The sequence below is a fragment of the Streptomyces siamensis genome (assembly GCF_039543605.1).
In the GTDB taxonomy this organism is placed as follows: domain Bacteria; phylum Actinomycetota; class Actinomycetes; order Streptomycetales; family Streptomycetaceae; genus Streptomyces; species Streptomyces siamensis.
In genome coordinates this window covers 1-54,868 of record NZ_BAABKB010000076.1, presented here as the reverse complement: position 1 = coordinate 54,868, position 54,868 = coordinate 1, and the positions used below count along the sequence as shown (strand labels likewise).

Here is a 54,868-nt window from a genome sequence, read left to right as displayed (position 1 = left end):
GGCCACCGGACCACCGGTGATCACTCGGCCACCGACCTGCTGAGGAGCGCACCATGAGTTTGGCCGTGATCGGCATGATCGCCGGAATGGCGCTGGGCTTCGCCGGATACTTCGGGGGTTTCGGAGCCTTCCTCCTGGTGGCGGCCCTGGGCGCCGTCGGCTTCGTCGTCGGACGTTTCCTCGAAGGGGACCTGGACGTCGGCGACCTGTTCCGCACCCGCGACGACCGGCGGCGGTGACGCGTGCCAGGTCAGGCGGACCGGCTCGGTGAGACGCGGCGGCCCCTGACGGTCGTGCCGGCGGCCGAGCGCGGCGCGACCCGGATCGCCGACCGGGTGGTCGCGAAGATCGCCGCACAGGCGGCCCGCGAGGTGCTTCCCGCGCTGCCCGCGGAGGCCGGGGCCCCGCACGCCACCGTGGTCGTGCGCCGCCACGAGAAGGGCTCGGACCGGTCGGCGGGCACCCCGGCCGAGAGCGCCCACGTCCGGGTCAGCCTCGAACTCGACTACCCCTCCGACATCGGCGGCCGCTGCGGCGCGGTGCGTCGGCACGTCGCCGAGCGGGTAGAGGCGTTGGCGGGGATGGAAGTTCCGGAGGTGGCCGTCCAGGTGGAGCGGTTGCACCTGGCACACACGCCGGGCGCGGCACAGGGGAGGACGCGATGAGCGAGCCCCAGGGCTCGGAGAACACCCGGCGCATGCCCGTCATGGAGAAGGCCGGCGAGAGCGCACTCGGCCAGTCCGCCTCCGCGGCGGACTACGAACCACTGCGCACCGACGAGGACGAGGACGGCGGTCAGGGCCGCTTCTGGTCCGCCCGCCGGATCCCGGCGGGCGTCCTCGCGGTGCTGATCCTCCTCTGCGCGGGCGCCTTCCTCTACGACGTGGCGGCCGTACGCGCGCATCGGCCCGCCATGCGCTGGCGCAGGAACCTGGCCGACTCGCTCGCCGAACGGCCCCTGGACGACACCTGGGTGCTCGTCGGCGCGGGTGTCGCCGCGGCCGTCGGACTGTGGCTGATCGTCCTCGCGGCCACACCGGGACTGCGGGACGTCCTGCCGATGCGGCGCACCCACCCGGACGTGCGGGCCGGGCTGCACCGGGGCGCCGCGGCGATGGCGCTGCGCGACCGGGCCATGGAGGTCGCCGGCGTGCAGTCGGTCCGGGTCCACATGGGCCGGCGCAAGGCCTCCGTGCGCGCGCTCTCGCACTTCCGCGAACTCGACGACGTACGTGCCGATCTGGACGCCACGCTCGCCGACGGCATCCGGGGGCTCGGGCTCGCCCGGCCGCCCTCCCTGTCGGTGCACGTGAGGCGCCCCGGACGGAAGGGGTGAGGCAGTGCTGCGCATCGTCAACCGCGTACTGATCGGGATCATCGGTCTCGCGCTGCTGGTCCTCGGCGGATCCGTGCTCGCCGTCGGGCTCGGCGTGCGCCCGCCGTCGTGGTGGATCCACGAAGGGCGGCACGACGTGCTGCTCAGCGACGCCGACCGGGCCCGCTGGCGGGACCACGGGTGGTGGTGGCCGGCCGTCGTCGCCGCCCTCGCGGTCCTGTTGCTGCTCGCCCTGTGGTGGCTGGTGGCCGTGCTGCGGCGCCGTCGGCTCGCCGAGGTGCTCGTGGACACCGGCGACGGCGAGGGCGCGCTGCTGCGCGGACGGGCCCTGGAAGGCGTACTGGCCGCCGAGGCGGGCAGGCTGGACGGCGTCGCGCAGGCGCACGTGCTGCTGACCGGACGGCGCAGCACGCCGGAGGCACGCGTGCAGCTCCAGCTGGAACCGCACGTGGACCCCGGGGACGCGCTGCATCTGCTCACCACGGAGGCGCTCGCGCACGCCCGGGACTCCGCGGGCCTCGCCTCGCTCCCCGCGGAGGCGCGCCTGCGCGGGGTCAAGCACCGGGCCGAGCGCGTGAGCTGACCCGCCGAGCCGTCCGTGCGCCGTCCGGCAGCCGTGCCGCACGGCCGCGTTGAGCAGCCGTTCCGCACGGCGGTGTCGAGAAGCCCTACCGCGCACCGGTGTTCAGAGGCGGAACCGGCCGCCGGCCGTCAGAAGCCGTGCCGCATGCCGCCGTCCACCGGCAGCATGATGCCGGTCAGGTAGGAGGCTGCCGGCGAGAGCAGGAACGCGGCCGCGCGGCCGAACTCCTCGGGACTGCCGTAGCGGCGCAGCGGGATGCGTGCCTCGTTGGCCGCGCGGGTGGCCTCCGGGTCGGCGGACAGACCGTCCAGCTCGCGCACGCGGTCGGTGTCGATGCGCGACGGCAGCAGCCCGAGGACGCGGATGCCGCGCGGGCCGAGCTCGTCCGCGAGGGACTTGGCGAAGCCCGCGAGGCCGGGACGCAGGCCGTTGGAGATGGTCAGCCCGGGGATCGGCTCGTGCACCGAGCCGGAGAGCACGAACCCGATGACCCCGCCCTCGCCGAGCTCCGCGGCGGCCGTGCGGGCCAGTCGCACCGCGCCGAGGAAGACCGCGTCGAACGCGGCCGTCCACTGCTCGTCGGTGTTGTCGGCGACGAATCCCGGCGGCGGTCCGCCGACGCTGATCAGGATGCCGTCGAAACCACCGAAGTGCTCATGGGCCGCCGCGACGAGCCGGGTCGCGGTCGCCGGGTCGCCGTTGTCGGCGGCGACACCGACCGCGTTCGGGCCGAGCGCGGACGCCGCCTCGGCGGCGGCCTTCTCGTCGCGCCCGGTGACGATCACCTTCGCGCCGTCGGCGACGAGTTCACGCGCGGCGGCGTTGCCCAGCCCGCGGGTGGCTCCCGTGACGACGTACACACGGTCCTTCAGTCCAAGATCCATGCCCCCTATCCTGCCCGGTCGCCCCCGAACAGGGCGAGGGCGGTGCTCACCAGGCCGATGTGGCTGAACGCCTGGGGGAAATTGCCGAGCTGGCGTCCGGCGACGGGGTCGTACTCCTCGGACAGCAGACCCACGTCGTTGGTCAGCGCCACCAGCCGGTCGAACAGCTCGCGGGCCTCCTGCTTCCGGCCCGTCGCGTGCAGCGCCTCCGCGAGCCAGAACGAGCAGACGAGGAACGTGCCCTCGCCGCCGGGAAGCCCGTCGACGACGTGCTTGCCGGGGCTGCTGACGGACATCTCGGTCTCGCTCAGGGACACCTCGGTCTCGCTGACGGACAACTCGGCCTCGTCGACGGACACCTCGACGGCGCCGGACGGGTCGATGTCGTAGCGCCGCAGGAAGCCGTTGTTGTCGAGCTCCGCGCGGACGGCGTCGATCGTGCCGACGACCCTCGGATCGTCGGGCGGCAGGAAACCGACGCGGGGGATCAGGAGCAAGGAGGCGTCCAGCTCGCGCGAGCCGTAGGACTGGGTGAACGTGTTCCGCTCCGGGTCGAAGCCGCGCTCGCACACCTCGCGGTGCACCTCGTCGCGCATCGCGCGCCAGCCCTCCAGGTCGCCGCCGAGTGCCGGCTCGCTCTCCAGGGCGCGCACCGCGCGGTCGGCGGCCACCCAGGCCATCACCTTGGAGTACACGAAGTGCCTGCGCGGGCCCCGCACTTCCCAGATGCCCTCGTCGGGCTGCCGCCACGCCGTGCGCACGAAGTCCATCAGGGCGCACCACACCCGCCACATATGGGGCTTGAACGGCAGACCCGAACGCCGTGACAGCGCCAGCGAGTCGATGACCTCGCCGTACACGTCCAGCTGCAGCTGTTCCACGGCGGCGTTGCCGATCCGGACCGGGGTCGAGCCCGCGAAGCCGGAAAGCCACGGCAGCTCGAACTCGGTCAGCCGGCGCTCACCGGACAGGCCGTACATGATCTGCAGGTCCGCCGGGTCGCCCGCGACCGCCCGCAGCAGCCAGTCGCGCCAGGCCTCGGCCTCCTCGTGGTAGCCGGCCGACAGCAGGGCGCCGAGGGTGAGGGTGGAGTCGCGCAGCCAGCAGTACCGGTAGTCCCAGTTGCGGACGCCGCCGAGTTCCTCGGGCAGCGAGGTGGTGGGAGCGGCCACGATGCCGCCGGTCGGCGAGTAGGTGAGGGCCTTGAGGGTGATCAGGGAGCGCACCACGGCGTCCCGGTGCGGGCCGTCGTAGCGGCAGCCCGCCGCCCATGCCTGCCAGTCCTCGACGCTGCTGCGCAGTGCCTCGAAGGGGTCGCCCAGCGGCGGACGCGGTTCGTGCGAGGGGTGCCAGGTCAGGACGAAGGCCACCTTCTGCCCGGCCTCGACCGTGAACTCCGAGTACGTGCGGAAGTCCTTGCCCCAGGTCCGCACGGGCGGCTCGCTGCGCAGCCAGACCGAGTCGGGGCCCGCGACCGCCACCCGGTGGCCCTCCGCGCGGCGCATCCACGGCACGATCGAGCCGTAGTCGAAGCGCAGCCGCAGCTGGCTCTGCACGGTGACCCGGCCGCTCAGCCCCTCGATGACGCGTACGACGTCGGGGGCGACGTCGCGCTGCGGCATCAGGTCGGTCACCCGGACCGCCCCCTCGTCGGTCTCCCACTCGGTGTCCAGCACGAGCGTGTCCGGGCGGTAGGCGCGCCGGGTGCAGGGGCCGGCGCCCTTGGGGGAGATCCGCCAGTGGCCGTTGTCCTCGTCGCCCAGCAGCGCGGCGAAGCAGGCCGCCGAGTCGAACCGGGGCAGACACAGCCAGTCGATGGAGCCGTACCGGCTCACCAGGGCCGCGGTCTGCTCGTCCCCGATGAGCGCGTAGTCCTCGATGCGTGGGTCCACGTGGGGCGAGTTCCCCGGTCGGGGGCGGAGTCAATCCGGGCGGGGGCCGACCGGGTGACCTCCGGCCGGGACCGTCCGGCCCGATGGGTGGGTGGCGCGGCGGGTGGACGGGTGGCGCGGCGGCCGTCGGCCCGGGCGAGGGCGTAGGGGCTACACGCCCGCGGGGGCCGCCTCCGGAGCGGTCTCCGCCTGCGCGGACGCCGCCCTGTCACGGCGTTCACGGCGGACCAGGACCGCCCAGCCCACGGGGACGCCCGCGGAGAACAGCCACCACTGGATCGCGTAGGCCATGTGCGGACCGATGTCGCTGTGCTCGGGATCGGGGATCAGCTCGGGGGAGCCGCCCTTCGGCCGCGGCGCGGTCTGTTCGATGTACCCGCCGAGGACCTGTTTGCCGAGCCGCCGGGCCTCCTGCCCGCTGTCGATCAGCATGACCTGCCGGTCGGGCAGGCCCTTGACGTTCTTGATGCCGCTGTCGGCGGTCGTCTGGTCGGCCATCAGCCGTCCGGTGACGGTGGTCTCGCCGCGCGCCGGAGCCGGGATCCTGGGGAACTGGGTCTGTGCGCCGTCCGCCGGGACCCAGCCCCGGTTGACCATGAGAACCCGGCCGTCGTCGAGGACGAACGGGGTGAGGACGTGGTAGCCGACCTCGCCGTCGGAGTTCGTGCGACGGCGTACGACCTCTTCGTGCGCGGTGTCGAAGTGGCCCTTCGCGGTCACCCGGCGGTACAGGTCGTCGTGGGCGATCTGCCGTCCTGGCGCGGTCAGTGACGCGGCCGGCACCGGATCGGCGGCGAGCGAGTCGGAGATCACCTTGTTCAGTGCGACCTTGTGCTCGTGCCGGTGCAGCTGCCAGTAGCCCAGCTTGATCATCGTCGGGATGAGCGCGAGGGTCACGAGGGTGAGGATCACCCACTGCCGGGACAACAGGAAGCGGTACACCCCATTGACGGTACTCGGCACGATTCGGCCCCCGACGGGAGGGTCCCGTCGGGGGCCGTGCGACCCGGCGGTCAGACCTTGTCGATGATCCCCACCTTCCCCTCCGCGCGGGCGCAGTGCGCCCCGCAGAACCAGTGGCCCTCGACCTCGACCCCTTGGCCGATGATCTGCACGCGACAGTGCTCGCAGATGGGGGCCATCCGGTGGATCGCGCAGGAGAAGCAGTCGAAGACGTGCACCGAGCCCTGCGCGTGCACCTCGAACGTCATGCCGTAGTCATTGCCACATACTTCGCATCTCGCCATGCGCCACAGGGTGAGGCGCCGACGCGGCGCGGGCGAGCGGGAGCCGGGCGAGTCGTGCGCCAATCACCCGTACGTCCGTCAGCGGCCCGCACCCCGGCTCCGCCCGCCGCGGCGGCCCCGCGCCCCCGTGGCGGGGGTCCTTCCACGGTCGAGGGGCCCTCGCGCGGTGGGTCCGTCCCCGCGGCCGGTCACCCTTCGGTGGCCGGCTCCACGTCCCGCAGGAGCTGGCCGAACGCGGCCTCGTCGATCACCGGTGTGCCGAACTGCCTGGCCTTGACCACCTTGGACGTGCCGGAGTCCGGGTCGTTGGTGACGAGCAGGCTGGTGAGCCGGGACAGGCTCGTCGCGACGTGCAGTCCGGCCTCGACGGCGCGGTCCTCCAGCAGCTCGCGGTCGACGGACGTGTCCCCGGAGAACGCCACCCGCATGCCCTGCTTGAGCGGTTTGCCCTCTTCGTACCGCCCTGGGTTGGGATGGGGGCATGCGGGACGCTTGCGTGAAGGGCGCCAACTCCCGGACGGATAACCGCCGGACTGCCGGCCGATCCGCGGCGCTGCCGGACTGTCGGACCACTCCTTCAGCGGCCGGCACTCCAGCAGCGGCAGCCGCACACCGTCGCGGGCGGCGGCCCGCAGGCTCGGCCGGAACGCCTCGGCCAGCACGCGCGCGTCGTCCAGCGCGTGGTGCGCGCGCTGCTGCACGACGCCGAAGTGCGCGGCCAGCGACTCCAGCTTGTGATTGGGCAGCGGCAGCCGCAGTTCCTTGGAGAGGGCGATGGTGCACAGCCGCTGCCGCACCGGGGCCTCGCGCTCCACGCGCGCGTACTCGCGGGCGATCATGGACCAGTCGAAGACCGCGTTGTGCGCGACCAGCACGCGGTCCGCGAGCCGGGCGGCGAACTCCTCGGCGACCTCGTGGAAGAACGGGGCCCCATCGAGCATCTCGCTCGTCAGCCCGTGGATCCACACCGGGCCCGGATCGCGCTCCGGATTGACCATCGTGTACCAGTGGTCCTCGACCTCGCCGCGCGCGTCCAGCCGGTAGACGGCGGCGGAGATGATCCGGTCGTCGCGGGCCAGTCCGGTGGTCTCCACGTCAACGACCGCGTATCCCTGCGGATACGCGGCCGGCCAGGAGGCTGGGGACGCTGCGGTCGTGAGGTCTTCGAGCATGGTCCATGAGGATACGGGCCGCGACTGACAGCCCGGTCCCCGCCTTCCCGGACGCGGAGAGCGCTCCGGCGCACCACGGGCCGCCGCGGCACGGCCGTCCCGGGCCCCCGTTCAGCGCGCGAGGAGTCCGTCCACCAACGCCCGTACGGAGGTGACGAACAGCCTCTCCTCGTCCACCGGACGGGCGAGCGCGCGGGCCAGGGCCGCGTCCGGCCCGGCGGTCTCGGCGTCCCACGCCTCCTCCTCGGCGGGCCGCTGCGCCGGCGCGCGTTCGCGGTTGCGCTCGACGAGCACGAAGCCGACGACCTGGAACTGCACCGCGCGCACCACCTCGGCCGCCCGCGCGCCCTCCAGCCCCGCCGCGTGCGCCTCGCGCACCAGGGCCTGCCGGGCGGGCAGGAACATCCGCTCGGTCAGACCGCGTTCGTGCACCATCGCGACGAGGTGCGGATGGGCGCGCAGCTGCCGGCGCAGGGCGCGCGCCAGCGACACGATGCGCTGCGCCGGGGTGCGCCCGGTGGGCCGCAGCGCGCCGAGGTCGGCGACGGTCCGCTCGACGAGGGCGTCGAGCAGCGACTCGCGGTTGCCGACGTGCCAGTAGATCGAGGTGACCGCGGTGCCCAGCTCGGCGGCGAGCTTGCGCATCGTCAGAGCGTCCGGGCCGTGCTGCGTCACCAGACCCGCGGCGGTGTCGAGCACCCGCTCGCGGGTGAGTACCGGTCTGCTCACGGGCGCCCCCAAGGCTTTGTCACGCACACGTATTTACCCTTCGCGGACTCTGCTGTAACTGTGTTACAGGCGCCAGTGACGGACCATCAGAAACCTCCCGAAGCACCTGACGAAGGGCGGTACGACATGGCACGCGTGAGGTACGGCGCGCGGACCGGGGCGGAGATCGCCGCCGCGCGCGCCGCGAGCTCCAGGCTCCCCGACATCTGGTCCACCGGAGTGGTGGCCGTCTGGGAGAGCGATCCGGACGCGGTCGCGGCGGTCCTGCCGCCGCCGCTGAAACCCACCGGACGCCCCCTGGTGCGGGTCAACATCAGCAAGGTCGACCTGCCCGGATATCCGCTGGGCGCGGGTTCGTTCGCCGTCGCCGCCGCACACGACGGTGTCGAGGGCTGGTATCCGCTCGTCATGCCGATGACCCACGAGCGGGCCCTGATCGGCGGCCGTGAGGTCTTCGGGGAGCCCAAGAAGCTCGGTGAGGTGACGGTCGATCGCGACGGTCTCGTCGTACGCGCCGCGCTCGCCCGGCACGGCATCGCGTTCGTCGAGGTGCGCGGCGCGGTGAGCGGTGACCTCCCGCTGCCCGGGCCCGTCCGGAAGACCGACTTCTACTTCAAGTTCCTTCCCGGGGTGGACGGTTCGGGGTTCGACGCCGATCCCGTCCTCGTGCACTGCGTGCGCAACGAGAAGGTGCGCAGGCTGGAGCGCGTCACCGGGGACGTCGTCCTGCGCGAGTCCATGTACGACCCGGTCGCCGACCTCCCCGTGCGCGAACTCGTCGAGATCACCATCGGCGAGAAGACCACCGACCAGCAGGGCAGGGTCGTCGAACGCGTCAGCGCCCAGGCCCTGATGCCGTACATCCACCAGCGCTACGACGATCCGCAGCAGATCCTCGACGGTCCGCCCGAGGGGAGCGTCTGATGCCGCGTCCTCCCGGTGCACACCACTCCCAGGACCACCCCACGGGGCCGGCACGGAAGGACGGGCGGACATGGAGCTGACACCGGGCCAGGTCGCCGTGGTCACCGGCGCCGCGAGCGGCATCGGTCTCGCGATGGCGCGCCGCTTCGCCGCGGACGGTCTGAAGGTGGTCCTCGCGGACGTCGAGGAGGGCGCCCTGGAGGACGCCGCCGACGGGTTGCGCAAGGACGGCGCCGACGTGCACGCGTGCGTGGTGGACGTCGCGGACCGCGCGCAGGTGGAGGCGCTCGCCACCGAGACGTACGAGCGGTACGGCGCCGTCCACGTGCTGTGCAACAACGCCGGTGTCGGCTCCGGCGCCGAGGGCCGCATGTGGGAGCACGACCCCAACGACTGGAAGTGGGCGTTCGCCGTCAACGTGTGGGGCGTCTTCCACGGCGTCCAGGCGTTCGTCCCGCGGATGATCGCCGGGGGAGAGCCGGGACACGTCGTCAACACCTCGTCCGGGGACGGCGGTATCGCCCCGCTGCCCACCGCGTCCGTGTACGCCGTCACCAAGGCGGCCGTCGTGACGATGACCGAGTCGCTCTACGCGCATCTGAAGGCGGAACGCGCGCGCGTCGGCGCGTCCGTGCTCTTCCCCGGTCCCCACATGCTCCGTACCGGACTGTGGGAGTCGCACCGCAACCGGCCCGCGCGCTACGCGAAGCAGAAACCCAGGAAGACCCCGTACCGCAGCCTCGGCCAGTGGGAGGCCGCGATGAAGGAGGCCGGCCACGAGGTGCGGTTCACGCCCGTCGAGGACGTCGCCGACCTCGTCGCCCAGGGCATCCGCGCCGGCCGCTTCTGGCTGCTGCCCGAGAGCGAGCACAGCGACCGGCAGATCCGCGCGCGGTCGCAGTCGATGCTCGACCGGGCCGACCCGTCGTATCTCGAACACTTCATCCTGGACTGAGGGAGCCGTGATGCCGGACCAGGACCCCTACCTGATCATCTCCTCCGACTGCCACGCCGGACTCCCCACCGAGGAGTACCGGCCCTATCTGGACTCCCGCTTCCACCGGGACTTCGACGACTTCCTCGCGGGCCGGGACCGGCGCCGCGAGGAGATGACACGGCTCGGCATCCGCAACGAGTCCTTCGCGAACAAGTGGTTCCAGGACAACGAGGAGGGGCTGCGCGGCGGCTGGGACACCGCGCAGCGCCTCAAGGAGCTGGACGGCGACGGTGTGGCGGCGGAGGTGGTCTTCCCCGACGCGGACGCCGTGGACAGCCGGACCGCCGCCCCCTTCGGTGTCGGTCTCGGCCTGTCCGGCGACCACGACCCGGAGCTCGGCATGGCCGGTGCGCAGGCCCACAACCGCTGGCTCGCCGACTTCGTCTCCGAGAACCCCGAACGGCATTGCGGGGTCGCCCTGCTGCCGGTCACCGCGGACACCGGGCGCGTCGTCGCCGAGGTGCACCGGGCGAAGGAGTCGGGACTCGGTGCCCTCATGATCCCGTCCATGTGGGTGGACAAGGAGCCGTACCACGACCGCCGTTACGACCCCGTGTGGGCGGCGGCGGCCGAATGCGGGATGCCGGTGGTCACCCACTCCGGGGCGGCCCCGCGCCACGAGTACGGCGACCACCTCGGCATCTATGTCAGCGAGGTGACCTGGTGGCCCGCCCGCCCCCTGTGGTTCCTGCTCTGGTCGGGCGTCCTCGAACGGCACCCGGGCCTGAGGTTCGGAGTCGCCGAGTCGGGCTGCTGGTGGCTGCCGAACCTGCTGTGGTTCATGGACCGCCTCTACCTCGGCGCGCACGGCGGCAAGAAGCTGTCCCCCTTCGCCGAGCTGAAGCGGCCCCCGCACGAGTACCTCGACCGCCAGCTCTTCATCTGCGCGACCAACACCAAGCGCCGCGAACTGGCCCAGCGCTACGAGATCGGCGTCGACAACATCCTCTGGGGCAGCGACTTCCCGCACCCCGAGGGCACCTGGCCCGACACGCGCGCGTGGCTGAAGAGGACCTTCCACGACATCCCCGTCGTCGAGACGCGCCGCATGCTCGGCCTGGCGGCCGCCGAGGTCTTCGGCTTCGACGTCGACAGGCTGGCACCGCTCGCCCGGCGCATCGGCCCGACACCCGCCGAACTCGGCCAGCCGGACGACCAGTCGGCCGTCGAGGCCTCCTGGGCGCACTCGCGCGAGGTGGGCCGCCACTGGCTCACGGACCATGACTTCCCCGCCCTGGGGGTGACCCCGTGACGGAAGCCCGACACGACCCGGGCGGGCCGGACGACCGGTACACGGTGATCTCCGCCGACTGCCACGCCGGCGCCGATCTTCTCGACTACCGGCCGTACTTGGCGGCGAAGCACCACGACGCCTTCGACGCCTGGGCGGCCACCTACGTCAACCCCTACGCGGACCTCCTCGCCGACACGGCCGACCGGAACTGGAACTCCGAGCGGCGCGTCGCGGAGCTGGAGGCGGACGGAATCGTCGCGGAGGTCGTCTTCCCCAACACGATCCCGCCGTTCTTCCCCTCCGCCTCCCTGATGGCGCCGGCCCCGACCGCGGAGGAGTTCGAGCAGCGGTGGGCCGGACTGCGCGCCCACAACCGCTGGCTCGCGGACTTCTGCGCGGCCGCCCCGGGCCGCCGGGCGGGCGTCTTCCAGATCCTGCTGAACGACGTGGACGAAGCGGTGAAGGAGATCAGGTGGGCGGTCGGCGCGGGCCTGCGCGGCGGCCTGCTGCTCCCCGGCACACCGCCGGGCTCGGGCCTGCCCGAGCTCTACTCCTCGGCGTACGACCCGATCTGGGCGGTCTGCGACGAACTGGACGTCCCCGTCAACCACCACGCGGGCTCGGCGTCACCGCCCCTGGGCGACGAGCCGGCCGCCCGCGCGGTGTTCATGGTGGAGACGACGTGGTTCTCGCACCGGGCGCTGTGGCACCTCGTCTTCGGCGGCGCGTTCCGCCGCCACCCCGGCCTGAAGCTCGTCCTCACCGAGCAGGGCTCCGGCTGGATCCCCGGCGTGCTGGACATGCTGGACTACTACCACGGGCGGCTGGTGGCCGCGGCCACGAAGGCGTCGACGGCCGAGTCGAAGTTCGGCGCGGGACTCGCCGCGGCGATGGGCAAGGGGCCCTCGCAGGTCTGGCGGGAGAACTGCTTCGTCGGGGCCAGCTTCATGCGTCCGCACGAGGTGCCGCTGCGCGACCGCATCGGCCTCGACAAGATCATGTGGGGCAGCGACTACCCGCACGACGAGGGCACCCACCCGTACTCCCGCGAAGGGCTGCGCATCGCCTACGCGGGCCTGCCGCGGGACGAGGTCGCGGCGATGGTGGGCGGCAACGCGGCGCGCGTGTACGGCTTCGACCTGGACCGGCTGGACGAGATCGCGGCGAAGGCAGGGCCGACGGCGGCCGAGATCGCCGAGCCGCTCGGCACCCCGCCCGCGGACGCGACCAGCCCGGTGTTCGCGAAGGGGGGCTCGGTACGGGTGTGGTGACCGAAGCGTCGGTACGCCGACGGCGGCGCCCGGGGTGGGATCCTCGCCGTGTGACGGAACCGACGCACGACGAGGTCCACCCAGGCGCACTCGGCACCCGGCTGAACTGGCTGCGGGCCGCCGTCCTCGGCGCCAACGACGGCATCGTCTCCACCGCGGGCCTCGTCGTCGGCGTGGCGGGCGCCACCGACGACCGCGCCGCGCTGCTCACGGCGGGGCTCGCGGGCCTGCTGGCCGGGTCGATGTCGATGGCGGCGGGCGAGTACGTGTCCGTCTCCACCCAACGGGACTCGGAGCTGGCCGCCCTGGCGACGGAGAAGCGCGAGCTGAAGGAGCGGCCGGAGGCCGAGCTGGCGGAGCTGACCGGACTGCTGGAGGAGCGCGGTCTGTCCCGGGCGGTGGCCCGCGAGGCGGCGCAGCAGCTCACCGAGCGGGACGCGCTCAGGGCCCACGCGCGCGTGGAGCTCGGCATCGACCCCGACGCGCTCACCAATCCGTGGCATGCGGCCTGGGCCAGTTTCCTGGCGTTCACCGTGGGGGCGCTGCTTCCGCTGCTGGCGATCGTGCTGCCGCCCGCGCAGTGGCGGCTCGGGGTCACGGTCCTGTCGGTGCTCGCGGCGCTCGTCCTCACCGGGTGGAGCAGCGCCCGGCTGGGTGCGGCCGACGCGAGGCGAGCGGTGCTGCGCAACGCCGCCGGGGGCGCGCTGGCGATGGCGGTGACGTACGCGGCGGGAAGCCTGCTGGGTGCCGCGGGGGTGTGAACCCCGCCGGACACACCGGACTTGCCGGACACGGCCGCAGGGGGCGCGGGGCGCTGGGGAGCCCGTCGGCCGCGCGGCGCGACGGCCGGGGGAACCCCGCGGGGCGCCCGGCGCGGTGGCCGTAGGAACTCCGCGGGGCAACCGGCGCGGTGGGCGTGTGGAGCCCGCGGTGCCGCGTGGCGTGGTGGCGGGTGAGCCCCGCCGGGCAGCCGGCCGGCGAACCCGCTGGTGAGTGGCGTGCGGCCGGTGAGCACCGGGACTTTGGCGGAGATCGCCAACAAGCAAGCGCGTACCGGCGGTAATACTTGTCGGTAACCACCCCTAGCCGCAGCCGATCAGCGGCTCTACGGTGCACCCATGCCGAACCTCCCCGACGTCGTGGTCTGGTCGATCCCCGCCTTCGTGCTGCTCAGCGTCATCGAGATGATCAGCGTCCGCATCCACCCCGACGAGGACGCGGCAGGGTACGAGGCGAAGGACGCCGCGACCAGCGTCGGTATGGGCCTCGGCAGTCTCCTGTTCGACTTCTTCTGGAAGATCCCGATCGTCGCGATCTACTCGGCGGTCTACGAACTGACGCCGTTGCGGGTGCCCGTCCTGTGGTGGACGATCCTGCTGATGCTGCTCGCGCAGGACTTCTTCTACTACTGGCAGCACCGCGGCCATCACGTGATCCGCATCCTGTGGGCCTGCCACGTCGTCCACCACTCCAGCCGGAAGTTCAACCTCACCACCGCGCTGCGCCAGCCGTGGACGTCCTTGACGTCGTGGCCCTTCTACCTGCCGCTCGTGGCGCTCGGCGTGCATCCCGCCGCGCTCGCGTTCTGCTCGTCGGTGAATCTCGTCTACCAGTTCTGGATCCACACCGAGCGCATCGACAGGCTGCCCCGGCCCTTCGAGTTCGCCTTCAACACGCCCTCCCACCACCGCGTCCACCACGCCTCGCAGGGCGGGTACCTGGACCGCAACTTCGGGGGCATCCTCATCGTCTGGGACCGCCTCTTCCGGTCGTTCGTCGCCGAGACCGAGCGGCCCGTGTACGGACTCACCAAGAACATCTCCACGTACAACCCCCTGCGCGTGGCCACCCACGAGTACGTCGCCATCGCCAGGGACGTGAAGGCGGCGACGAGTTGGCGCGAGCGGGCCGGGCGGGTCCTGCGCGGGCCCGGCTGGCAGCCCGTGCCGGCGGCCGCCGGCACGCCCGTCGCGGAGCCGTCCGTCGCGGAGCCGTCCGTCACGGAGTCCGTCGCGTGAACCGGAGCCCCGCGCGCGTGCTGCTCGCCGCGTTCGCAGCGGCGACCGCCGTGGACCTCGTCTCCCTGGTCACCGGCTTCGACCCGGGGCACACGGTCGCCAAGCCCCTCCTGCTGCCGCTGCTCGCCGCCCACGTGGTCGTGCGCGGCGGCCCGCGCCTGCTCGTCGCGGCCCTGCTCTGCGGCTGGGGCGGCGACGTGCTGCTCCTGTCCGACGCGGACGCCGCGTTCCTCGCGGGCATGGCCTCCTTCGCCGCAGGCCACGTCTGCTACCTGGTCCTCTTCCGCAGGACCGCACCCGCACGGCCCGGCCTCCCGCTCGCCGGGGCGTACGCCCTCGCGCTGATCGCCCTCGTCGTCCTGCTGTGGCCCGATCTGCCCGCCGGCCTGCGCGTTCCGGTCGCCGGCTACAGCCTGCTGCTCACCGCGATGGCGTACAGTGCCACGCGGCTCGGACCGGTCGCGGGTCTCGGCGGTGCGCTCTTCATGGTCTCGGACACGCTCATCGCCACCGGCGTCGCCGACTGGCCGCAGCTTCCGGAACCAGCCTTCTGGATCATGCTCACGTACGCCGCCGCCCAGTTCCTGCTGGTCCGCGGCGTGCTGGGCACCCTCGGCGCGCGGCCCGCGCCCGCGGCGGCGTACGGTGAGATGCGCTCAACCACCCCCTGAGCGCATCCACCGACGCCCCGCACGAGAAGGACCCTCGCCATGCGCGCCACCACCATCCACGCCCCGTTCGACATGCGCGTGGAGGACGTTCCCGAGCCCGTGGTGCAGCTGCCCACCGACGCCGTCGTGCGCGTGCTGCGTTCCTGCATCTGCGGCAGCGACCTGTGGGCGTACCGCGGTGAGGCGGAGCGGCAGCCCGGCCAGCGCATCGGGCACGAGTTCCTCGGCATCGTCGAGGAGACCGGCTCCGAGGTCGGCACCGTCCGACGCGGCGACCTGGTCGTCGCGCCCTTCATGTGGTCCGACGGCGTGTGCGACTACTGCCGCGAGGGGCTCACCACCTCGTGCGAGCACGGCGGCTTCTGGGGCTCCGTCGGATACGACGGCGGCCAGGGCGAGGCCGTGCGCGTCCCGTTCGCCGACGGCACCCTCGTCCAGCTGCCCAAGGAGGCGGCCTCCGACGACCACCTGCTGGCGGCGCTGCTGACGCTCTCCGACGTCATGGGCACGGGCCACCACGCGGCCCTGGGCGCCGGTGTCCGGGCGGGCTCCACCGTCGCCGTCGTCGGCGACGGGGCCGTCGGGCTGTGCGCCGTGCTGGCCGCCAAGCGGCTCGGCGCCGAGCGGATCATCGCGCTCGGCCGCCACCAGGTGCGGACGGACATCGCCCGCCGCTTCGGCGCCACGGACGTCGTCGCCGAGCGCGGCGACGCGGCGGTCGAGGCCGTCCGTGAGCTGACCCGCGGGCAGGGCGCGCACTGCGTCGTCGAGGCGGTCGGCACCGAGCAGTCCATGCGGACGGCCGTGAACATCACCCGTGACGGCGGCGCGATCGGCTTCGTCGGAGTGCCGCACGGCAGCGGCACGGGCCTGGACCTGGGCGTCATGTTCGACCGCAACATCGCCCTGCGCGGCGGTGTGGCGCCGGTGCGCGCCTACATCCCGGAGCTGCTGCCCGACGTCCTCGACGGGACCATCGACCCGTCGCCCGTCTTCGACATGACCATCGGCCTCGAAGGCGTGCCGGAGGGCTACAAGGCCATGGACGAGCGCACGGCCCTCAAGGTCCTCGTCGCGAGCTGAACCACCGCTGGACCACCCGGACCGCACCGCGAGCCGGGACCGCACCCGGTCCGCATCGTGGCGCGCGGAGGCCGACCACCGTCGCCGTGGTCACCACCTGATGGGCAGCGGCAGCGCCGTCAGTACGCCCGAGACCGCGACGACCACGCCCAGCGCGACGACCTCCGCGCGCGCGGGGGAGCAGGCCCCCAGCGGGTCCGCCTCCCGGCGCAGCCGCAGACGGGCCCACAGGGCCAGGACGGCGACGACGGCGACGACGAGCCCCTTGGCGAGCAGGGTGCGCCCGTACGCCGTCGCCGTCAGCTGCTCCAGGACCGTGCCCGGCGGCATGCGGCGCAGCGCGCTCCACGTGCCCGTCGCGGTGAGCACCGCGAACAGGACGGCCGCCACGCGCGCGTAGAGGCCGAGGAGCGCGGCCCCGGCCTCCGCCGGGCGCCAGGTCCGCAGCAGTCGCAGGACGTGCAGCAGACCGCCCACCCACAGCGCCGCGCAGGTCACGTGAAGGAAGGTCAGGCCGGAGCCGATCAGCGGGTGGTGCTCCGCCGCGGGGTGGACGCGCAGCGCCTCCGCGACCGCCACCACGGCCGACGGCCATGCCCGGACGGCCGGCCGGCGCGAGCGGGCGCACAGCCAGGCGACCGCGAAGGCGTTGACCTCCAGGAGCGCCGACTTGCCGTCCCTGGTCCGGTACAGCCCTCCGACGTCCATGTCGGAGAGGTGGTGCGGCAGCAGATTGCCCGTGGCGACGACCGACGCCAGCCCCAGGGAGGCGACGAGCCCGGCGACGGCCGCGAGGGGGGCCCAGCTGCGTGGCGTGTCCGCCGGCGGGGCGCCCGGCACACGGCGGGCCAGCCGGGCCGCGAGGAGTTCGCCCACGGGCACGCACAGCGCGGCGAACAGCACCGTACGCAGCAGGGCTATGCCGCCGGCGCCGGGTGCCGCCGCCTCGCCCGTCCCCTGCAACGCGCCCCGTGGGCCCAGCAGAGGTATCAGGGCGGCCACGGCCACCAGGGCGAGCACGGCGACGGCCCGGCCGGCGGAGCCCGGCCGGGCCGGCCCGCCCGCGTCCGCCGACCGGGCCGTCGGTCTCGTCGACGTCACTTCACGATCCTCACCAGGCGCCGCTGATGCGGGCAAGCACGGAGGAACAACTGGTGCAGCACCATTCCGTCCACAGGTACGTTTCCGGTCGGCGGGACGCTCATGACCACCGGGCCGCGTCCGCACCCCAGATCCCCGGCGGCCGCGCCCAGTCGGCCGGTCCGCCGGCGAACGAGACGGGGGAGCGGGCGTACCTGAGACGTCCGAGCGGGCTGTCCGACACGGCGAGCCACGGATCGGGGGTGGCGTATCGGCCCGCGTCGTCGGCGGCCCCCGCGCTGTCCGTCCCGCCCGCGTCGTCGGCCTGCCCCGCACCGCCCGTCCCGCTCACGGCTACGGTCCTGGTCGCGGCCGTGTTCTCGCCCGCGGGCACGGTCCCGTTCCCGGGCACCGTCCCGTTCGTGCCCGCGCTCGCCCTCGCGCGCACGACCCCGCCCGTGGTGTCGTCCACGCCGTCCGTCCCGTCCAGCAGCCAGGCCGCCGTATGCGCCAGGGCGAGTCGCACGGACCGGCTGCCGCCGTCACCGGCCTGCTCCGTCAACGCCCGCAGCACTCCCGCGGCCAGCAGATATCCCGTCCCGTGGTCGAGCGCCTGCGCGGGCAGCGCGCCCGGCCGCTCCGGCGACCCCTCGACGGCGGCGATGCCCGTGGCGACCTGCACCAGACTGTCGAAACCCCGGCGCCCCGCCCACGGACTGCGGTCGCCCCAGGCCGACAGCTGCGCCACGACCAGTCCTGGCCTGCGCTCGGCCAGCGCCTCGGGCGAAAGACCGAACCGGTCCAGCGCGCCCGGGCGGTACCCGGTGACGACGACGTCCGCGGCGGCGAGCAGCTCCTCGAAGGCCCGCCGGTCGGTCGCGAGATCGAGGACGGCGGACCGCTTGCCGAAGCCCGTGTCGGCGTGCGCGTCGGCGAGTTCGGGCAGCCGCGGCGCGTCCACGCGCAGCACGTCGGCACCGAGCAGGGCGAGCGTCCGGGTGGCGACCGGGCCCGCGATCACCCGGGTGAGGTCGAGGACGCGCAGTCCCGCCGCGGGCAGCAGCGGATCACCTTGGAGCGCGGGGAGCGCGGGGAGCCGGCGTACCGGCGCGTCGTCCAGTCGTTCCCGGCTCAGCAGCGGTCCGTGCGCCACGGCGGCGCCCTGTTCGTGCGCCCTCCACTCCTTGGCCGTGCGCAGCGCGACGGCGAGGCCCCCGGCGGCGTACACCGTGTCCTCCACCGCCACGGCGGACCGCTCCGCGAGATGCGCGGCGACCGTGTCCACGGAGGCGTCCCCGGGCAGCCCCAGCGCGCCCAGCAGCCGTGTCCGGTGGTGCGGGTAGTTGGCGTGTGTGCGCACCCAGCCGTCGGCGGTGCGCCAGAACCGCGACACCGGCGCGAAGGTGACGGGCGCCCGCCCGTCGATCAGCAGATGCCGCTCGCTGACGAACGCGGTCGCGACGGCCCCGTCGTCGACCCGCACCTCCGGCACGTCCGAGCGCCCCGCCCGCAGCGCCCCGAGCTCGGCCGCGGCCAGCGCGCAGCCGCCCACGCAGGCCCGGGCCATGTCACGTACGGGGAGCCGCGACTCCAGGACGCCTTCACGCGGCACGGTCGACACCCGGGAGAGCAGCGCGGGATCGCCGCCCAGTCCCTCCCACACAGCAGCCATCGGCGAATGCTTCATACCAGGGACTATGCAGGGTGGACCGGATCAACATGAGAGGCGGCCGCCCTCCGGGCGGGCGCGGCTCTTCGCGCCCGTCCGAGGAGTTCCTGCCCCGTGGACGAACCGGGCCGGGCGGTCGCACCGCCCGGCCCGTTCGTCGTGGTCGTGCCGCCTTCACGGCGCGACCGGTCGTGCGGTGACGGCTACTTGACCGCTCGCAGCGCGTTGACGATGCCCCAGCCGTAGAAGCCGTTCACACGCTTGCCGCCCGAGCAGGTGGCGTCGACGACGCCGTCGCCGTTCCCGTCGTACGGGTCGGTCGGGCAACCCGGGTTGTCCGCCTGCGCCTTGAGCAGGGCCTGGAGCTGTGCCGGGCCGGCCCAGGGGTACTTGGACTTCAGCAGCGCGGCCACACCGGCGACGTGCGGCGTCGCCATCGAGGTGCCCTGGAGGTAGCCGTACTGGTTGTTGGGCATGGTGGACAGGATGCGGCCGTTCTTCGACGGCGTGTCCGGGATCTGGTACCGGTCGCCGCCGGGCGCGGACACGTCGATGACGCCGTCGCCGTAGCTGGAGAAGTACGACTTGGCGCCCTTCACACCGGTAGAGCTGACCGTGACGACACCCGGCAACTGGGTCGGCACGTCGAAGCACTTGTGCGGGTCGACGGTGCGGGTGACCGGTGTGGAGTCGTCGGGGCTGGACGCGTCGGTGAGGGCGTCGGAGTCGAGGTCGTCGTTGGAGTTGCCGGCCGCGGCGACGTTCAGCGTGCCCTTCTTCTGGGCGTACGTCTGGGCCCGGTTCACCGCGTCGACGATGGCCCGCTGGTCGGGGTCGTCGAGGCAGTTGTAGAGCCACGGGTCCACGTAGTAGCTGTTGTTGGTGATCTCGACACCGTGGTCGGCGGCGAACACGAAGGCGCAGACGACGCTTTCGGGGTAGAAGAGCTGCGTGGAGTCCGGCTGGGCCACCGTGATGCCCGAGACCTTCACGCCGGGCGCGACACCCGCGACACCGACGCCGTTGCGGGCCGCCGCGATCTCGCCCGCGACATGCGTGCCGTGGTAGTGGTCGGCGTCGACAGGACGCCAGGAACCGTACGTGGTGTCCGGCTTGCCGCCCACACAGTTCGCGGACTGCGACGGCGAGAAGTTCGGGGCGATGTCCGGGTGGGTGTCGTCGACGCCGACGTCGATCACGGCGACCGTCACCTTCTTGCTGCCGGGGTTGATCTTCGCCGCCTTGTCGGCGCCTATCGCCCGCAGATCCCACTGATCGGCCTCGAGGGGCTCCTCGTCCGCCGTGGCGGCGCGTGAGACCTTGGCGGCCTCGGCCGCCGACAGCACCTGCGCGGAACCCTCGTCCGTCGTCCCCGCGGGCGTCAGCGGCGAGGTGCGCGTCGCACCCGCGGACTGCACTCCGCGCACCTTCCGGATCTGCTTCCCGAAGTCCGGATCGGCGGAGTGGACGACGATCACACCGATCTGCTCGTACGCGATGACGACACTGCCACCGGCCGCCTTGATCGCCTTCGTCACCGACTCGATCGTGCGGTGGTCCGTCCGGGTGTTGACCACGTACGACAGGTTGGGTCCGTCCGCGGTGGTCGCGGCGGGAGCGCCGAGAGGGGCGGCGGAGGCGGCACCCGGCAGGAAGCCGAGCGAGGCGGTGAGCGACAGCACGACCGGTACGGCGAGGCCGAGGCGGCGTCTGGATCGCAGATGAGCCATGGGATCTCCACATCATCCGGAAAACGAAGCTGCCCGAACACAGGTGGTGCCCGGGCAGGTGCATGACGGAGTGGTGCAGGGCGAAAGCTATCCCCGGTCCGAGCTGGGCAGCAACGACTTCCGGCGATGACTTCCGAAAGAAGTCGGGGGAGTTGAACCGGTCCACGCGTGGCGCCGTGACCTTGAGCAGGGAGCCCGAGGACGATCGAGCCCCCTGAAGGATCACTTACGAGAGCCTTATGCTCACGCTCCGTCATGTGATCCATATCACTGTGAGGTCAGAACTGCATGTCCGCAAGCGAGCCGTCCCCGTCCGCGAGCCCCGGCTCGCCCCCGTCCACCGTCGCAACAGCACCCGCAACGCGAGGAGACAACGTGGCCACCGACGCACCGCCACCCTCGAAAGCCGGAACACCCCTCCCCTCCACCGAGGAGTTCGTCCAGGTGCAGGAGAGCGCCGAATTCGGTGAACTGCGCAGCTCCTACCGCTCCTTCGCCTTCCCGCTGACCGTCGGCTTCATCGTCTGGTACCTGCTGTACGTCCTGCTGTCGAACTACGCGGGCGACTTCATGGGCACCAAGCTGTTCGGCAACATCAACGTCGCCCTGGTGCTCGGCCTCGGTCAGTTCCTCACCACGTTCCTCATCGCCTGGTGGTACTCGCGGCACGCCGCCGCCAAGCTCGACCCCAAGGCCGAGGCGATCAAGTCCCGGATGGAGGGCGGCGCATGAGCCCCGCGATCACCCTGGCCGCAGGCGAGGCCAGCGAGCACCGGCCGCTGATCATCACCCTGTTCGCGGTGTTCGTCGCCGCGACCCTCGTCATCACCGTATGGGCCGGCCGCCAGACCAAGGACGCCTCCGACTTCTACGCGGGCGGCCGTCAGTTCACCGGCTTCCAGAACGGCCTCGCGGTCTCCGGCGACTACATGTCCGCCGCTTCCTTCCTCGGCATCGCGGGCGCGATCGCCCTCTTCGGCTACGACGGCTTCCTCTACTCCATCGGCTTCCTGGTCGCCTGGCTGGTGGCCCTGCTCCTGGTCGCCGAGCCGCTGCGCAACTCCGGCCGGTACACCATGGGCGACGTCCTCGCCTACCGCATGCGCCAGCGCCCGGTGCGCACCGCCGCGGGCACCTCCACGATCGTCGTCTCGATCTTCTACCTGCTGGCCCAGATGGCGGGCGCGGGCGTCCTCGTGTCCCTGCTCCTCGGCATCACCAGCGACGGCGGCAAGGTCGGCATCGTCGCCCTCGTCGGCGTCCTGATGATCGTGTACGTCACCATCGGCGGCATGAAGGGCACCACCTGGGTGCAGATGGTCAAGGCGGTGCTGCTCATCGTCGGCGCCCTCCTGCTCACCTTCCTGGTCCTGCTGAAGTTCGACTTCAACATCTCCGACCTGCTCGGCAAGGCCGCCGACAACAGCGGCAAGGGCGCGCCCTTCCTGGAGCCCGGGCTCAAGTACGGCGCGACCTCCACCACCAAGCTGGACTTCATCTCGCTGGGCATGGCGCTGGTCCTCGGCACCGCGGGCCTGCCGCACATCCTGATCCGCTTCTACACCGTGCCCACGGCCAAGACCGCGCGGAAGTCCGTGAACTGGGCGATCGGCCTCATCGGCGCCTTCTACCTGATGACCCTCGCCCTCGGCTTCGGCGCCGCCGCGCTGATCAAACCGGACGAGATCATCGCCTCCAACAAGGCGGGCAACACGGCGGCCCCGCTGCTCGCGCTGCATCTGGGAGGCGTCGACTCCAACTGGGGCGCGATCCTCCTCGCCTCCATCTCGGCCGTCGCCTTCGCCACGATCCTCGCCGTCGTCGCGGGACTGACGCTGGCCTCGTCCTCGTCGTTCGCGCACGACATCTACGCGAACGTCATCAAGAAGGGCCAGGCGTCGGAGAAGCAGGAGATGAAGGCCGCCCGGTACGCGACGGTCGGCATCGGCGCCGTGTCCATCCTGCTGGGTGCCCTCGCCCGCGACCTGAACGTCGCCGGCCTCGTCGCACTGGCCTTCGCCGTCGCCGCCTCGGCCAACCTGCCGACGATCCTCTACAGCCTGTTCTGGAAGAGGTTCACCACGCAGGGCGCCCTCTGGTCGATCTACGGCGGTCTGGTCACCGCGGTCGGCCTGGTGCTGTTCTCGCCGGTCGTGTCGGGCAAGCCCACCTCGATGTTCCCGGACGTCGACTTCCACTGGTTCGCGCTGGAGAACCCGGGGCTCATCTCGATCCCGGTCGGCTTCCTGCTGGGCTGGCTCGGCACGATCCTGTCGAAGGAGGAGCCGGACGCCGGGAAGTACGCGGAGTTGGAGGTCCGCTCGCTCACCGGAACCGGGGCGCACTGAGCACGTGCCGCCCCGGCCACCGGCACCGCACCGGGCCCCGGCCCGGACCGTACCGGGTCACCATCCGGACCGCACCGGGTCACCATCCGGACCGCACCGGGTCCCCATCCGGACCGCACCGCTCGCGACCGCGTCGTAGATCCCTACGACGCGGTCGCGTCGCACCTCGTGGGATCGGGCCGCTGTCGATGTCGGTCCCGTCACGTAGGCTCGCAGTGTCAGGCAAAGTGATCCGCATAGCGGGAGGGGGCCCACGTGCTCATCGACACCTACGGCCGGGTGGCCACCGACCTGCGGGTCTCGCTGACGGACCGCTGCAACCTGCGCTGTACGTACTGCATGCCCGAGGAGGGCCTGCAGTGGCTGTCCAAGCCGGACCTGCTCACGGACGACGAGATCGTCCGGCTGATACGCATCGCGGTCACCGACCTCGGCATCACCGAGGTCCGCTTCACCGGCGGTGAGCCCCTGCTGCGCCCCGGTCTGGTGGGAATCGTGGAGCAGGTCGCCGCGCTCGACGCCCGCCCCCAGATGTCCCTGACGACCAACGGCATCGGTCTGAAGCGCACCGCGACGGCCCTCGAGGCGGCGGGCCTGGACCGGGTGAACGTCTCGCTGGACACCCTGCGCCCCGACGTTTTCAAGACCCTCACACGCCGTGACCGCCACAAGGACGTCCTGGAAGGCCTCGAAGCCGCCCGGGACGCCGGGCTGACCCCGGTCAAGGTGAATTCGGTCCTCATGCCCGGACTGAACGACGACGAGGCACCCGACCTGCTCGCCTGGGCGGTGGAGCACGACTACGAACTCCGCTTCATCGAGCAGATGCCCCTCGACGCCCAGCACGGCTGGAAGCGCGAGGGCATGGTCACCGCCGGTGACATCCTCGCCTCGCTGCGCACCCGGTTCGAGCTCACCCCGGAAGGTTCCGGCGAGCGGGGCTCCGCCCCCGCCGAGCGCTGGCTCGTCGACGGCGGACCGCACCGCGTCGGTGTGATCGCCTCGGTCACCCGCCCGTTCTGCGCGGCCTGCGACCGCACCCGGCTCACGGCCGACGGCCAGATCCGCACCTGCCTGTTCGCCACCGAGGAGACCGACCTGAGGGCCGCGTTGCGCTCGGACGCCCCCGACGAGGAGATCGCCCGCATCTGGCGGCTCGCGATGTGGGGCAAGAAGGCGGGCTCGGGCCTGGACGACCCGTCGTTCCTCCAGCCCGACCGACCGATGTCCGCGATCGGCGGCTAGGCCCCTTCGGGCGCTTCCCAGTCCGCCAGTTTCACGACGTCCTTGAGGAACCCGCGCACACCGAGGAACTGCGACAGGTGCTCGCGATGCTCCTCGCACGCGAGCCAGGTCTTGCGCCGCTCCGGCGTGTGCAGCTTCGGATTGTTCCAGGCGAGCACCCACACGGCGTCGGCACGACAGCCCTTGGCGGAGCACTGCGCGGTGGCGGGAGCGGATGACGGATCGGGCAGCGGGAGGTTCACGCCTCAACCCTAGACGGCCCCCAAAAGGCGACGCCGAGCAGCCACGGGGGGAGCTGCCCGGCGTCGGTCCGTCGCTCCGACGGGGGATGCGGAGCGCGTACGAAGTATGTCACGGGTAACCCGTCGCCCGGCACCGGAACAACATGATTGATCTGAGCTTTTCTTGAGCTTGATGCGCGACGGCGTTCCGTTTCGGAACGAGTCCCGGTGGCCGGGCCGGGGTCAGTTCATGTCCTGTCGCTCGGTCCGCGAACCGGTGCCGGGATCGGCCGTGACGTCCTCCGGAACGCCTTCCGAAGGGTCGTCCTCACGCGGCGGCGCGATCATCGGACGGGTGGGGGCGGCGACGAATGTCGAGGGGAGCGACGGCGCGTTCTCGCGCCCCGCGTTGGCGATGACCACCGCGATGTAGGGGAGCACCAAACCGAGCACCAGCGCGACGATCGCGACGTGCCGCTCCACGTTCCACAGGGTGGCCGCAAGGATCACGGAGACCGTGCGCACGGACATCGAGATGACGTAGCGGCGCTGCCGTCCGCGTACGTCCTCGTCCAGTCCCTGCCTGGCTCCGGTGATCCGGAAGACCTGGCCATTGCTCTGCTTCCGCATCACGTTCCACCACCCGCCTGTGTCGGACGCTCCCCGGTCCGTACCCGTCCCGGACCCCGTCGAGGAAGCAGGTCCGAACAGCTCCACGTTACGCCGCGGCTGCGCCGCCTTCGAGACCGGGGCGGAGACCCGACGGGGTGGGCCGGATGCGCCGTAGCGCGTACGGCGCCGCCCGACATGCGCCGTATGGCGGACAGGCCGAGACTGGGCGTACTGCTCATATGGAGCCGCACTAGGAGGCAGGCATGGGCTGGTTGTGGGCCATCATCGTCGGGTTCGTGCTGGGTCTGCTGGCCAAGGCGGTCCTCCCGGGCAAGCAGCACAGCCCTCTCTGGCTGACCACCATCTTCGGCATGCTCGGCGCCATCGCGGGCAACGCGATCGCCCAGGGGCTGGGCGTCGCCGAGACCCGCGGCATCGACTGGAGCCGGCACGCCTTCCAGCTCGTGGCGGCGATCATCATCGTCTTCCTCGGCGACATGGCCTACATGGCGGTGTGGGGCAACAAGAGGAAGCAGCGCGCCTGAGGCGGCGTGTACGCACGGCGAAGGGGGCGGCCCCGACGGGACCGCCCCCTTCGTGCGTGTTGCGGCTCAGCCGCCCGTGACCTCGACGGCCGCCAGGTTCTTCTTGCCGCGGCGCAGCACGAGCCAGCGCCCGTGCAGCAGGTCCTCCTTGGCGGGGACCGCGTCCTCGCCGACGACCTTCACGTTGTTCACGTACGCGCCGCCCTCCTTGACCGTGCGGCGCGCGGCCGACTTGCTGGCCACCAGGCCGACCTCCGCGAAGAGGTCCACGACGGGACCGAGCTCGGCGACCTGGACGAGCGGCAGCTCGGAGAGGGACGCGGCCAGCGTCTTCTCGTCGAGCTCCGCCAGCTCGCCCTGGCCGAAGAGGGCCTTCGACGCGGCGATCACCGCGGCCGTCTGGTCGGCGCCGTGCACCAGCGTCGTCAGCTCCTCGGCCAGCGCACGCTGCGCGGCGCGGGCCTGCGGACGCTCCTCGGTCTGCTTCTCCAGTTCCTCGATCTCCTCACGGGACCGGAAGCTGAAGATGCGCAGGAACTTGGAGACGTCCCGGTCGTCCGCGTTCAGCCAGAACTGGTAGAACGCGTACGGCGTGGTCATCTCGGGGTCGAGCCAGACCGTGCCCGACTCCGTCTTGCCGAACTTGGTGCCGTCCGCCTTGGTGATCAGCGGAGTGCCCAGCGCGTGCACCACGGCGTCCGGCTCGACCCGGTGGATCAGGTCGGTGCCCGACGTGAGGTTGCCCCACTGGTCGCTGCCGCCGGTCTGCAGCGTGCAGCCGTACCTGCGGTACAGCTCCAGGAAGTCCATGCCCTGCAGGATCTGGTAGCTGAACTCGGTGTAGCTGATGCCTTCCTGGGACTCCAGGCGCCGGGCGACGGCCTCCTTGGTGATCATCTTGTTGACGCGGAAGTGCTTGCCCACGTCACGCAGGAACTCGATGGCCGACAGGCCCTGGGTCCAGTCCAGGTTGTTGACCATGACCGCCGCGTTCGGCCCCTCGAAGTCCAGCAGCGGCTGGATCTGGGCGCGCAGCCGCTCCACCCACTGGGCGACGACCTCGGGCGCGTTCAGCGTGCGCTCGGAGTTCGGCTTCGGGTCACCGATCAGACCGGTGGCACCACCGACCAGGCCCAGCGGACGGTTGCCCGCCTGCTGGATGCGGCGCATCGTCAGGATCTGCACGAGGTTGCCGAGGTGCAGGCTGGGCGCGGTCGGGTCGAAGCCGCAATAGAACGTGACGGGACCGTCCGCGAACGCCTTGCGCAATGCGTCCTCGTCCGTGGAGAGGGCGATCAGCCCGCGCCACTTCAGTTCGTCGACGATGTCCGTCACGGTCTTGTGTCTCCTTGAAAGCGAAGGTTGGGCACCGGCCAGTCTAGGCGGGTCACACGCCCTGGCTGACCGAGCTCATGTTGAAGTCCGGCACCCGCAGCGCCGGCATCGCAGCACGAGTGAACCAATCGCTCCATTCACGCGGCAATGTCTTTTCCGTGCGGCCCGCCTCCGTGGCCCGCCCCAGCAGGTCCACCGGCGACTCGTTGAACCGGAAATTGTTCACCTCGCCGACGACCTGGCCCTTCTCCACGAGGTAGACGCCGTCCCGGGTCAGCCCGGTCAGCAGCAGCGTCGCCGGGTCGACCTCGCGGATGTACCACAGGCAGGTCAGCAGCAGACCACGCTCGGTGGCGGCGACCATCTCCTCCAGCGAGCGGTCCTCGCCCCCGTCCAGGACGAGGTTGCCGATCGACGGCGCCACCGGGAGCCCGGTCAGGTCCGCGCTGTGCCGGGTGGTGGACAGACGGTGCAGGGTGCCCTCGCGCACCCAGTCCGTCGCGGCCAGCGGCAGCCCGTTGTCGAACACGGAGGCGTCGTCCCCCGAGGAGTGCGCGAGGACGAACGGGGCGGACTCCAGGCCCGGCTCGTTCGGGTCGCTGCGCAGCGTCAGCGGCAGGTCGGTGAGCTTCTCGCCGACGCGGGTGCCGCCCCCGGGCTTGCTGAACACGGTGCGGCCCTCGGCCGCGTCCCGGGCCGCGGCCGACCACATCTGGTAGATCAGCAGGTCGGCGACGGCGGTCGGCGGCAGCAGCGTCTCGTAGCGTCCCGCGGGCAGCTCTACGCGCCGCTCCGCCCAGCCGAGCCGCACCGCCAGCTCCGCGTCCAGCGCCGCCGGGTCCACGTCCTTGAAGTCCCGGGTCGAGCGCCCCGCCCACGCGGACCGCGTACGGTCCGGCGACTTGGCGTTGAGCTCCAGCGTGCCGTTCGGCTGGTCGTGCCGCAGTCGCAGCCCGGCCGACGTGCCCAGGTAGCTGGAGACCAGCTCGTGGTTGGCGAAGCCGTACAGCTCGCGGCCGCCGTGCCGGGCGCGGGCGAAGGACTCGCCGAGCGCCGGCGCGAAATCGGCGAAGACGGCGGACGACGTCTCGGCGGGCGCGTCCGTGAAGTCCGGGGACTCCGGCACCCCCGTCACGAGCGGCTGTGCGTCCTCGGCGGGACCGGCACCGCGCGCGGCGGCCTCGGCGGCCCGCACCAGCGGCTCCAGCTCGTCGGCGGTCACGGCCGAGCGCGAGACGACCCCGGACGCGGTGCCCTCACGGCCGTCGACGGTCGCGATGACAGTCAGCGTGCGCCCGCGGGTGACGCCGTTCGTGGTGAGCGCGTTGCCCGCCCAGCGCAGGTTCGCCGTGGACTGCTCGTCGGCGATCACCACGCAGCCGTCGGCGCGGGACAGTTCGAGGGCGCGCTCGACGACCTCGTGCGGCTTGTTCGTACGAGCGGTCATCGACCGGCCTCCTGCGTGGTGTTGAGGATGTTCACGCCCTTGAAGAGGGCCGCCGGGCAGCCGTGCGAGACCGCGGCGACCTGGCCCGGCTGGGCCTTGCCACAGTTGAAGGCACCGCCCAGGACGTACGTCTGCGGGCCGCCCACCGCGGCCATCGAACCCCAGAAGTCCGTGGTCGTGGCCTGGTACGCGACATCCCGCAGCTGACCGGTGAGCCGGCCGTTCTCGATCTTGAAGAAGCGCTGGCCGGTGAACTGGAAGTTGTAGCGCTGCATGTCGATCGACCAGGACCGGTCGCCGACCACGTAGATGCCGCGGTCCACGCTGCCGATCAGGTCCTCGGTGGACATCCCGGCCGGGTCCGGCCGGAGTGACACGTTGGCCATGCGCTGCACGGGCACGTGCCCGGGGGAGTCGGCGTACGCGCAGCCGTTGGACCGCTCGAAGCCGGTCAGCCGCGCGATGCGCCGGTCCAGCTGGTAGCCGACGAGCGTGCCGTCCTTGACCAGGTCCCAGGACTGCCCCGCGACACCCTCGTCGTCGTACCCGACGGTCGCGAGTCCGTGCTCGGCGGTGCGGTCGCCGGTGACGTTCATCAGCTCGGAGCCGTACCGCAGCTTGCCCAACTGGTCGAAGGTGGCGAAGGAGGTGCCGGCGTACGCCGCCTCGTAGCCCAGCGCGCGGTCCAGCTCGGTGGCGTGCCCGATGGACTCGTGGATCGTCAGCCACAGGTTGGACGGGTCGACCACGAGGTCGTACACGCCGGCGTCGACGCTCGGCGCCCGCATCTTCTCCGCGAGCAGCTCCGGGATCTGCGCGAGCTCCGACTCCCAGTCCCAGCCGGTGCCCGTCAGGTACTCCCAGCCGCGCCCGACCGGCGGCGCGAGGGTGCGCATCGAGTCGAACTCGCCGCTGGACTCGTCGACGGCGACGGCCGTGAGCTGCGGGTGCAGCCGGACCCGCTGCTGGGTGGTCACGGTCCCGGCGGTGTCGGCGTAGAACTTGTTCTCGTGCACGGTCAGCAACGAGGCGTCGACGTGGTTGACGCCGTCGGCCGCCAGCAGCCGCGCGCTCCAGTCCGTGAGCAGCCCGGCCTTCTCCTCGTCGGGCACGGAGAAGGGATCGATGTCGTACGAGGAGACCCACGTCTTCTCGGCGTGCACGGGCTCGTCCGCCAGCTCCACGACCTCCTCGGACCCGGCGGCCTTGATGACCTGGGCGGACAGCTTCGCCATCGCCACGGCCTGCGAGGCGACCTTCGCGGCGGCGTCCATCGTCAGGTCCACACCTGACGCGAAGCCCCAGGTCCCGCCGTGCACCACCCGCACCGCGTACCCGAGGTCCGTGGTGTCCGACGACCCGGCGGGCTTGGCGTCCCGCAGCCGCCAGGACGCGCTGCGCACCCGCTCGAAGCGGAAGTCCGCGTGCTCGGCGCCCAGGGCCCGCGCCCGCGCGAGCGCGGCGTCGGCCAGGGCGCGCAGCGGTAGCGCCGTGAAGGCTTCGTCGATGGAATGAGGCACCGAGGTCTCCCTGCTGTCGTGGCCTGTCGGATCCGATCATGTCGCGCGGGCGGGCCCGGCGGCCATGCCTTTCCTCCAGCAGGCGCAGGTTTCGCGCCGGTACGTCCGGCGGGCCGCGGGATTCGGCGGGGCCGGCCGGGTCCCGGCCCCGCCGAGCAGGGATTTCTGTAGGGACCCGACAGCGACTCCCCGGCGCCACTGTCGGTGCCCGATTCTCCGAGCGGCCTGCCGGACCGATAGGTTTCCGAGGAAGGCGCCTGTCTTGCAGGGGTTCAGTCCGCTATCGAAAGGGTGATCCGTTGAGCCGCTCGGTTCTCGTCACCGGAGGAAACCGGGGCATCGGCCTCGCCATCGCCCGCGCGTTCGCCGACGCCGGCGACAAGGTCGCGATCACATACCGTTCCGGTGAGCCGCCGTCCGGCTTCCTGGCCGTCAAGTGCGACATCACCGACACCGAGCAGGTGGAGCAGGCCTACAAGGAGATCGAGGCCGAGCACGGCCCGGTCGAGGTCCTCGTCGCCAACGCCGGCGTCACCAAGGACCAGCTCCTGATGCGCATGTCCGAGGAGGACTTCACCTCGGTCATCGACACGAACCTCACCGGCGCCTTCCGCGTCGTCAAGCGCGCCAACCGCGGCATGCTGCGCGCCAAGAAGGGCCGCGTCGTCCTGATCTCGTCGGTCGTCGGACTGCTCGGTTCGGCGGGGCAGGCCAACTACGCCGCCTCCAAGGCCGCCCTGGTCGGCTTCGCGCGTTCCCTCGCCCGGGAGCTCGGCTCGCGCAACATCACCTTCAACGTCGTCGCGCCCGGTTTCGTCGACACCGACATGACCCAGGCGCTCACCGACGACCAGCGCGCGGGCATCGTGTCGCAGGTGCCGCTGGGCCGCTACGCGCAGCCCGAGGAGATCGCCGCGACGGTGCGGTTCCTCGCCTCGGACGACGCCTCGTACATCACTGGAGCCGTCATCCCCGTTGACGGCGGACTGGGAATGGGTCACTGATCACCATGAGCGGAATTCTCGAGGGCAAGCGCGTCCTGATCACCGGTGTGCTGATGGAGTCCTCCATCGCCTTCCACACCGCCAAGCTGGCCCAGGAGCAGGGTGCCGAGATCATCCTGACCGCGTTCCCGCGGCCCACGCTGACCGAGCGCATCGCCAAGAAGCTCCCCAAGCCCACCAAGGTCATCGAGCTCGACGTCACCAACGAGGAGCACCTCGCCCGCCTCGCCGACGTCGTCGGTGAGGAGCTCGGCGGCCTGGACGGTGTCGTTCACTCCATCGGCTTCGCCCCGCAGGACGCACTCGGCGGCAACTTCCTGAACACGCCGTTCGAGTCGGTCGCCACGGCCATGCACGTCTCGGCGTTCTCCCTGAAGTCGCTGACCATGGCCTGCCTGCCGCTGATGCAGAACGGCGGATCTGTCGTCGGCCTCACCTTCGACGCCCAGTACGCGTGGCCGCAGTACGACTGGATGGGCCCGGCCAAGGCCGCCCTGGAGGCCACCAACCGCTACCTCGCCCGGGACCTGGGCAAGCAGAACGTGCGCTCCAACCTCATCTCGGCGGGCCCGATCGGCTCCATGGCCGCCAAGTCCATCCCGGGCTTCAGCGAGCTCGCCGCCGTCTGGGACACCCGCGCGCCCCTGGAGTGGGACCTCAAGGACCCGGAGCCGGCCGGCCGCGGTGTCGTCGCCCTGCTGAGCGACTGGTTCCCGAAGACCACGGGCGAGATCATCCACGTCGACGGCGGTCTGCACGCGATCGGCGCCTGACACCTCGCGACGCGTCGCCCCGGGACGCCGCCGAAGCCTCCCGGCACGCCCCCGCGGACGCCCGTACCCGACGCCCCGTTCCCCGCAGCCGCGGGGGGCGGGGCGTCCCCCGTTCGGCCCAACAGACCGGGCGCCCGGGGTGGCCCGGCACGCACGATTGGAGTAGCACCGCCCCGCAGCCGTACGGCCGAGGAGGTCCCCTTGTGCGCCTGTCCCGCCGCTTTGCCCCGGTGTTCGCAGCTGTCGCTCTCGTGATGGCCGTGCCGTACGACGCGATACCCCACGCGCGCGTGGGACACGACGACGCCCAGAACCTCTCGACCGACGACGGCCGACCCGCCGATCCCGAACCGTTCGGCGCCGAGTGCCGCACCACCATCGACGGCTCGCACGCCGTCGCGTACTGCCACAACCCCTATGTGGACACCGACCGCGTCCGTCTGCACGTCGAGTGCGACCGCTGGTGGGACATCGACACCGACAGCGCCCCGGCCGACGCCGGTGCCGCGGCCACGGTGAAGCTCACCGGCCGGTGCTGGAAGGAGATCCGCTCCGTCTGGGTCAGTCACCAGAAGCAGCCGAGCTGAACCTCCCGGGACGGCACAGGAACGGATAGCCCGCGGCCTCCGTGGCCGCCGCCTCCGCGTCGCCCGTGCGGATCGCGTCGACGAGCCGCGTGTGGTCCATGTACGTCTCCGGCGTCAGCTCCTCGCCGACGTCCTCGCGCAGCCAGTCCCGGAGCACCTCGCCCAGGTCCGCGTACATCGCCCTCATGACGTCGTTGTGGGACGCGGCCACCACCGCCAGGTGGAAGGTCGCGTCCGCCGTCACGAACGCCTCCGTGTCGCCCGACTCCCACGCCTCCTCGCGGCGCAGGAGCAGGGTGTCCAGCTGCTTGAGATCGCGCTCGGTGCGCCGCTCGGCCGCCAGCTTCGCCGCGCTCGACTCCAGCGTGGAGCGCAGTTCGGCGATGTGTCGCGGGTCCGCGTCCGCGAAGCGGCGGTGCATCACTCCGGCCAGTTCGCTGGTCGCCACGACATAGGTGCCCGAGCCCTGACGGATGTCGAGCAGGCCGTTGTGGGCGAGGGCGCGCACGGCTTCGCGGACGGTGTTGCGGGCGACGCCCAGCTGCTCGACGAGCTCCGGCTCGGTGGGGATGCGTGAGCCGACCGGCCACTCGCCCGAGGTGATCTGCGTCCGCAGCTCGGCGATGACCTGCTCGGACAGGGCCGAACGGCGTGGGTGGCTCAGCGGCATGTCGGTCCTTCGTACGGGCCCGGTGAGGTCGGTCGCGCGGGGCCGGAGATCTCGGAGATTAACGCAGGCGGATTGGACAGCCAATCATCCCATGATTCTATGATGGGCGACATGGCAAGCGAGGAGACCCGGACGATGACGTCCACACCGATACGCAGCTCCGCAGGGAGCACGGAACCCCGATCGCCCGCCACGCGCGCGTGGACGACGCGACTCGTGGTCGTCGGCATCGTCCTCACCGCGCTCAACCTGCGTCCGGCGATCACCAGCCTCGGCGCCCTCCTCGAAGAGGTGCGCGACGGCCTCGGTATGAGCGGCAGCCTCGCCGGGCTGCTCACCTCCGTACCGCCGCTCTGCTTCGCGGTCTTCGGTGTCATGGCGCCGCGACTGGCCCGCCGCTTCGGGCCGGGCGCGGTCGTCTGCGCGGGCATGGCCGCCATCGCGGCGGGACTGGCCGTCCGCCCCTACGCCGGGAACACGGCCGGCTTCCTGGCCGCCAGCGCGCTCGCGCTCATGGGCATCGCCGTCAGCAACGTCCTGATGCCGGTCATCGTCAAGCGCTGGTTCCCGGACCGGGTCGGCTCCATGACCGGCCTGTACTCGATGGCCCTGGCGCTCGGCACCTCGGCCGCCGCGGCGGTCACGGTCCCCATGACCGATGTCCTGGGCGGCAGTTGGCAGTCCGGGCTGGCGGTCTGGGCGGGGCTCGCCGCGGCGGCCGTGCTGCCGTGGCTCCCGCTCGTGCGCGCACGGGACGCGGAAGCCGGTGCCGGTCCCGTCCGGCGCACCGGTTCCGGGGACGGTGCCGCGGGCGCGCGGTCGGACTCCGGGTCCGCCGCGGCGGCGGGCTCCGAGCCGGACGGGCTGCGCATCACCCGCAGCCGTACGGCCTGGGCGCTCGCCGTCTTCTTCGGGCTCCAGGCCACCGCCGCCTACATCACGATGGGCTGGATGGCGCAGATCTTCCGTGACGCGGGCGTCTCGGCCGGCACTGCCGGACTGCTCCTCGCCGTCACGATGGTCATGGGCGTTCCGCTGGCCTTCGTCATTCCGCGCCTCGCCACGCGCCTGCCCCACCAGGGGCCGATCGTGCTCGCCCTCGGCGTCTGCGGGCTCGCCGGGTACGCCGGGCTCTACTTCGCGCCGGCGGGCGGCGCCTGGGCCTGGGCGCTGCTCCTCGGCGTCTCCAACTGCGCCTTCCCCCTCGCGCTCACCATGGTCGGCATGCGGGCCAGGACCGGGGCGGGCGTCGCCAAGCTGTCGGCCTTCGCCCAGAGCACCGGTTACCTGCTCTCCATCCCGGGCCCGCTGCTCGTGGGAGTGCTCTACCAGCACAGCGGCGGCTGGGGCCTGCCGCTCGCCCTCATGGCCGCGCTGATGGTCCCGCAGATGGCGGTGGGCGTCCTGGCCGGCCGCGACCGCACGGTGGAGGACGAGGCGGCGGCGCGAGGCGCACAGGGCTGAGACCGCGGCCCCCGGACGGGCCATGGCCCGCGGGGGAGGCCGTGGCCCGCCGGGGCAGGCGGCCCGCGGCAGGCGGCCCGGGGCAGGAGGCCACGACTCCGGGCGGGACGGCGGGGCCCGCGCGGTGGCACTGGGGGCCGGCGTCCGGACCCCACCCGCCGAGGCCCGGACGAAGGGTGCGAGACTGGCCGTATGCCTGCGCTCGACCCGAACCCCCAGAACGGCCAGAAGAAGCTCCTGCTCGTGTTCGGAGCGATGCTGGCCATCACCGTGATCATCGGCATCATCGCGTCGATCGCCTCGCCGTGACCCGAGGCCCCCTCGGCCACCCGGGTCACGCGTCCCACCGCGATGGTGGGGCTAACCCCCCTGTCCCCTAGGGGGTGAGTGTCAGGGTCAAGTGGGTGGATCACCGGATGGGTTGAGCGCCCCCGAGTCCGTAGTTTCGAGATGTGGCCGCGAGGACGCCGGTCACGGACCACTCGAAGACCACGGAGGCGGCATGTCGGCCCGAACGCACACCCGGCCCCACCCGGCGACCCCGGGCCGCGTCGACATCCGTCTGCCCTGGTGGGCCCTGGCCCTGCCCACGCTCGCCTTCGTCACCCTGCTGCTCCTGATCCTCAATCCCGCCGACGCGCACGCCGCGGGCGGCGACCCGGCGATCACCCACGTCTTCGAGCAGGTGCAGCAGACAGTGCTGCACCGGGCGCCCTGAGTCACCGCAGGTCCGGCCCGGCCCGCGCCGTCCGGGGGACCTCGTCACCCCTGGCGGGTGAGCACGTCAACTCCCAGCGCCCCGTGGCGTGTTTCATGCGAAGCTGGAACGCATGAGCGTCGCAGAACCTCGCAGGATCATCCTCTTCCGGCATGCGAAAGCCGACTGGCCGCAGGTGTCCGACCACGAGCGGCCGCTCGCCGACCGGGGCCGTATGGACGCGGCCGTCGCCGGACGCAAGCTGGCCGACACCGGCATCACCTTCGACCTGGCCCTCTGCTCCACCGCGATCCGGACCCGCGACACCTGGAAACTCGCGGTCCACGAACTCGCGCACCGGCCGAAAACAGTCTACGAGGAGCGGCTCTACGAAGCCTCGCCCGGCGAGCTGATCGCCGTGCTCAACGAAACCCCCGACGACGCGCGCCAGGTGGTCCTCATCGGCCACAACCCCGGGGTGCACGGCCTCGCCGAGATCCTGGCCGGCCAGGCAGAGGGCGACGCCCGCACCCGGATGAACAGCAGAGGGTTCCCCGCCGCCGCCTTCGCGGTGCTCACCTTCGACGGCTCCTGGAAGACCCTGGAGCCCGGCGCGGCCACGCTCGTCGACTACTGGGCGCCGACGGAGTGACCCACCCCTCCTCGTGACGAAGGGGGTCCGGCACAGGATGCCGGACCCCCTTCGTCATATCACCGGACGGGTCAGTGGTCGTCCGTGTGCATGTCCGCCGCCTCGACCTCTTCGCGGGTGACGCCCAGCAGATAGAGGACCGTGTCGAGGAACGGGAAGTTCACCGCCGTGTGCGCGGCCTCGCGCACCACCGGCTTGGCGTTGAACGCGACGCCGAGCCCGGCCGCGTTGAGCATGTCCAGGTCGTTGGCGCCGTCACCGATCGCCACGGTCTGCGCGAGCGGGACGCCCGCCTCGGCGGCGAACCGGCGCAGCAGCCGTGCCTTGCCCGCCCGGTCCACGATCTCGCCGGTGACCTTGCCGGTCAGCTTCCCGTCGACGATCTCCAGCGTGTTGGCCTGCGCGAAGTCGAGCCCGAGCCGCTCCTTCAGGTCGTCCGTGACCTGGGTGAACCCGCCCGACACGACGCCGACTTGGAAACCGAGCCGCTTCAGCGTACGGATGAGGGTGCGCGCGCCCGGCGTCAGCCGCACCTCCTCGCGCACCTTGTCCACCACGGAGGCGTCGAGCCCCTTGAGCAGGGCCACGCGCGCGTGCAGCGACTGCTCGAAGTCCAGCTCCCCGCGCATCGCCGCCGCCGTCACCTCGGCGACCTCGGCCTCGCAGCCCGCGTGCGCCGCGAAGAGCTCGATCACCTCGTCCTGGATGAGCGTCGAGTCCACGTCCATGACGACCAGACGCTGGGCCCTGCGGTGCAGTCCGGCCGCGACGACCGCGATGTCGACACCGAGCGCCGCCGCCTCCGTCACCAGCGCGGTGCGCAGCGCCTCGGTCTCCGTGCCGGACACGGCGAATTCGACGGCCGTCACCGGGTACTTGGCGAGCCGGAAGATACGGTCGATGTTGCCGCCGCTCTTCGTGATCCGCGCGGCGATCGCGGCGGTCGACTCCGCGGTCAGCGGATGCCCGAGCACCGTGACGAGCGAACGTCCGAGCCCACGGGGCCGGTTGTCGCCGTGACCGGAGATGATCTCCGCCTGCATCTTCATCGACTCCGCCCAGCTGTGGACGGTGGCCCGCAGATCACCCTCGAGCCCGACGTGCGGCTCGGTCACGAGCGCGCACAGCACGATCCGGCCACGGGTGACGACCTGCTCGATGTCGACCACGTCGACGGAGTAGGCGGCGAGGGTGTCGAAGAGTCCGGCGGTGATGCCCGGCCGGTCCTTGCCGAAGATCTTGACGAGGAGAGTGGGGACGTCGGAGGTCTGCGAAGCGCTCATGGTGCTTCCACCGTATCCGGCACCGAGTGCCTTCCGCCTTCCTGGTCCGCCTGGCGGACGGGGAACACTGGATGTCACCTGAGTGGCGCGCTCATGACCGCCCGCCGACGCCGTGCTCCCCTCTCGTGCGCAAGGCCCCCGCACCCAGCGGGAACGGGGTCGTGCCGGTCGGACGCCCGCGCCTGGCGCGCGCCTGTCAGCGTCCTCCGCGGGGCCGGCGCGGAGGGGGCGTCCCCTCGTCCGGAGGCGGCGGCGGGGGAGGCGGTGGCGTCCCGCCCAGCCCCTGCCCGCCCGGCCGGGGCCGACGCGGAGGCGGCGGACCGATGGGCCCGACCACCGTCGGCGCACCGTACACATCGCCGGGCGCCGGTCCGCTCCCCGGAGCCCGCGTGCCCTCGGAGGGCGGTCCGCCGTCCCGCGGTCCGGCTTCACGTGAGGTCTGTCCGCCGTCCCTGGGTCCGGCTCCCCGCGAGCGCTGCCCGTCGCGTCCGGGTGCCGTGCCCGGCGCGGGCCCGCGCGCCCTCGCGCCGCCCGGCCTCCGCAACTCCTCCGGCAGCTGGAGATAGGGATTCGTGTCCGGGTTCGGCGGCCGGTACGAGGCCTGCGGGCGGTACGGCCCGGACTCCCCGGCGGGCACGGCGAACTCGGCCACGGCCACCGGGCGACCCCCGAAGTCACCCAGTGCCAAAGGCGCGGCACGTCGTCCCGCGGCGCCGCTCGCGTACGCCAGCAGCGCCCCGGCCGCGCCCGCACCCGCGCCCCACGCGGCGCCGAGCAGCAGCGCGATGCCCAGGCGTCCGTGCAACTCGATCCCCGCGCCGAACGCGTCGAAGCCGAGCACCGACAGCGAGGCGTCCGCGGACACCTCCGTCAGCCACGCCATCAGGGGCAGTGCGGCCGCGGTCACCACCGCGAGCGGAAGAGCGCAGCGCCCTGCGAAGGAGAGGGCACCTCCGCCCCGTACGTCTGAGGCAGCCGCGCCTCCGGCGTCGGCGGCACCCGGCTCCCGTACAAAAGGCGTACGCGTCGCCGTCAGGACGCCCGCGAACAGCATCATGAGGGCGGTCGCGACACCCAGCAGCCACACGCGTCCGTCGAGTTCGGCGAGACGGCCGAGGGTGACGGGCCGGTCGGAGTCGACACTGAGCAACCGGTCCAGCGGGTCGGGGAGCAGCTTGGCGAGTTCGCCCGTGGCCCTGCCGTCCCACGGCACGAAGAGGCCGACGGGCACACCGAGCCACACGCCGTTGGGCGCACCGAGCAGGGCGGCCCCGGCGATCCGCTTGGGGTGGTCGTCGCCGATCGCCGCGTACGCCGCCGCGGCGAGCCCTGCCAGGACGGCGACCAGCAGCACCGTGACGAGCGCGGAGGCGGCCGGCCGCACCACGCGGTGCACGGCCTCCCAGCCACGCGGCAGCGGTGTGCGTCGCGAGGCCAGCAGAGCGATCACCAGGACCCCGGCCGCCCACGCCGCACCGCCCAGCAGCGTGGGCACCGTGTCGACGGTGAACCCCACGGCCGCCTTCGCGTCGACCAGGTCGCCGATCTTGTCGGGGAGCAGTCCGCCCAGGTCGCCCAGCCCGCCGGGGAGTTTGTCGGTGATGTCGCCGAGTCCGCCCCCGCCCGCGACCCGGTCGAGCCCGAGCTTGCTCCCGTCGATCGTGATGACGTCATGGCCGGCCCAGGCGAGCCCGCCCAGCGTGGCGACGAAGAGCACCACCACCGAGGCCCCGCGCGCGAGGAGTTCGGGCGGAGAGATCACAACTCCCGCCCCGCGCAAGGACCTCAGGAAGAACCAGGCCAGCAGCACCGCACCGACCAGGCCCACGCCCAGCGGTGTGATCTGGATCGCGGTGTGCGCCTCCGCTCCCTTCAGGCCGAAGGCCGACACGTCGCCCGACGGCTTGACCGCTCCGTTCGCCCCAAGTGCCACCACCGCCGCGGTCATCGGCCCCAGTGAGCCCGCCGAGTCCGCCCCGAGCAGATGCAGACCGAGCGCGGCCGTACCGGCCATGCCGATCAACGCCCAGCTCACGGAGGCGATCGCGGACAGTGCCACGTCTCGCCACGGCACGCTCCTGGTGCCTGCCTCGTGGTCCGCGGTCCCGATGCTCATCGTCAGACCCCCCGATCCGCGCCGCGGCGATCCACCGCGGATGTCCCCCTCGCGTGGGATTACCACTCTCCGGGCCGGTTTCAACCCCGTCAACGGAAACGGGCAACCCGCCCGTACTCATCCTTCACAAGGCCCGACTTTCGGTCAGGGGGCTCCTACTGAAATAGTTCCCCACGATGTTCGACATCCCTAGACTCCCTGTGATGGGGGTAACTCGGGGGACAACTCAGTGGGGCATGGAGTGCCGGAACTCGTACTGGAATTGAATGGACGGACCTGGACGCTCGATGCGTCCAGGCCACACACCCTCGGACGCGATCCGCAGGGGGACATCGTGCTCGACGACGCCAGGGTGTCCTGGCGTCACGCCACGATCAGCTGGGGCGGCCGCAGTTGGGTCATCGAGGACCACGGCAGCACCAACGGCACATTCGTGCAGGGCCAGCGGATCCACCAGATGGAGATCGGCCCGGGCTCGGCCGTGCACCTCGGCAACGCGACCGACGGGCCGCGCCTGAACGTGTCGGGTGCCGCCGCCTCGGTCGCGCAGCCCCAGCAGCAGCCGTACGCCGCGCAGGGCGCGAGCCCCGGCTGGGCTCAGCAGCCGCAGCAGCAGGCGCCCGACCAGAGCTGGCAGCAGCCGCAGCAGTCGGCACCGAGCGTGCCGCAGCAGCAGGGACCCGGTGGAGCCGCGGGGGCGCCGCCGGTCTACGGCGACCGCAGCCCGACGACCTTCCACCAGTTCTCGCTCGGCCGTGTGATGCGCATCGGCCGTGCGCTGGAGAACGAGCTGGTCGTCTCCGACCTCCAGGTCTCGCGCCACCACGCCGAGTTCCACGCGACGCCCGACGGCCGTTTCGAGATCCGTGACCTCGGCTCGCACAACGGCACGTACGTCAACGGTATGCCGATCGCCAAGGGCGGTTCGGCGCTGCTCGGCCCGAACGACATCGTCGGCGTCGGCCACTCGACGTTCCGCCTCGTCGGCGACCGCCTCGAGGAGTTCGTCGACACCGGTGAGGTCTCCTTCTCGGCCCGCCATCTGACCGTGACGGTCGACGGCGGCAAGCAGATCCTCAAGGACGTCTCCTTCGGCGTGCCGGAGAAGTCGCTCATCGCGGTAATCGGCCCGTCCGGTTCCGGCAAGTCGACGCTGCTGAAGGCGCTCACCGGCTACCGCCCCGCCAACCAGGGCGACGTCCTCTACGACAACCGGAACCTGTACAAGCAGTTCGCCGAGCTGCGCCAGCGCATCGGTCTGGTCCCGCAGGACGACATCCTGCACAAGGAACTGACCGTCAAGAAGGCCCTCAAGTACGCGGCCAAGCTGCGCTTCCCCGCCGACACCACGACCGAGGAGCGCGAGGCCCGCATAGACGAGGTGCTGCGCGAGCTGAAGCTGGACATCCACAAGGAGAAGAAGGTCACCTCCCTCTCCGGTGGCCAGCGCAAGCGTGTCTCGGTGGCCCTGGAGCTGCTCACCAAGCCGTCGCTGATCTTCCTGGACGAGCCGACCTCCGGCCTCGACCCGGGCATGGACCGTGACGTCATGCAGCTGCTGCGCGGCCTCGCCGACGACGGCCGTACGGTTCTCGTCGTCACGCACTCCGTGGCCGAGCTGGCGATCTGCGACAAGCTCCTCGTCATGGCGCCCGGCGGCTCCGTGGCCTACTTCGGCCCGCCGGAGGAGGCGCTGAACTTCTTCGGCTACGACACCTGGGCCGATGTGTTCTCCGCCTTCGAGAACTACCGCGACTACGACTGGGCGGGCCGCTGGAAGGGCTCGCAGCACTACCAGATGTACGCCGCGGACATCGACGCGGTCGCCCCGCAGTCGACGCAGATGCCGCCGCCGCAGGCGATGAAGCCGCCGAAGCCGCAGAGCTGGGGCTCCCAGCTGATGACCCTGATCCGCCGCTACGTCTCGGTGATCGCCTCCGACAAGGGCTTCCTGGCGCTGACGGTGATCCTGCCGGCGGTGTTGGGCGCGGTGAGCCTGCTCATCGACTCGGACAAGACGCTGCTGGTCAACCCGATCATCACGAAGGGGGGCTTCCACGTCGCCAACGGCACGGCCACGACGGTGCTCCTCATCCTCGCGGTCGGCGCGTGTTTCGCCGGCGCCGCCAACTCGGTCCGCGAGCTGATCAAGGAGCGGGTGATCTACGAGCGGGAGCGCGCGACGGGTCTGTCACGTTCCGCGTATCTCATGTCCAAGGTCATCGTCCTCGGCGTGATCACCATGCTGCAGGGTGCCTTGATCGGCGCCATCGGCTTCGGCAGCCGCACGGTCCCGAAAGAGGGCCTGATCCTGACGAGCCTGCCGAAGGTCGAGCTCACCATCCCGATCATGGCCCTCGGCTTCGCGTCGATGATGTTCGGCCTGGTGATCTCCTCGCTGGTGAAGACCGCCGAGAAGACCATGCCGCTGCTGGTCATGTTCGCGATCGTCCAGGTCGTCTTCACCGGCTGCCTGTTCATCCTGAACGGCACGCCCGGCGTCAACCAGTTCTCGTACCTGATGCCGGCCCGCTGGGCTGTCGCCGCCTCCGGTACCACGCTGGACTTCAACAACATCTTCCCGAACCAGGACGACCCGAGCAGCACGGACCCGCTGTGGGACCACACGGCCGGGGCCTGGACCCTGGACATGGTCGCCCTGATCGTCCTCGGTGTGCTCTGCGGCTTCTTCGTCGCCCGCTTCCTGCGCCGCCACGAGCCCGAGGTCATGCGCAAGTAGTCGCGTGGACCGGCCGCCCGCGGACGCGGACCGGCCGGCACGGGCGAAGGGCGGCACCCCGGTCGGGGTGCCGCCCTTCGGCGTCTGCGTGGGAGCTCCGCGCCAAGCCCTCAGTAGGCGCTGTTGACGTTGTCCATCGAGCCGTACTTGTCGGCCGCGTAGTTGGCGGCGGCCGTGATGTTGGCGACCGGGTCGTAGATGTTCCACGAGGTGCCGGGCACGTGGTAGGCGTTGAAGGTCGGCTGGATGACCTGCAGCAGACCCTTCGACGGGATGCCGTTGATCGCGTTGATGTCCCAGCCGTTGATGGCGTTCGGGTTGCCCGACGACTCCCGCATGATGTTGCGGTACAGGCCGTTGTAGGTGCCCGGGATGCCGTGCTTGGCCATGATCGACAGGGACTTGCGGATCCAGCCGTCGAGGTTGTTGGTGTAGGTCGTCGCGGCGACCGTCTCGACGTGGATCGGCGCGGAGCGACCGGCGGCCAGCGTCGTCACACGGGGCTCCGCGACCTGCTGCTTCGCGAGGGCCTCGGCCTCGGCCTTCTGCGCGGCCTTGTCGGCGGCGGCCTTCTTCGAGGCGGCGTCGGCGACGGCCTTCTGCTTGGCGGCGATGTCCTGGGTCTTCAGGTCCGCGGTGGCCAGCTGGTCGGTGATGCGGGCCTTGACGTCCTGGATCTGCGTCTCGCTGTAGGCGACCGGGGCCGGGGCGACGGCGACGTCGGTCGTGGCGGTCCCCGAGTGACCCGGTACCAGCGAGAACCCGAGGGCGGCGGCGCCGAGGGTGGCGACACCTGCGATCGAGAGCTTGCGGACCTTGGTCAGCTTCGGACTATGTCCAGGAGTGGTGTTGTTCTTGGGCATGGCTGATGGACCTCTTCGAATAGCGCGGAGATCGCTCGGGGCCCGGTGGGGGACAAATCGTTTCCGGAACGAACACCGTGGGGCGAAACCCTCGGTGCTGAGCGACGGAGGCAATTCTTAGCGGCCGCAAAATCCTGTGGCAAAGGTGTGACGTACGAAGGCGGATAGTGGGACCGGAACGGGCAAATCGGGGCAGACTGACACGTCTGCCCCGCTCACCGCGTCCTGTTTATCTCCTATGCTCCCTCGTACGTGATGTGCGCCCTATGTGCGGGCTCACACCGGTCCCTCCCCGATGTCACCAACAGTTGCCGGAGCAATGCCGAGAGCGAGGGCTCTCCTCGGGGAGGATGAGGTGGACGTCCCCGAACTCGTGCCAGAGGTACTGCCCGCGCAGCGCCTGGTCGTAGCCGCTGTCGAGGGCCGCACGGCCCGCGATCGCCTCCAGCATCAGAAGATGCGAGGCCTCGGGCTCGTGCAGCCCGGTCAGCAGCCCGTCGACGACCCGCACCCCGCGCTCCGGAGTCACCACCAGGTCGGTCCAGCCCTTCGCCGCCCGCACCACCCCGTCGGTGCCGGTCGCGGACTCGACGGCACGCACCGCGGTCGTGCCGATCGCGATGATCCGGCCCCCGCCGGCCTTCGCCGCGTTGATCAGCCGGGCCGACGCCTCCGGCACCTCGTACCTCTCCGGATACGGCGGCTCATGGGACTCCGCCGACGCCACCCCCGTGTGCAGCGTGATCGGCGCGAACTGCACGCCCCGGCTCACCAGCTCCGCCACCAGCCGAGCGGTGAAGGGCCGCGCCGCGCTCGGCATCTCCGCACTGCCCGCGCCGTCGGCGGACGGCAGCGCGAACACCGTCTGGTAGACGGACAGCGGCTGGTCCCTGTCCGTGTAGGAGTAACGGATCGGCCGCCCGTGCCGACGCAGCAGCCCCAGGACGTCGGCCTCCGACACCCGCCCCCACCACAGCCGCGGGCTCCGCGCGGTCAGCGGCTCCTCCAGGACGAGCCGCACGTCCCCGGGCAGACACACCTCTGTACCCGCAGGCCCGCCCGCCCGCGCGCGCGTAGTACCAGCACCGTCGGGATCCCGCAGCTCGACGGCCCACCGCCCGTCGTCCCCTCGCGTGGAGAAGTGGACGACCACCCGCGCGTCCCCCACCCGCCCGTCCACCGCCGCCGCCAGGGTGGCGGAGGTGTTGACCACGAGCAGGTCACCCGCCTTCAGCTCCCGGGGCAGCTCCACGAACTCGTGATGCGACACCTCTGTACCGCGCGACACCAGCAGCCGCACCGAGTCCCGGTCCAGGCCGGGACCGCGCTGCTCGGCCGGCACCCGCGCCGACAACTCCTCCGGAACCCGCACCGCCGTCGTCATCGCTCCTCCAGGAGGGCCGGAGCGGAGTAGCGCCCACTGGCCGGCCGTTCGTCGATCAGTCGCAGAAAGGCAGGGACCACGCTGTCCGGTGCCGGCCGTGGATCGTCGTCCCCCGGTACGGCCGCCGCGTACAGGTCCGTGCCCATGTCCCCGGGGTCGACGGCCCAGACCCGAAGACCGGGCTCCTCCTCGCCGAGAACCGCCGACAGATGGTCGAGCGCCGCCTTGGACGCGCCGTAGCCGCCCCACGTCTCGTACGCCTCGGCGGCGGCGTCCGAGCTGATGTCGACGACCGTGCCGGCCTCCGCGGCCCGGAGCAGCGGCAGCGCCTCCTGGACCAGGCCCAGCGCGGCCACCACATTGACCTCCAGCGCCTGCCGCAGCCCGTCCAGCGTCAGGTCCTCCAAGCGCACCAGCGGCTCGGCGCCGAGCGCGCTCGCGTTGTTCACCAGCAGATCGACGCCCCCGAGCTTGCGGGCCGTCGCCACCAGCTCCGCGCGGTGCCCCGCGTCCGTGACGTCCCCGGGCAGGGCCTCGACACGGGTCCCGTACGCGGACAGTGCCACCGCGGTCTCCTCCAGAACCCCGGCCGTCCTGGCGTCGAGCACCAGGTCCCAGCCGCGCTCCGCCAGGGCCGCACCGAGCGCCCGCCCCAGCCCCTTCGAAGCCCCCGTGATGATCGCTACCGGCATGACAACCGTCCCCTCATCCCTTGACCGCCTTTCCCGGCGGGTGTCTTCAAGGTAGGAACCGGGCCCACCCCGGCGCCTCGTGCGCGGGCCGCAATGATCCGGGTTCCTTCGTCCTAGGCCCACCGGCCTAGGCGGGGGCCACCACAGGTCCGATACGCGCCGTCACACCCCGCCGGTACCTTGAGGTCATGAGCCAAGGACCCCGTTCCGGCCTGTCCGCGGTGAGCTCCGCGCTGCTGGCCATGAGCAGGCACCTCGAGGTGCGCGACGTCCTCAAGACGATCGTCGCCTCGGCCCGTGAACTGCTCGACGCGCAGTACGCGGCGCTCGGCGTGCCCGACGACCACGGCGGCTTCGCCCAGTTCGTCGTCGACGGCGTCAGCGACGCACAGTGGAAGGCCATCGGCCCGCTCCCGCGCCAGCACGGCATCCTCGCCGCCATGCTCCACGAGGCCCGTCCGGAACGCCTCGCCGACGTGCGCAAGGACCCCCGCTTCGAGGGCTGGCCCTCCGCCCACCCGAACATGTCCGACTTCCTGGGCCTGCCCATCCGCGACGGGGACGAGGTCATCGGCGCACTGTTCCTCGCCAACAAGGTGCGCCCTCCCGCGGGCCACGGACACGACGTCCCGGCCCCCCGGGCGGGCGGCGGCTGCGGATTCACCGAGGACGACGAGGAACTGCTCACGATCCTCGCCCAGCACGCGGCGATCGCCCTGACCAACGCCCGCCTGTACGAGCGCAGCCGCGAGCTCACCATCGCCGAGGAGCGGTCCCGGCTCGCCCATGAACTGCACGACGCGGTCAGCCAGAAGCTGTTCTCCCTGCGCCTCACCGCGCAGGCGGCAGCCGCACTCGTCGACCGCGACCCGTCACGCGCCAAGGGCGAACTCCAGCAGGTGGCCGCGCTCGCCGCGGAGGCGGCGGACGAACTGCGCGCCGCCGTGGTCGAGTTGCGTCCCACCGCGCTCGACGAGGACGGCCTGGTCGCCACCCTGCGCAATCAGATCCAGGTCCTCGACCGCGCCCACTCGTCGCGGGTCGCGTTCTCGAGTCGCGGGGTCCGGGCACTGCCCGCGGCCCAGGAGGAGGCCCTGCTGCGCGTCGCCCAGGAGGCCCTGCACAACGCGCTGCGGCACTCCGGCGCCGCCCGGGTCGACGTCACCCTGGACAAGCACGGCCCGGGTGCCGTCCTGCGCGTCACCGACGACGGCAGCGGTTTCGAACCCGCCGCGATACGCAGCGCCGGCCGCCACCTCGGACTGGTGTCGATGCGCGACCGGGCGAGCGGCGTCGGCGGCAACCTCACCGTGGAATCGGCGCCCGGAAAGGGCACCACGATCGAGATGGAGGTCCCTGGTGGCTGACGCAATCAAGGTGCTGCTCGTCGACGACCACCAAGTGGTCCGCCGCGGTCTGCGCACCTTCCTCGAAGTACAGGACGACATCGAGGTCGTGGGGGAGGCCTCCGACGGTGCCGAAGGGGTCGAGCGCGCCGAGGAGCTGAAACCCGACGTCGTCCTCATGGACGTCAAGATGCCCGGCATGGACGGCATCGACGCGCTGCGCCGGCTCCGCGAACTCGCCAACCCGGCACGGGTGCTGATCGTCACCAGCTTCACCGAGCAGCGCACCGTCGTGCCCGCCCTGCGCGCCGGAGCCGCCGGCTATGTGTACAAGGACGTGGACCCGGACGCCCTGGCCGGCGCCATCCGCTCCGTGCACGCCGGACACATCCTGCTGCAACCCGAGGTCGCGGGCGCCCTGTTGTCCCAGGACGAGGCCAACTCGGGCCAGGGGAGGGGCGGTTCGCTCACCGAGCGGGAGCGTGAGGTGCTCGGCCTGATCGCGGACGGCCGCTCCAACCGGGAGATCGCCCGCGCCCTCGTCCTGTCCGAGAAGACGGTGAAGACCCATGTCTCGAACATCCTGATGAAACTCGACCTCGCCGACCGGACCCAGGCCGCGCTCTGGGCCGTGCGGCACGGCGTCGGGGGCTGAGGCCGGCGCCGGTCACCAGGGAGAGAGCGCTTCGGCGCACCTCCCTGGAGGGTCGGCGCCCGGCAATTCGGAGGGTTCCGCTCCGGGATGAGATTCATACCGTCGTGTGTATGTCCCCCGTATGGCGCATCCTCCGTGGATCTCCGCCGTTCTTCAGTGCGTGCCGCGGCGACCTGCCGCGGTGATCGCCAGGAGGGGTTGAAGAAGTGAAGAACCTGAAGAAGGTCACGGCAGTCGCGATGGTGGCCGGCGGCCTGGTCGCCGCGGGAGCCGGCATGGCCTCCGCCACCGACGGTGCGTGGGCGGGCGGCAAGGCCGCGGGCTCCCCGGGTGTCGTCTCGGGCAACCTCGTCCAGGCCCCGGTCCACGTCCCGGTGAACGCTGTCGGCAACACGGTGAACGTCATCGGCGCCCTGAACCCGGCCTTCGGAAACCTCGGCATCAACCACTGAGGCCCGCACCGGACCGTTCGTGACCACCGGCCTTCCAGGGGTCCCTGGGAGGCCGGTCAGGTTGTCGGCCGATCGGTTGAATGGCCCGATCGGGCCTTTCGTCGCGGCATCCCGTGCCGCGTCGGGCCTCCTCGCGTTGCTCAGCGTACGACCCTCGGCCGGGTCGGATAAGCGAACGCAGGAGGAACGTTTTTTATGAAGATCGCCAAGAAGGCAGCCCTGGCCCTCACCGTCGCCGGGATCGCCGCGGGCGCCTCGGCCGGTGCCGCCGTCGCCGACTCGGGTGCCCACGGCGCTGCCGCGCAGTCCCCGGGCGTCGCCTCGGGCAACACCGTGCAGGTCCCGGTCCACGTTCCCGTGAACGTGTCCGGCGACAGCGTGAACGTCATCGGTCTCCTGAACCCGGCCTTCGGCAACCAGGCCGTCAACGACTGATCCGTACGGTCGCCAAGGGCCCCGCGCCAAAAGCGCGCGGGGCCCTTCGCATACCCCGGAGCGCCCGCCCGGCGGGCCAGGAGCGTCGGCCCGGCGTCCCGCGCGCGGTGAGCGCTCCCGCGCTGTGCGAGCTCCCGTCCCGCGCGGTGAGCGCTATCGCGCCGCGCAGGCTGCTGTCCCACGCGCCACGAGCGCTCCCTCGCGACGCAGGCACATGTCCCACGCGCCACGAGTGCTCCCGTGCGAGGCAGGCACATGTTCCACGCGCCACGAGCGCTCCCGCGCGACGCAGGCTCCTTCCGTGTCCCGGCTCCCTTCGCGCGGGGGCGCGACTCGGGCGTCCGGGCCGCCTCCTGTGCAGCCCGGTCCGCCCGGACCCTGCACAGCCCCCGGGCCCCGCACAGCCCTCGGGCTCCGCTGCCGACCCCCGGCACCTCCGGCCAGGGCCCACTCACCCTCCCCCGTACTGCTCCGGCTAGGGCCACTCGCCGAGCTCCGTACTGCTCCGGTTCCGGCCCACTCGCCGAGCTCCCGGTGTCTCCCGCTCAACCCGGTGGGCGGGCTCCCCGTGCCGCCCCCAGGACGCTCACCGAGCCCCCCGCTCCCGCTCCTCCACGAAAGCGTTGTACGCGGCCACCTGCGCCCGTCGGGCCGTCCGCTCCACCGGGCGCAGCGCGAGGGAGCGTGCGCCGATCTCCGAGGCGCTCACCGCTCCGCCGTGGCCGTTCTCGTAGGCGACGGAGATCAGCAGCCCCACCCGCTGGGCGAGCTCCAGCACGCGCACGGCGCGCGGCGGATAACCGGGAGCGAGCACCTCGCGACCACGCTCGGCACGTGCCCGGTACGCGTCGATCGCGGCCTCCGCGACCGGCCCCGATCCGGCCACGTCCAGTCGCGACAACACCTCGGTCGCCTCGCGCAGCGCCTCCGCCAGCTCCCGCTCCGCCTCGCCGAGGGACGGCACGTCGGCGGGCGGCGCCTCCCGCACGGCGAGACAGTGCCAGAGGACCTCGACGTGCACATCGCCTTCGGGCCCGGCCTCGTACACCTCGGGCACGAGCCCGAGCGCCGCGCCGTGACAGACGACGGCCTCCTCGGCGTCCAGGGCGCGCGCGTTGAACTCCGGCGGACCGCTCAGCCCGAGCGGATGGCCCGGCGCCGGCAGCGCGACCCGCAGTCCCGTCACGCCGAGCGCGCGGAGCCGCCCGAGGGCGAGCGTCAGGCCCACGGGCCCGGACTCGCCGGGCAACCCCTCGACCCGGTGCACGGCGTCCTCCCCGACGACGGCGAGCACCGCGTCGTCCGGTGAAACAAGTCCGGCCAAAAGGGCATTTCCCCATGCGGCCAGTCGTCCTGAGCGTGGTTCCGAGAGCATGCCTCCACCCTAAGGACCGACCGATGGATTGGAGCGGCCGACCGGTGGCGTAGGTTTTCCCTGGGGGCTGCGTCGACAGACGTCAGCGACGGCCGAGACTGCAATGGGAGACAACGCGCTCATGAGCGATGTACTGGAGCTGGAGGACGTGTCCGTGGTCCGCGAGGGCCGGGCTCTGGTGGACCAGGTCTCCTGGTCGGTCAAGGAGGGCGAGCGCTGGGTCATCCTCGGCCCCAACGGCGCCGGAAAGACGACCCTCCTGAACGTCGCCTCCAGCTACCTCTTCCCCAGCCAGGGCACCGCCACCATCCTCGGCGAGACCCTCGGGAAGGTCGACGTCTTCGAACTGCGCCCGCGCATCGGTGTGGCCGGCATCGCCATGGCGGAGAAGCTCCCCAAGCGCCAGACCGTCCTGCAGACCGTGCTGACCGCCGCCTACGGCATGACCGCCGGCTGGCACGAGGACTACGAGGACGTCGACGAGCAGCGCGCCCGCGCCTTCCTCGACCGGCTCGGCATGAGCGACTACCTCGACCGCAGGTTCGGCACGCTCTCCGAGGGCGAGCGCAAGCGCACCCTGATCGCCCGCGCCCTGATGACCGACCCCGAGCTGCTGCTGCTCGACGAGCCCGCCGCGGGCCTCGACCTGGGCGGCCGTGAGGACCTCGTACGCCGCCTCGGCCGCCTCGCCCGCGACCCGATCGCCCCCTCCATGATCATGGTCACCCACCACGTCGAGGAGATCGCGCCCGGCTTCACCCACGTCCTGATGATCCGTCAGGGCAAGGTCCTCGCCGCCGGTCCGCTGGAGCTCGAACTCACCTCGCGCAACCTCTCGCTCTGCTTCGGACTCCCGCTCGTCGTCGAGCAGGTCGGCGAGCGCTGGACGGCGCAGGGCCTCCCGATGGCCTGAGCACCCGACCCGGCCGGCCGAGCACCCGGACGCGCCCCGGGAGCCGCACGTCCCGGTTGATCGTGCGCCCTGTCCGCCGAGGCCACGCGGTCCTACCATGACCGTGTGAACGACATCAACGCATGGGTGTGGTGGCTGGTCGCCGCGGCCGGACTCGGCATCCCGCTCGTCGTGACCGCGATGCCGGAGTTCGGCATGCTCGCCGTGGGCGCCGTCGCCGCCGCGGCCGTCTCCGGCCTCGGCGGCGGTGTCGTCCTCCAGGTCCTCGTCTTCTCCGTCGTCTCGGTCGCCCTCATCGCCGTGGTGCGGCCCATCGCGGCCCGGCACCGCGCCCAGCAGCCTCAACTGGCCACGGGCGTGGAAGCATTGAAGGGGAAGCAGGCCGTCGTCATGGTGCGCATCGACGGCTCCGACGGCGGCAGGATCAAGCTCGCCGGGGAGATCTGGTCCGCACGCGCCCTCGACGCCGGACAGTCCTACGAGGTAGGCCAGGAAGTGGACGTCGTGGACATCGAAGGAGCCACCGCGATCATCATGTGACCTCGTACGACGCAAGTGAACCGAACGCCCCACGTGGCAGACGGCGGTCTGTCAGACTCGTCCAGCAAGATCTTCAACAACCATAAGATCTTTCGGAATCACCGAGGCGGAGAAGGGTACGGGGAGCAACGATGGAACCGATCATCATCGTCCTGATCATTCTGGTGGTGCTGGTCTTCATCGCCCTGATCAAGACCATCCAGGTCATCCCACAGGCGAGCGCCGCCATCGTCGAGCGCTTCGGCCGCTACACACGCACACTGAACGCCGGCCTGAACATCGTCGTCCCGTTCATCGACTCCATCCGCAACCGCATCGACCTGCGCGAACAGGTCGTGCCGTTCCCACCGCAGCCGGTGATCACCCAGGACAACCTGGTCGTCAACATCGACACCGTCATCTACTACCAGGTCACCGACGCCCGGGCCGCGACGTACGAGGTCGCCAGCTACATCCAGGCGATCGAGCAGCTCACCGTCACCACGTTGCGCAACATCATCGGCGGCATGGACCTGGAGCGCACGCTGACCTCCCGCGAGGAGATCAACGCGGCCCTGCGCGGTGTCCTCGACGAGGCCACCGGCAAGTGGGGCATCCGCGTCAACCGCGTCGAGCTCAAGGCCATCGAGCCGCCCACCTCCATCCAGGACTCGATGGAGAAGCAGATGCGCGCCGACCGTGACAAGCGCGCAGCGATCCTCACCGCCGAAGGCATCCGGCAGTCCCAGATCCTCACCGCGGAAGGTGAGAAGCAGTCCGCGATCCTGCGCGCCGAGGGTGAGGCCAAAGCCGCCGCACTGCGCGCCGAGGGCGAGGCCCAGGCCGTCCGTACGGTCTTCGAGGCGATCCACGCCGGGGACCCGGACCAGAAGCTCCTCTCCTACCAGTACCTCCAGATGCTCCCGAAGATCGCCGAAGGCGACGCCAACAAGCTCTGGATCGTGCCCAGCGAGATCGGCGACGCCCTCAAGGGACTCAGCGGCGCCATGGGCAACTTCGGTGCCATGGGCGGCGGTTCGGGCAACGGCGGCACGCCGGGCGGCTCCGGCGGCGGCACGGAGCGCCGGGAGAAGCCGTCGATCACCGACTGACCCCTCCGCATACGACGATGGGGCCCACCTCCACGAGGGAGGTGGGCCCCATCGCCGTACCGGTCACGGGCCGCGCCGCGCGGATCAGGCGGCCGGCTGCACCAGCCACTGAGGCAGCGCGTCGAAGTCGTCCTGCCCGAGCGCCAGCAGCATCGCGTCCGCCGGCGTCGGCTCGAACGGCTGCCGCAGCAGCGGCATGCCCGCCTGCTCCGGCGTACGGTCCGCCTTGCGGTGATTGTCCACCGCACACGAGGCGACCGTGTTCAGCCACGAGTCCTGACCACCCTGCGCCCGCGGCACCACGTGGTCCACGGTCGTCGCCCGGTGCCCGCAGTAGGCGCACCTGTGCCGGTCCCGCACCAGCACACCCCGCCTCGACCACGGGGCTTGTCTTCGGAAGGGCACCCGGACGTAGCGGCAGAGCCTGATCACCCGGGGCACGGGTATGTCCAGGTCGGCTCCGCGCATGCGCAGCTCGGGGTGGGCCTGCTCGACGACCGCCTTGTCCTGCAGCACCAGAACGACGGCTCGGTTCAACGTCACCGTCGACAGCGGCTCAAAGCTCGCGTTGAGTACCAGCGTGTCCCGCATCCAGCCCACCTCCTGTGCGCACCGGCCCACCCCCCTGGCGGGCTGGATCAACTCTGGCCGGGCACGCCGAGATGGACAACGCAATAAAAAATGCCCGCCCCTGATCACTTCCAAGACCAGAGGCGGGCAAACGTTCAATGAACGTCAGTCTTCGACACCGCGAGGTGCCTCACGCGGGAGCGGCGTACTCACCGATCAGCTGGGCGCGCCCCAGCGTGTGGAACCGCAGATTGAAGCCCACCACCGCGGGCGACACGTCCGAGTCAGGACCGAGCTTCTCCTGATCGACGGCGTAGACCGTGAACACATAACGGTGAGCCGGGTCCCCGGACGGCGGCGCCGCACCGCCGAAGTCCTTCGAGCCGTAGTCGTTGCGCACGTGCACCGCGCCCTCGGGCAGGCCCTCGAACTTGCCGGTACCCGCACCCGTGGGCAGCTCGGTGACCGACACCGGGATGTCGAACAGGACCCAGTGCCAGAATCCGCTCCCCGTCGGCGCGTCCGGGTCGTAGCAGGTCACGGCGAAACTCTTGGTCTCCGGCGGGAAACCCTCCCAGCGCAGCTGCGGAGAGGTGTTCCCCGCCGCGTAGACCTGAGCGTCCTTGAGCGTCGCACCCGGCTCGACGTCCTCGCTCGTGACCGTGAACGCCGGCACGGGCGGATGGAAGTCGTGGGGGAGCGGCGGCCGCTTGAGCTCGGTCACCTCGGTACCTCCTGATCGGTTCCTGGTTGGTTGCCGGGCGGTTCCAGAAGCGGAATCTCCCGACCCGAGCCTAGAACCAGCTGCGCTTGCTGCCGACCTCCGACAGCCACTGGTTCAGGTAGGCCGCCCAGTCCGTGCCCTGGTAGTCGTGCAGCCCCACCTGGAAGGAGCGGAACGAGTCGCTGCCCTCGCTGAAGAGGCCCGGCTTCTTGTCCATCTCCAGCACGACGTCCATCGCGTGCTCGTCCGCGACGAAGCTCAACTCCACCTGGTTCAGACCGCGGTACTGCGACGGCGGATAGAACTCGACCTCCTGGTAGAAGGGCAGCTTCTGCCGCGTCCCCCGGATGTGACCGCGCTCCATGTCCGCGGTCTTGAAGCGGAAGCCCAGCTGGATGAACGCGTCCAGGATGGCCTTCTGCGCCGGCAGCGGGTGCACGTTGATCGGGTCCAGGTCGCCCGAGTCGATGGCGCGCGCGATCTCCAGCTCCGTCACCACACCGATGTTCATCCCGCGCAGGCTCTGCCCGTCGATCATGGTGACCGGCGTCTCCCACGGGATCTCCAGACCGAACGGCACCGCGTGCACCGCGCCGGCCTGGAGCTCGAAGGCGCCACCGAGGCGCACCTTCGTGAAGACGATGTCCTGCTTGTACTCCTGGTCGTCGTGGCCCTCGACCTCGACCCGGGCCTGCAGACCGACGGACAGGCCCTCGATGGACTGGTTCACCGACCCGCCCTGGATCCGCACCTCGCCCTGGACGACGCCGCCCGGGACGGTGTTGGCCTCCGTCAGCACCGTCTCGACCGAAGCGCCACCGGCACCCATGCTCGCGAGCAGCCGCTTGAACCCCATGTCACTACCTCCCCAGGCAACGCCTGTTCCGTCCTGATGTCCGTCTGGATTCCTTGATCCCTACAAACGCGATCCAGCCGCGGCCGGTTCCGTGCCCACACTTTTCCAAGGAGGAGAGCACCTGACCACCCCGCCGACGAGCATCCGTCCGTACCGGCCCAGGACCGCTCCCGGCTCCCGTCCCGGTTCCTGGACTACGCTCGTACGCCATGATCGTGGCCCCTGACCGTACGCCTCTCACGCGCGACTTCTTCGACCGCCCCGTACTGGACGTCGCCCCCGACCTCCTGGGGCGCATTCTCGTGCGCTCCACGCCGGACGGTCCGATCGAGCTCCGCATCACGGAGGTGGAGGCCTACGACGGCCCGAACGACCCCGGCTCACACGCCTATCGCGGCCGCACGGCCCGCAACGGAGTGATGTTCGGTCCGCCCGGCCATGTGTACGTCTACTTCACCTACGGCATGTGGTTCTGCATGAACCTGGTGTGCGGTCCCGGTGACAGGCCCAGCGCCGTCCTGCTCCGGGCCGGCGAGATCACCGAGGGCGTCGACCTGGCTCGCAAACGTCGAATCTCGGCCCGCAATGACAAGGAACTGGCCAAAGGGCCGGCGCGCCTCGCCACGGCCCTCGGGGTGGACCGTGCGCTCGACGGCACCGACGCCTGCGGCCCCGAAGGCTCCCCGCTGACCCTGCGCGCGGGCACGCCCGTCCACTCCGACCAGGTACGGAACGGTCCACGCACCGGTGTGTCCGGCGACGGCGGAGTCCACCCCTGGCGCTTCTGGATCGCCAACGACCCTACGGTGAGCCCCTATCGGGCCCACACGCCCCGCCGGCGCTCAACTTGACGCGTCCCTGGGGGATCCGTAATGTAGCCCGAGCCGCTTGAACCGGGTACGGCGTTCAGCCAGCAGCCGGAAGCGGCCAACCCACTACCTACGACTTCCCCTCAGCGGGGGCGAATTCGGCATGCCTGCATGCCCGAATTCGAACTCGCGCAACTCGATTATGAGTGGACGCGGGAATCGGTTAACGTAGTGAATGTCGAAAGGCCGCGGGGCGAAAGCCCTCAAAGCCCTGAAGACAAGCCCCGCCGACAGGGAATCGGACACGAAAGAGTCTGATAGAGTCGGAACCGCCGGAAAGGGAAACGCGAGAGCGGGAACCTGGAAAGCACCGAGGAAATCGGA

Annotated in this window: 56 protein-coding genes; 32 read left to right on the top strand and 24 right to left on the bottom strand. The window is 71.6% G+C overall.

Annotation, left to right across the window (positions count from 1 at the left end; all coding sequences use genetic code 11):
• Nucleotides 1–53 precede the first annotated feature (53 nt).
• The 4 genes from ABEB03_RS45130 to amaP are packed head-to-tail and all read left to right on the top strand — an operon-like array spanning nucleotide 54 to nucleotide 1,919.
• On the top strand, nucleotides 54–239 hold the full coding sequence (locus ABEB03_RS45130) for a hypothetical protein (RefSeq protein WP_345658979.1): 186 nt from the start codon (nucleotides 54–56) through the stop codon (nucleotides 237–239).
• Between the two features lie 3 nt (nucleotides 240–242).
• Entirely contained in the window at nucleotides 243–665 is a 423-nt protein-coding gene (locus tag ABEB03_RS45125; RefSeq protein WP_345658978.1) for an Asp23/Gls24 family envelope stress response protein, read from the top strand.
• Entirely contained in the window at nucleotides 662–1,336 is a 675-nt protein-coding gene (locus tag ABEB03_RS45120) for a DUF6286 domain-containing protein (protein WP_345658977.1), read from the top strand. The genes ABEB03_RS45125 and ABEB03_RS45120 overlap by 4 nt, the downstream gene beginning before the upstream one ends.
• Before the next feature lie 4 nt (nucleotides 1,337–1,340).
• Nucleotides 1,341–1,919, top strand: coding sequence for an alkaline shock response membrane anchor protein AmaP (amaP, locus tag ABEB03_RS45115; RefSeq protein WP_345658976.1), 579 nt, complete (start codon nucleotides 1,341–1,343; stop codon nucleotides 1,917–1,919).
• A 128-nt stretch (nucleotides 1,920–2,047) separates the two neighbouring features.
• Here the strand turns inward: amaP and ABEB03_RS45110 are convergent, their stop codons facing one another.
• The 6 genes from ABEB03_RS45110 to ABEB03_RS45085 all read right to left on the bottom strand — a co-directional run bounded on the left by ABEB03_RS45110 (nucleotide 2,048) and on the right by ABEB03_RS45085 (nucleotide 7,843).
• Nucleotides 2,048–2,803: an SDR family oxidoreductase gene (locus tag ABEB03_RS45110; protein ID WP_345658975.1), complete on the bottom strand. Its 756-nt coding sequence runs from the start codon at nucleotides 2,801–2,803 to the stop codon at nucleotides 2,048–2,050.
• 5 nt (nucleotides 2,804–2,808) lie between these two features.
• A complete protein-coding gene (locus ABEB03_RS45105; protein ID WP_345658973.1) occupies nucleotides 2,809–4,695 on the bottom strand; it encodes a glycoside hydrolase family 15 protein in 1,887 nt (628 codons plus the stop codon).
• A 150-nt stretch (nucleotides 4,696–4,845) separates the two neighbouring features.
• Entirely contained in the window at nucleotides 4,846–5,637 is a 792-nt protein-coding gene (locus ABEB03_RS45100) for an SURF1 family cytochrome oxidase biogenesis protein (protein WP_345658972.1), read from the bottom strand.
• Between the two features lie 71 nt (nucleotides 5,638–5,708).
• Entirely contained in the window at nucleotides 5,709–5,942 is a 234-nt protein-coding gene (locus ABEB03_RS45095; RefSeq protein WP_078629285.1) for a hypothetical protein, read from the bottom strand.
• 188 nt (nucleotides 5,943–6,130) lie between these two features.
• Complete coding sequence (locus ABEB03_RS45090; RefSeq protein ID WP_345658971.1) at nucleotides 6,131–7,114, bottom strand: DEDDh family exonuclease; 984 nt, start codon at nucleotides 7,112–7,114, stop codon at nucleotides 6,131–6,133.
• Between the two features lie 111 nt (nucleotides 7,115–7,225).
• Nucleotides 7,226–7,843 (bottom strand): TetR/AcrR family transcriptional regulator, encoded by a 618-nt coding sequence (locus tag ABEB03_RS45085; protein WP_345658970.1) that lies wholly within the window; start codon nucleotides 7,841–7,843, stop codon nucleotides 7,226–7,228.
• Between the two features lie 126 nt (nucleotides 7,844–7,969).
• Between ABEB03_RS45085 and ABEB03_RS45080 the strand changes: the two genes are divergently transcribed.
• The 8 genes from ABEB03_RS45080 to ABEB03_RS45045 all read left to right on the top strand — a co-directional run bounded on the left by ABEB03_RS45080 (nucleotide 7,970) and on the right by ABEB03_RS45045 (nucleotide 16,041).
• Nucleotides 7,970–8,767 (top strand): acetoacetate decarboxylase family protein, encoded by a 798-nt coding sequence (locus ABEB03_RS45080; protein WP_345658969.1) that lies wholly within the window; start codon nucleotides 7,970–7,972, stop codon nucleotides 8,765–8,767.
• A gap of 70 nt (nucleotides 8,768–8,837) precedes the next feature.
• Entirely contained in the window at nucleotides 8,838–9,722 is an 885-nt protein-coding gene (locus ABEB03_RS45075) for an SDR family NAD(P)-dependent oxidoreductase (RefSeq protein ID WP_345658967.1), read from the top strand.
• Between the two features lie 10 nt (nucleotides 9,723–9,732).
• Entirely contained in the window at nucleotides 9,733–11,016 is a 1,284-nt protein-coding gene (locus ABEB03_RS45070) for an amidohydrolase family protein (protein WP_345658965.1), read from the top strand.
• A complete protein-coding gene (locus ABEB03_RS45065; protein WP_345658964.1) occupies nucleotides 11,013–12,269 on the top strand; it encodes an amidohydrolase family protein in 1,257 nt (418 codons plus the stop codon). Before ABEB03_RS45070 ends, ABEB03_RS45065 begins: the two co-directional genes overlap by 4 nt.
• 50 nt (nucleotides 12,270–12,319) lie before the next feature.
• Nucleotides 12,320–13,030, top strand: coding sequence for a VIT1/CCC1 transporter family protein (locus ABEB03_RS45060; protein ID WP_345658963.1), 711 nt, complete (start codon nucleotides 12,320–12,322; stop codon nucleotides 13,028–13,030).
• Nucleotides 13,031–13,387: 357 nt separating this feature from the next.
• Entirely contained in the window at nucleotides 13,388–14,287 is a 900-nt protein-coding gene (locus ABEB03_RS45055; protein WP_345658962.1) for a sterol desaturase family protein, read from the top strand.
• Nucleotides 14,284–14,958 carry a lysoplasmalogenase gene (locus tag ABEB03_RS45050; protein ID WP_345658961.1) on the top strand — a complete coding sequence of 225 codons (675 nt, stop codon included), beginning with the start codon at nucleotides 14,284–14,286 and terminating at the stop codon, nucleotides 14,956–14,958. The genes ABEB03_RS45055 and ABEB03_RS45050 overlap by 4 nt, the downstream gene beginning before the upstream one ends.
• A gap of 39 nt (nucleotides 14,959–14,997) precedes the next feature.
• A complete protein-coding gene (locus tag ABEB03_RS45045; protein WP_345658960.1) occupies nucleotides 14,998–16,041 on the top strand; it encodes a zinc-dependent alcohol dehydrogenase family protein in 1,044 nt (347 codons plus the stop codon).
• A 90-nt stretch (nucleotides 16,042–16,131) separates the two neighbouring features.
• On the opposite strand, the gene ABEB03_RS45040 is transcribed toward ABEB03_RS45045, so the two are convergent.
• From ABEB03_RS45040 to ABEB03_RS45030, 3 genes are all read right to left on the bottom strand, one after another.
• Complete coding sequence (locus ABEB03_RS45040; RefSeq protein WP_345658959.1) at nucleotides 16,132–17,142, bottom strand: CopD family protein; 1,011 nt, start codon at nucleotides 17,140–17,142, stop codon at nucleotides 16,132–16,134.
• Nucleotides 17,143–17,242: 100 nt separating this feature from the next.
• A complete protein-coding gene (locus ABEB03_RS45035; RefSeq protein WP_345658958.1) occupies nucleotides 17,243–18,793 on the bottom strand; it encodes a CoA transferase in 1,551 nt (516 codons plus the stop codon).
• A 200-nt stretch (nucleotides 18,794–18,993) separates the two neighbouring features.
• Nucleotides 18,994–20,520 carry a S8 family serine peptidase gene (locus tag ABEB03_RS45030; protein WP_345658957.1) on the bottom strand — a complete coding sequence of 509 codons (1,527 nt, stop codon included), beginning with the start codon at nucleotides 20,518–20,520 and terminating at the stop codon, nucleotides 18,994–18,996.
• Between the two features lie 375 nt (nucleotides 20,521–20,895).
• On the opposite strand from ABEB03_RS45030, the gene ABEB03_RS45025 reads away from it, so the two are divergent.
• From ABEB03_RS45025 to moaA, 3 genes are all read left to right on the top strand, one after another.
• Nucleotides 20,896–21,252, top strand: a complete 357-nt coding sequence (locus ABEB03_RS45025) for a DUF485 domain-containing protein (protein ID WP_028803298.1) — start codon at nucleotides 20,896–20,898, stop codon at nucleotides 21,250–21,252.
• Nucleotides 21,249–22,868, top strand: a complete 1,620-nt coding sequence (locus ABEB03_RS45020) for a solute symporter family protein (protein WP_345658955.1) — start codon at nucleotides 21,249–21,251, stop codon at nucleotides 22,866–22,868. Before ABEB03_RS45025 ends, ABEB03_RS45020 begins: the two co-directional genes overlap by 4 nt.
• A 255-nt stretch (nucleotides 22,869–23,123) precedes the next feature.
• The gene (gene moaA, locus ABEB03_RS45015; RefSeq protein WP_345658954.1) at nucleotides 23,124–24,113 is read left to right on the top strand and encodes a GTP 3',8-cyclase MoaA; all 990 of its coding nucleotides are present in this window, start codon (nucleotides 23,124–23,126) and stop codon (nucleotides 24,111–24,113) included.
• Here the strand turns inward: moaA and ABEB03_RS45010 are convergent.
• Nucleotides 24,110–24,355, bottom strand: a complete 246-nt coding sequence (locus ABEB03_RS45010; RefSeq protein ID WP_028803295.1) for a hypothetical protein — start codon at nucleotides 24,353–24,355, stop codon at nucleotides 24,110–24,112. The two genes, moaA and ABEB03_RS45010, sit on opposite strands and share 4 nt — an antisense overlap.
• A 222-nt stretch (nucleotides 24,356–24,577) precedes the next feature.
• Nucleotides 24,578–24,964 (bottom strand): DUF3099 domain-containing protein, encoded by a 387-nt coding sequence (locus tag ABEB03_RS45005; RefSeq protein WP_345658953.1) that lies wholly within the window; start codon nucleotides 24,962–24,964, stop codon nucleotides 24,578–24,580.
• A gap of 245 nt (nucleotides 24,965–25,209) precedes the next feature.
• Between ABEB03_RS45005 and ABEB03_RS45000 the strand changes: the two genes are divergently transcribed.
• On the top strand, nucleotides 25,210–25,491 hold the full coding sequence (locus tag ABEB03_RS45000; RefSeq protein WP_095933381.1) for a GlsB/YeaQ/YmgE family stress response membrane protein: 282 nt from the start codon (nucleotides 25,210–25,212) through the stop codon (nucleotides 25,489–25,491).
• Nucleotides 25,492–25,557: 66 nt separating this feature from the next.
• Here the strand turns inward: ABEB03_RS45000 and tyrS are convergent, their stop codons facing one another.
• The 3 genes from tyrS to ABEB03_RS44985 are packed head-to-tail and all read right to left on the bottom strand — an operon-like array spanning nucleotide 25,558 to nucleotide 29,793.
• Nucleotides 25,558–26,826: a tyrosine--tRNA ligase gene (tyrS, locus tag ABEB03_RS44995; protein ID WP_345658952.1), complete on the bottom strand. Its 1,269-nt coding sequence runs from the start codon at nucleotides 26,824–26,826 to the stop codon at nucleotides 25,558–25,560.
• 52 nt (nucleotides 26,827–26,878) lie between these two features.
• Complete coding sequence (locus tag ABEB03_RS44990) at nucleotides 26,879–28,273, bottom strand: metallopeptidase TldD-related protein (RefSeq protein ID WP_345658951.1); 1,395 nt, start codon at nucleotides 28,271–28,273, stop codon at nucleotides 26,879–26,881.
• Nucleotides 28,270–29,793 (bottom strand): TldD/PmbA family protein, encoded by a 1,524-nt coding sequence (locus ABEB03_RS44985; protein ID WP_345658949.1) that lies wholly within the window; start codon nucleotides 29,791–29,793, stop codon nucleotides 28,270–28,272. Before ABEB03_RS44985 ends, ABEB03_RS44990 begins: the two co-directional genes overlap by 4 nt.
• 299 nt (nucleotides 29,794–30,092) lie before the next feature.
• Between ABEB03_RS44985 and fabG the strand changes: the two genes are divergently transcribed.
• The 3 genes from fabG to ABEB03_RS44970 all read left to right on the top strand — a co-directional run bounded on the left by fabG (nucleotide 30,093) and on the right by ABEB03_RS44970 (nucleotide 32,157).
• A complete protein-coding gene (gene fabG, locus ABEB03_RS44980; protein WP_095933377.1) occupies nucleotides 30,093–30,797 on the top strand; it encodes a 3-oxoacyl-[acyl-carrier-protein] reductase in 705 nt (234 codons plus the stop codon).
• A gap of 5 nt (nucleotides 30,798–30,802) precedes the next feature.
• The gene (gene fabI / locus ABEB03_RS44975) at nucleotides 30,803–31,570 is read left to right on the top strand and encodes an enoyl-ACP reductase FabI (protein WP_095933376.1); all 768 of its coding nucleotides are present in this window, start codon (nucleotides 30,803–30,805) and stop codon (nucleotides 31,568–31,570) included.
• 203 nt (nucleotides 31,571–31,773) lie between these two features.
• Nucleotides 31,774–32,157, top strand: coding sequence for a hypothetical protein (locus ABEB03_RS44970; RefSeq protein ID WP_345658948.1), 384 nt, complete (start codon nucleotides 31,774–31,776; stop codon nucleotides 32,155–32,157).
• Here ABEB03_RS44970 and ABEB03_RS44965 read toward each other — a convergent pair.
• Nucleotides 32,132–32,827 (bottom strand): FadR/GntR family transcriptional regulator, encoded by a 696-nt coding sequence (locus ABEB03_RS44965; RefSeq protein WP_095933374.1) that lies wholly within the window; start codon nucleotides 32,825–32,827, stop codon nucleotides 32,132–32,134. The two genes, ABEB03_RS44970 and ABEB03_RS44965, sit on opposite strands and share 26 nt — an antisense overlap.
• A gap of 111 nt (nucleotides 32,828–32,938) precedes the next feature.
• Between ABEB03_RS44965 and ABEB03_RS44960 the strand changes: the two genes are divergently transcribed.
• The 4 genes from ABEB03_RS44960 (at nucleotide 32,939) to ABEB03_RS44945 (ending at nucleotide 35,640) form a co-directional block, all read left to right on the top strand.
• A complete protein-coding gene (locus ABEB03_RS44960; RefSeq protein ID WP_425589393.1) occupies nucleotides 32,939–34,291 on the top strand; it encodes a CynX/NimT family MFS transporter in 1,353 nt (450 codons plus the stop codon).
• A 192-nt stretch (nucleotides 34,292–34,483) separates the two neighbouring features.
• A complete protein-coding gene (locus tag ABEB03_RS44955; RefSeq protein WP_095933372.1) occupies nucleotides 34,484–34,600 on the top strand; it encodes an SGM_5486 family transporter-associated protein in 117 nt (38 codons plus the stop codon).
• Nucleotides 34,601–34,793: 193 nt separating this feature from the next.
• Nucleotides 34,794–35,009 (top strand): hypothetical protein, encoded by a 216-nt coding sequence (locus tag ABEB03_RS44950; protein ID WP_095933371.1) that lies wholly within the window; start codon nucleotides 34,794–34,796, stop codon nucleotides 35,007–35,009.
• Nucleotides 35,010–35,121: 112 nt separating this feature from the next.
• The gene (locus tag ABEB03_RS44945; RefSeq protein ID WP_345658946.1) at nucleotides 35,122–35,640 is read left to right on the top strand and encodes a SixA phosphatase family protein; all 519 of its coding nucleotides are present in this window, start codon (nucleotides 35,122–35,124) and stop codon (nucleotides 35,638–35,640) included.
• 71 nt (nucleotides 35,641–35,711) lie between these two features.
• Here the strand turns inward: ABEB03_RS44945 and serB are convergent, their stop codons facing one another.
• Nucleotides 35,712–36,923, bottom strand: coding sequence for a phosphoserine phosphatase SerB (gene serB / locus ABEB03_RS44940; protein WP_345658945.1), 1,212 nt, complete (start codon nucleotides 36,921–36,923; stop codon nucleotides 35,712–35,714).
• Between the two features lie 196 nt (nucleotides 36,924–37,119).
• Nucleotides 37,120–39,039 carry a streptophobe family protein gene (locus ABEB03_RS44935; RefSeq protein WP_345658944.1) on the bottom strand — a complete coding sequence of 640 codons (1,920 nt, stop codon included), beginning with the start codon at nucleotides 39,037–39,039 and terminating at the stop codon, nucleotides 37,120–37,122.
• 241 nt (nucleotides 39,040–39,280) lie between these two features.
• On the opposite strand from ABEB03_RS44935, the gene ABEB03_RS44930 reads away from it, so the two are divergent.
• A complete protein-coding gene (locus ABEB03_RS44930) occupies nucleotides 39,281–41,779 on the top strand; it encodes an ABC transporter ATP-binding protein/permease (protein ID WP_095933367.1) in 2,499 nt (832 codons plus the stop codon).
• Between the two features lie 110 nt (nucleotides 41,780–41,889).
• Here ABEB03_RS44930 and ABEB03_RS44925 read toward each other — a convergent pair whose 3' ends face one another.
• From ABEB03_RS44925 to ABEB03_RS44915, 3 genes are all read right to left on the bottom strand, one after another.
• Nucleotides 41,890–42,642, bottom strand: a complete 753-nt coding sequence (locus ABEB03_RS44925; RefSeq protein ID WP_345658943.1) for a transglycosylase SLT domain-containing protein — start codon at nucleotides 42,640–42,642, stop codon at nucleotides 41,890–41,892.
• Between the two features lie 298 nt (nucleotides 42,643–42,940).
• On the bottom strand, nucleotides 42,941–44,026 hold the full coding sequence (locus tag ABEB03_RS44920) for an S-adenosylmethionine:tRNA ribosyltransferase-isomerase (protein WP_345658942.1): 1,086 nt from the start codon (nucleotides 44,024–44,026) through the stop codon (nucleotides 42,941–42,943).
• Nucleotides 44,023–44,718, bottom strand: coding sequence for an SDR family NAD(P)-dependent oxidoreductase (locus ABEB03_RS44915; protein WP_345658940.1), 696 nt, complete (start codon nucleotides 44,716–44,718; stop codon nucleotides 44,023–44,025). The genes ABEB03_RS44920 and ABEB03_RS44915 overlap by 4 nt, the downstream gene beginning before the upstream one ends.
• Before the next feature lie 188 nt (nucleotides 44,719–44,906).
• Here ABEB03_RS44915 and ABEB03_RS44910 point away from each other — a divergent pair, with 188 nt between their 5' ends.
• The 4 genes from ABEB03_RS44910 (at nucleotide 44,907) to ABEB03_RS44895 (ending at nucleotide 47,606) form a co-directional block, all read left to right on the top strand.
• Nucleotides 44,907–46,085, top strand: a complete 1,179-nt coding sequence (locus tag ABEB03_RS44910; RefSeq protein ID WP_345658939.1) for a GAF domain-containing sensor histidine kinase — start codon at nucleotides 44,907–44,909, stop codon at nucleotides 46,083–46,085.
• Entirely contained in the window at nucleotides 46,078–46,719 is a 642-nt protein-coding gene (locus ABEB03_RS44905) for a response regulator (protein WP_095933362.1), read from the top strand. The genes ABEB03_RS44910 and ABEB03_RS44905 overlap by 8 nt, the downstream gene beginning before the upstream one ends.
• A 206-nt stretch (nucleotides 46,720–46,925) precedes the next feature.
• Nucleotides 46,926–47,171, top strand: coding sequence for a chaplin (locus tag ABEB03_RS44900; protein ID WP_345658937.1), 246 nt, complete (start codon nucleotides 46,926–46,928; stop codon nucleotides 47,169–47,171).
• Between the two features lie 195 nt (nucleotides 47,172–47,366).
• Nucleotides 47,367–47,606, top strand: coding sequence for a chaplin (locus ABEB03_RS44895; RefSeq protein ID WP_345658935.1), 240 nt, complete (start codon nucleotides 47,367–47,369; stop codon nucleotides 47,604–47,606).
• 586 nt (nucleotides 47,607–48,192) lie between these two features.
• Here ABEB03_RS44895 and ABEB03_RS44890 read toward each other — a convergent pair.
• Entirely contained in the window at nucleotides 48,193–48,981 is a 789-nt protein-coding gene (locus ABEB03_RS44890) for a hypothetical protein (protein WP_345658934.1), read from the bottom strand.
• Nucleotides 48,982–49,102: 121 nt separating this feature from the next.
• On the opposite strand from ABEB03_RS44890, the gene ABEB03_RS44885 reads away from it, so the two are divergent.
• From ABEB03_RS44885 to ABEB03_RS44875, 3 genes are all read left to right on the top strand, one after another.
• Nucleotides 49,103–49,894, top strand: a complete 792-nt coding sequence (locus ABEB03_RS44885; protein ID WP_095933425.1) for an ABC transporter ATP-binding protein — start codon at nucleotides 49,103–49,105, stop codon at nucleotides 49,892–49,894.
• A gap of 105 nt (nucleotides 49,895–49,999) precedes the next feature.
• Nucleotides 50,000–50,434, top strand: a complete 435-nt coding sequence (locus ABEB03_RS44880; RefSeq protein ID WP_345658932.1) for an NfeD family protein — start codon at nucleotides 50,000–50,002, stop codon at nucleotides 50,432–50,434.
• A 131-nt stretch (nucleotides 50,435–50,565) separates the two neighbouring features.
• A complete protein-coding gene (locus ABEB03_RS44875) occupies nucleotides 50,566–51,525 on the top strand; it encodes an SPFH domain-containing protein (protein ID WP_028803269.1) in 960 nt (319 codons plus the stop codon).
• 84 nt (nucleotides 51,526–51,609) lie between these two features.
• Here ABEB03_RS44875 and ABEB03_RS44870 read toward each other — a convergent pair whose 3' ends face one another.
• The 3 genes from ABEB03_RS44870 to ABEB03_RS44860 all read right to left on the bottom strand — a co-directional run bounded on the left by ABEB03_RS44870 (nucleotide 51,610) and on the right by ABEB03_RS44860 (nucleotide 53,675).
• Entirely contained in the window at nucleotides 51,610–52,116 is a 507-nt protein-coding gene (locus tag ABEB03_RS44870) for an HNH endonuclease (protein ID WP_095933357.1), read from the bottom strand.
• 169 nt (nucleotides 52,117–52,285) lie between these two features.
• On the bottom strand, nucleotides 52,286–52,819 hold the full coding sequence (locus ABEB03_RS44865) for a YbhB/YbcL family Raf kinase inhibitor-like protein (protein ID WP_345658931.1): 534 nt from the start codon (nucleotides 52,817–52,819) through the stop codon (nucleotides 52,286–52,288).
• A 70-nt stretch (nucleotides 52,820–52,889) separates the two neighbouring features.
• Nucleotides 52,890–53,675 (bottom strand): sporulation protein, encoded by a 786-nt coding sequence (locus tag ABEB03_RS44860; RefSeq protein WP_345658930.1) that lies wholly within the window; start codon nucleotides 53,673–53,675, stop codon nucleotides 52,890–52,892.
• Between the two features lie 209 nt (nucleotides 53,676–53,884).
• Between ABEB03_RS44860 and ABEB03_RS44855 the strand changes: the two genes are divergently transcribed.
• Entirely contained in the window at nucleotides 53,885–54,526 is a 642-nt protein-coding gene (locus tag ABEB03_RS44855) for a DNA-3-methyladenine glycosylase (RefSeq protein WP_095933354.1), read from the top strand.
• The last annotated feature ends 342 nt before the right edge of the window (nucleotides 54,527–54,868 follow it).

What these genes read in the sequence shown, in the direction of transcription:
- ABEB03_RS45130 (WP_345658979.1), top strand. Translation starts at nt 54, where the DNA reads ATGAGTTTGGCCGTGATCGGCATGATCGCCGGAATGGCGCTGGGCTTC.
- ABEB03_RS45120 (WP_345658977.1), top strand. Translation starts at nt 662, where the DNA reads ATGAGCGAGCCCCAGGGCTCGGAGAACACCCGGCGCATGCCCGTCATG.
- ABEB03_RS45110 (WP_345658975.1), bottom strand. Translation starts at nt 2,803, where the DNA reads ATGGATCTTGGACTGAAGGACCGTGTGTACGTCGTCACGGGAGCCACC.
- ABEB03_RS45095 (WP_078629285.1), bottom strand. Translation starts at nt 5,942, where the DNA reads ATGGCGAGATGCGAAGTATGTGGCAATGACTACGGCATGACGTTCGAG.
- ABEB03_RS45090 (WP_345658971.1), bottom strand. Translation starts at nt 7,114, where the DNA reads ATGCTCGAAGACCTCACGACCGCAGCGTCCCCAGCCTCCTGGCCGGCC.
- ABEB03_RS45080 (WP_345658969.1), top strand. Translation starts at nt 7,970, where the DNA reads ATGGCACGCGTGAGGTACGGCGCGCGGACCGGGGCGGAGATCGCCGCC.
- ABEB03_RS45075 (WP_345658967.1), top strand. Translation starts at nt 8,838, where the DNA reads ATGGAGCTGACACCGGGCCAGGTCGCCGTGGTCACCGGCGCCGCGAGC.
- ABEB03_RS45070 (WP_345658965.1), top strand. Translation starts at nt 9,733, where the DNA reads ATGCCGGACCAGGACCCCTACCTGATCATCTCCTCCGACTGCCACGCC.
- ABEB03_RS45055 (WP_345658962.1), top strand. Translation starts at nt 13,388, where the DNA reads ATGCCGAACCTCCCCGACGTCGTGGTCTGGTCGATCCCCGCCTTCGTG.
- ABEB03_RS45045 (WP_345658960.1), top strand. Translation starts at nt 14,998, where the DNA reads ATGCGCGCCACCACCATCCACGCCCCGTTCGACATGCGCGTGGAGGAC.
- ABEB03_RS45035 (WP_345658958.1), bottom strand. Translation starts at nt 18,793, where the DNA reads ATGGCTGCTGTGTGGGAGGGACTGGGCGGCGATCCCGCGCTGCTCTCC.
- ABEB03_RS45030 (WP_345658957.1), bottom strand. Translation starts at nt 20,520, where the DNA reads ATGGCTCATCTGCGATCCAGACGCCGCCTCGGCCTCGCCGTACCGGTC.
- ABEB03_RS45020 (WP_345658955.1), top strand. Translation starts at nt 21,249, where the DNA reads ATGAGCCCCGCGATCACCCTGGCCGCAGGCGAGGCCAGCGAGCACCGG.
- ABEB03_RS45005 (WP_345658953.1), bottom strand. Translation starts at nt 24,964, where the DNA reads ATGCGGAAGCAGAGCAATGGCCAGGTCTTCCGGATCACCGGAGCCAGG.
- ABEB03_RS45000 (WP_095933381.1), top strand. Translation starts at nt 25,210, where the DNA reads ATGGGCTGGTTGTGGGCCATCATCGTCGGGTTCGTGCTGGGTCTGCTG.
- ABEB03_RS44990 (WP_345658951.1), bottom strand. Translation starts at nt 28,273, where the DNA reads ATGACCGCTCGTACGAACAAGCCGCACGAGGTCGTCGAGCGCGCCCTC.
- fabI (WP_095933376.1), top strand. Translation starts at nt 30,803, where the DNA reads ATGAGCGGAATTCTCGAGGGCAAGCGCGTCCTGATCACCGGTGTGCTG.
- ABEB03_RS44965 (WP_095933374.1), bottom strand. Translation starts at nt 32,827, where the DNA reads ATGCCGCTGAGCCACCCACGCCGTTCGGCCCTGTCCGAGCAGGTCATC.
- ABEB03_RS44960 (WP_425589393.1), top strand. Translation starts at nt 32,939, where the DNA reads ATGGCAAGCGAGGAGACCCGGACGATGACGTCCACACCGATACGCAGC.
- ABEB03_RS44955 (WP_095933372.1), top strand. Translation starts at nt 34,484, where the DNA reads ATGCCTGCGCTCGACCCGAACCCCCAGAACGGCCAGAAGAAGCTCCTG.
- ABEB03_RS44950 (WP_095933371.1), top strand. Translation starts at nt 34,794, where the DNA reads ATGTCGGCCCGAACGCACACCCGGCCCCACCCGGCGACCCCGGGCCGC.
- ABEB03_RS44945 (WP_345658946.1), top strand. Translation starts at nt 35,122, where the DNA reads ATGAGCGTCGCAGAACCTCGCAGGATCATCCTCTTCCGGCATGCGAAA.
- serB (WP_345658945.1), bottom strand. Translation starts at nt 36,923, where the DNA reads ATGAGCGCTTCGCAGACCTCCGACGTCCCCACTCTCCTCGTCAAGATC.
- ABEB03_RS44935 (WP_345658944.1), bottom strand. Translation starts at nt 39,039, where the DNA reads ATGAGCATCGGGACCGCGGACCACGAGGCAGGCACCAGGAGCGTGCCG.
- ABEB03_RS44925 (WP_345658943.1), bottom strand. Translation starts at nt 42,642, where the DNA reads ATGCCCAAGAACAACACCACTCCTGGACATAGTCCGAAGCTGACCAAG.
- ABEB03_RS44920 (WP_345658942.1), bottom strand. Translation starts at nt 44,026, where the DNA reads ATGACGACGGCGGTGCGGGTTCCGGAGGAGTTGTCGGCGCGGGTGCCG.
- ABEB03_RS44915 (WP_345658940.1), bottom strand. Translation starts at nt 44,718, where the DNA reads ATGCCGGTAGCGATCATCACGGGGGCTTCGAAGGGGCTGGGGCGGGCG.
- ABEB03_RS44910 (WP_345658939.1), top strand. Translation starts at nt 44,907, where the DNA reads ATGAGCCAAGGACCCCGTTCCGGCCTGTCCGCGGTGAGCTCCGCGCTG.
- ABEB03_RS44895 (WP_345658935.1), top strand. Translation starts at nt 47,367, where the DNA reads ATGAAGATCGCCAAGAAGGCAGCCCTGGCCCTCACCGTCGCCGGGATC.
- ABEB03_RS44890 (WP_345658934.1), bottom strand. Translation starts at nt 48,981, where the DNA reads ATGCTCTCGGAACCACGCTCAGGACGACTGGCCGCATGGGGAAATGCC.
- ABEB03_RS44885 (WP_095933425.1), top strand. Translation starts at nt 49,103, where the DNA reads ATGAGCGATGTACTGGAGCTGGAGGACGTGTCCGTGGTCCGCGAGGGC.
- ABEB03_RS44875 (WP_028803269.1), top strand. Translation starts at nt 50,566, where the DNA reads ATGGAACCGATCATCATCGTCCTGATCATTCTGGTGGTGCTGGTCTTC.
- ABEB03_RS44870 (WP_095933357.1), bottom strand. Translation starts at nt 52,116, where the DNA reads ATGCGGGACACGCTGGTACTCAACGCGAGCTTTGAGCCGCTGTCGACG.
- ABEB03_RS44860 (WP_345658930.1), bottom strand. Translation starts at nt 53,675, where the DNA reads ATGGGGTTCAAGCGGCTGCTCGCGAGCATGGGTGCCGGTGGCGCTTCG.
- ABEB03_RS44855 (WP_095933354.1), top strand. Translation starts at nt 53,885, where the DNA reads ATGATCGTGGCCCCTGACCGTACGCCTCTCACGCGCGACTTCTTCGAC.